At 61.4% G+C, this 57,671-nt stretch carries 43 protein-coding genes, 1 tRNA gene and 2 pseudogenes (2 of these 46 only partly in view); 21 read left to right on the forward strand and 25 right to left on the reverse strand.

Annotated features, from left to right (window positions below; genetic code table 11):
- Positions 1-1,577, forward strand: partial view of a DUF7059 domain-containing protein gene (locus tag HMPREF2749_RS06390; RefSeq protein ID WP_246823509.1) — the 3' portion only. Its footprint begins 175 nt before the window's first position; the window shows 1,577 of its 1,752 coding nt (coding positions 176-1,752); the start codon falls outside the window, past its left edge; its stop codon occupies positions 1,575-1,577.
- A 2-nt stretch (positions 1,578-1,579) separates the two neighbouring features.
- On the forward strand, positions 1,580-1,843 hold the full coding sequence (locus tag HMPREF2749_RS06395) for a pyrimidine dimer DNA glycosylase/endonuclease V (RefSeq protein ID WP_049357223.1): 264 nt from the start codon (positions 1,580-1,582) through the stop codon (positions 1,841-1,843).
- A 277-nt stretch (positions 1,844-2,120) separates the two neighbouring features.
- Here the strand turns inward: HMPREF2749_RS06395 and HMPREF2749_RS09495 are convergent.
- The 6 genes and pseudogenes from HMPREF2749_RS09495 to HMPREF2749_RS06425 all read right to left on the reverse strand — a co-directional run.
- Positions 2,121-2,207: pseudogene (locus tag HMPREF2749_RS09495) on the reverse strand (luciferase); the annotation flags it as partial.
- Positions 2,208-2,245: 38 nt separating this feature from the next.
- On the reverse strand, positions 2,246-2,896 hold the full coding sequence (locus HMPREF2749_RS06405; protein WP_049347144.1) for a cation diffusion facilitator family transporter: 651 nt from the start codon (positions 2,894-2,896) through the stop codon (positions 2,246-2,248).
- Positions 2,893-3,252 carry a Cd(II)/Pb(II)-sensing metalloregulatory transcriptional regulator CmtR gene (locus HMPREF2749_RS06410; protein ID WP_070593788.1) on the reverse strand — a complete coding sequence of 120 codons (360 nt, stop codon included), beginning with the start codon at positions 3,250-3,252 and terminating at the stop codon, positions 2,893-2,895. Before HMPREF2749_RS06410 ends, HMPREF2749_RS06405 begins: the two co-directional genes overlap by 4 nt.
- 195 nt (positions 3,253-3,447) lie before the next feature.
- Positions 3,448-4,536, reverse strand: coding sequence for an LLM class flavin-dependent oxidoreductase (locus HMPREF2749_RS06415; RefSeq protein ID WP_070593790.1), 1,089 nt, complete (start codon positions 4,534-4,536; stop codon positions 3,448-3,450).
- A gap of 326 nt (positions 4,537-4,862) precedes the next feature.
- Positions 4,863-5,360 (reverse strand): GyrI-like domain-containing protein, encoded by a 498-nt coding sequence (locus tag HMPREF2749_RS06420; RefSeq protein ID WP_070593792.1) that lies wholly within the window; start codon positions 5,358-5,360, stop codon positions 4,863-4,865.
- Positions 5,360-6,271 (reverse strand): oxygen-dependent tRNA uridine(34) hydroxylase TrhO, encoded by a 912-nt coding sequence (locus tag HMPREF2749_RS06425; RefSeq protein WP_070593794.1) that lies wholly within the window; start codon positions 6,269-6,271, stop codon positions 5,360-5,362. Before HMPREF2749_RS06425 ends, HMPREF2749_RS06420 begins: the two co-directional genes overlap by 1 nt.
- Before the next feature lie 246 nt (positions 6,272-6,517).
- On the opposite strand from HMPREF2749_RS06425, the gene HMPREF2749_RS06430 reads away from it, so the two are divergent.
- Positions 6,518-9,313, forward strand: a complete 2,796-nt coding sequence (locus tag HMPREF2749_RS06430; protein WP_070593796.1) for a DEAD/DEAH box helicase — start codon at positions 6,518-6,520, stop codon at positions 9,311-9,313.
- A 320-nt stretch (positions 9,314-9,633) separates the two neighbouring features.
- Here the strand turns inward: HMPREF2749_RS06430 and HMPREF2749_RS09415 are convergent.
- From HMPREF2749_RS09415 to HMPREF2749_RS06450, 5 genes and pseudogenes are all read right to left on the reverse strand, one after another.
- Positions 9,634-9,960, reverse strand: a pseudogene (locus tag HMPREF2749_RS09415) (Rv3654c family TadE-like protein); the annotation flags it as partial.
- Positions 9,947-10,420 carry a TadE family type IV pilus minor pilin gene (locus HMPREF2749_RS06435; protein WP_246823511.1) on the reverse strand — a complete coding sequence of 158 codons (474 nt, stop codon included), beginning with the start codon at positions 10,418-10,420 and terminating at the stop codon, positions 9,947-9,949. The gene HMPREF2749_RS06435 and the pseudogene HMPREF2749_RS09415, both read right to left, overlap by 14 nt.
- A gap of 156 nt (positions 10,421-10,576) precedes the next feature.
- Positions 10,577-11,230, reverse strand: coding sequence for a DUF4244 domain-containing protein (locus HMPREF2749_RS06440; RefSeq protein ID WP_070593799.1), 654 nt, complete (start codon positions 11,228-11,230; stop codon positions 10,577-10,579).
- Positions 11,231-11,359: 129 nt separating this feature from the next.
- Positions 11,360-12,589: a type II secretion system F family protein gene (locus HMPREF2749_RS06445; RefSeq protein ID WP_070593801.1), complete on the reverse strand. Its 1,230-nt coding sequence runs from the start codon at positions 12,587-12,589 to the stop codon at positions 11,360-11,362.
- Between the two features lie 40 nt (positions 12,590-12,629).
- Positions 12,630-14,246 carry a TadA family conjugal transfer-associated ATPase gene (locus HMPREF2749_RS06450; RefSeq protein WP_070593830.1) on the reverse strand — a complete coding sequence of 539 codons (1,617 nt, stop codon included), beginning with the start codon at positions 14,244-14,246 and terminating at the stop codon, positions 12,630-12,632.
- Positions 14,247-14,495: 249 nt separating this feature from the next.
- Between HMPREF2749_RS06450 and HMPREF2749_RS06455 the strand changes: the two genes are divergently transcribed.
- Positions 14,496-16,502: a bifunctional 3'-5' exonuclease/DNA polymerase gene (locus HMPREF2749_RS06455; protein ID WP_070593803.1), complete on the forward strand. Its 2,007-nt coding sequence runs from the start codon at positions 14,496-14,498 to the stop codon at positions 16,500-16,502.
- 138 nt (positions 16,503-16,640) lie between these two features.
- Here HMPREF2749_RS06455 and HMPREF2749_RS06460 read toward each other — a convergent pair whose 3' ends face one another.
- Together HMPREF2749_RS06460 and nth are read right to left on the reverse strand one after the other, a co-directional pair.
- Positions 16,641-17,405 carry an NUDIX hydrolase gene (locus tag HMPREF2749_RS06460; protein ID WP_070593804.1) on the reverse strand — a complete coding sequence of 255 codons (765 nt, stop codon included), beginning with the start codon at positions 17,403-17,405 and terminating at the stop codon, positions 16,641-16,643.
- A gap of 50 nt (positions 17,406-17,455) precedes the next feature.
- The gene (gene nth, locus HMPREF2749_RS06465) at positions 17,456-18,367 is read right to left on the reverse strand and encodes an endonuclease III (protein WP_070593806.1); all 912 of its coding nucleotides are present in this window, start codon (positions 18,365-18,367) and stop codon (positions 17,456-17,458) included.
- A 186-nt stretch (positions 18,368-18,553) separates the two neighbouring features.
- Between nth and aroQ the strand changes: the two genes are divergently transcribed.
- On the forward strand, positions 18,554-18,994 hold the full coding sequence (aroQ, locus tag HMPREF2749_RS06470) for a type II 3-dehydroquinate dehydratase (protein WP_005504658.1): 441 nt from the start codon (positions 18,554-18,556) through the stop codon (positions 18,992-18,994).
- Between the two features lie 80 nt (positions 18,995-19,074).
- Here aroQ and HMPREF2749_RS06475 read toward each other — a convergent pair whose 3' ends face one another.
- Entirely contained in the window at positions 19,075-20,253 is a 1,179-nt protein-coding gene (locus tag HMPREF2749_RS06475; protein WP_070593807.1) for a MarP family serine protease, read from the reverse strand.
- A gap of 481 nt (positions 20,254-20,734) precedes the next feature.
- Here HMPREF2749_RS06475 and HMPREF2749_RS06480 point away from each other — a divergent pair, with 481 nt between their 5' ends.
- Positions 20,735-21,412 (forward strand): Crp/Fnr family transcriptional regulator, encoded by a 678-nt coding sequence (locus HMPREF2749_RS06480; protein ID WP_012902921.1) that lies wholly within the window; start codon positions 20,735-20,737, stop codon positions 21,410-21,412.
- Between the two features lie 146 nt (positions 21,413-21,558).
- Here the strand turns inward: HMPREF2749_RS06480 and HMPREF2749_RS06485 are convergent, their stop codons facing one another.
- The 3 genes from HMPREF2749_RS06485 to HMPREF2749_RS06495 form a co-directional block, all read right to left on the reverse strand.
- The gene (locus HMPREF2749_RS06485; protein WP_049349846.1) at positions 21,559-22,728 is read right to left on the reverse strand and encodes an NUDIX hydrolase; all 1,170 of its coding nucleotides are present in this window, start codon (positions 22,726-22,728) and stop codon (positions 21,559-21,561) included.
- Positions 22,721-23,203 carry a RidA family protein gene (locus HMPREF2749_RS06490; protein ID WP_049349843.1) on the reverse strand — a complete coding sequence of 161 codons (483 nt, stop codon included), beginning with the start codon at positions 23,201-23,203 and terminating at the stop codon, positions 22,721-22,723. Before HMPREF2749_RS06490 ends, HMPREF2749_RS06485 begins: the two co-directional genes overlap by 8 nt.
- 185 nt (positions 23,204-23,388) lie before the next feature.
- Positions 23,389-23,592: a DUF4177 domain-containing protein gene (locus HMPREF2749_RS06495; protein WP_005504647.1), complete on the reverse strand. Its 204-nt coding sequence runs from the start codon at positions 23,590-23,592 to the stop codon at positions 23,389-23,391.
- Between the two features lie 166 nt (positions 23,593-23,758).
- On the opposite strand from HMPREF2749_RS06495, the gene HMPREF2749_RS06500 reads away from it, so the two are divergent.
- From HMPREF2749_RS06500 to HMPREF2749_RS06520, 5 genes are all read left to right on the forward strand, one after another.
- The gene (locus HMPREF2749_RS06500) at positions 23,759-25,903 is read left to right on the forward strand and encodes a transglycosylase domain-containing protein (protein ID WP_070593809.1); all 2,145 of its coding nucleotides are present in this window, start codon (positions 23,759-23,761) and stop codon (positions 25,901-25,903) included.
- Positions 25,904-25,943: 40 nt separating this feature from the next.
- Entirely contained in the window at positions 25,944-26,957 is a 1,014-nt protein-coding gene (locus tag HMPREF2749_RS06505; RefSeq protein ID WP_070593811.1) for a metallophosphoesterase, read from the forward strand.
- Positions 26,957-28,996, forward strand: coding sequence for an ABC transporter ATP-binding protein (locus tag HMPREF2749_RS06510; protein WP_049357252.1), 2,040 nt, complete (start codon positions 26,957-26,959; stop codon positions 28,994-28,996). The genes HMPREF2749_RS06505 and HMPREF2749_RS06510 overlap by 1 nt, the downstream gene beginning before the upstream one ends.
- Complete coding sequence (locus HMPREF2749_RS06515) at positions 28,996-30,870, forward strand: ABC transporter ATP-binding protein (RefSeq protein ID WP_070593813.1); 1,875 nt, start codon at positions 28,996-28,998, stop codon at positions 30,868-30,870. Before HMPREF2749_RS06510 ends, HMPREF2749_RS06515 begins: the two co-directional genes overlap by 1 nt.
- 109 nt (positions 30,871-30,979) lie before the next feature.
- A tRNA-Pro gene (locus HMPREF2749_RS06520) sits at positions 30,980-31,053 on the forward strand.
- A 187-nt stretch (positions 31,054-31,240) separates the two neighbouring features.
- Here the strand turns inward: HMPREF2749_RS06520 and HMPREF2749_RS06525 are convergent.
- Complete coding sequence (locus HMPREF2749_RS06525; RefSeq protein ID WP_070593814.1) at positions 31,241-32,374, reverse strand: hypothetical protein; 1,134 nt, start codon at positions 32,372-32,374, stop codon at positions 31,241-31,243.
- 378 nt (positions 32,375-32,752) lie between these two features.
- Between HMPREF2749_RS06525 and HMPREF2749_RS06530 the strand changes: the two genes are divergently transcribed.
- Positions 32,753-34,336 (forward strand): cation:proton antiporter, encoded by a 1,584-nt coding sequence (locus tag HMPREF2749_RS06530; RefSeq protein WP_049349832.1) that lies wholly within the window; start codon positions 32,753-32,755, stop codon positions 34,334-34,336.
- A 609-nt stretch (positions 34,337-34,945) separates the two neighbouring features.
- Positions 34,946-36,505, forward strand: a complete 1,560-nt coding sequence (locus HMPREF2749_RS06535) for a molybdopterin-dependent oxidoreductase (protein WP_005504634.1) — start codon at positions 34,946-34,948, stop codon at positions 36,503-36,505.
- 216 nt (positions 36,506-36,721) lie between these two features.
- On the opposite strand, the gene HMPREF2749_RS06540 is transcribed toward HMPREF2749_RS06535, so the two are convergent.
- Genes HMPREF2749_RS06540 through HMPREF2749_RS06550 form a run of 3 tightly spaced genes read right to left on the reverse strand, consistent with a single transcriptional unit; the run spans position 36,722 to position 39,805 of the window.
- Complete coding sequence (locus HMPREF2749_RS06540) at positions 36,722-37,366, reverse strand: LutC/YkgG family protein (RefSeq protein WP_049338337.1); 645 nt, start codon at positions 37,364-37,366, stop codon at positions 36,722-36,724.
- The gene (locus HMPREF2749_RS06545; protein WP_070593815.1) at positions 37,366-38,994 is read right to left on the reverse strand and encodes a lactate utilization protein B; all 1,629 of its coding nucleotides are present in this window, start codon (positions 38,992-38,994) and stop codon (positions 37,366-37,368) included. Before HMPREF2749_RS06545 ends, HMPREF2749_RS06540 begins: the two co-directional genes overlap by 1 nt.
- A 16-nt stretch (positions 38,995-39,010) precedes the next feature.
- Positions 39,011-39,805, reverse strand: a complete 795-nt coding sequence (locus HMPREF2749_RS06550) for a (Fe-S)-binding protein (RefSeq protein ID WP_005504630.1) — start codon at positions 39,803-39,805, stop codon at positions 39,011-39,013.
- Between the two features lie 843 nt (positions 39,806-40,648).
- On the opposite strand from HMPREF2749_RS06550, the gene HMPREF2749_RS06555 reads away from it, so the two are divergent.
- Entirely contained in the window at positions 40,649-42,322 is a 1,674-nt protein-coding gene (locus HMPREF2749_RS06555; protein ID WP_070593816.1) for an L-lactate permease, read from the forward strand.
- Between the two features lie 234 nt (positions 42,323-42,556).
- Positions 42,557-43,405 (forward strand): FadR/GntR family transcriptional regulator, encoded by an 849-nt coding sequence (locus tag HMPREF2749_RS06560; protein ID WP_070593818.1) that lies wholly within the window; start codon positions 42,557-42,559, stop codon positions 43,403-43,405.
- A gap of 119 nt (positions 43,406-43,524) precedes the next feature.
- Here the strand turns inward: HMPREF2749_RS06560 and HMPREF2749_RS06565 are convergent, their stop codons facing one another.
- The 3 genes from HMPREF2749_RS06565 to HMPREF2749_RS09420 form a co-directional block, all read right to left on the reverse strand.
- Positions 43,525-44,451, reverse strand: a complete 927-nt coding sequence (locus HMPREF2749_RS06565; RefSeq protein ID WP_070593819.1) for a phosphoribosylaminoimidazolesuccinocarboxamide synthase — start codon at positions 44,449-44,451, stop codon at positions 43,525-43,527.
- Positions 44,452-44,718: 267 nt separating this feature from the next.
- Complete coding sequence (gene purD, locus HMPREF2749_RS06570; RefSeq protein ID WP_049340963.1) at positions 44,719-46,002, reverse strand: phosphoribosylamine--glycine ligase; 1,284 nt, start codon at positions 46,000-46,002, stop codon at positions 44,719-44,721.
- 151 nt (positions 46,003-46,153) lie between these two features.
- Positions 46,154-46,489 (reverse strand): hypothetical protein, encoded by a 336-nt coding sequence (locus tag HMPREF2749_RS09420; RefSeq protein ID WP_070593821.1) that lies wholly within the window; start codon positions 46,487-46,489, stop codon positions 46,154-46,156.
- Positions 46,490-47,041: 552 nt separating this feature from the next.
- On the opposite strand from HMPREF2749_RS09420, the gene HMPREF2749_RS06580 reads away from it, so the two are divergent.
- The 5 genes from HMPREF2749_RS06580 (at position 47,042) to HMPREF2749_RS06600 (ending at position 54,355) form a co-directional block, all read left to right on the forward strand.
- On the forward strand, positions 47,042-48,169 hold the full coding sequence (locus HMPREF2749_RS06580) for an asparaginase (protein WP_070593822.1): 1,128 nt from the start codon (positions 47,042-47,044) through the stop codon (positions 48,167-48,169).
- Between the two features lie 2 nt (positions 48,170-48,171).
- Complete coding sequence (locus tag HMPREF2749_RS06585) at positions 48,172-48,624, forward strand: sterol carrier family protein (RefSeq protein ID WP_065423878.1); 453 nt, start codon at positions 48,172-48,174, stop codon at positions 48,622-48,624.
- Positions 48,625-48,864: 240 nt separating this feature from the next.
- Complete coding sequence (gene purF, locus HMPREF2749_RS06590) at positions 48,865-50,616, forward strand: amidophosphoribosyltransferase (protein WP_049351968.1); 1,752 nt, start codon at positions 48,865-48,867, stop codon at positions 50,614-50,616.
- On the forward strand, positions 50,616-51,761 hold the full coding sequence (purM, locus tag HMPREF2749_RS06595) for a phosphoribosylformylglycinamidine cyclo-ligase (protein WP_005504604.1): 1,146 nt from the start codon (positions 50,616-50,618) through the stop codon (positions 51,759-51,761). Before purF ends, purM begins: the two co-directional genes overlap by 1 nt.
- Positions 51,762-52,402: 641 nt before the next feature.
- Complete coding sequence (locus HMPREF2749_RS06600; RefSeq protein WP_070593823.1) at positions 52,403-54,355, forward strand: S8 family peptidase; 1,953 nt, start codon at positions 52,403-52,405, stop codon at positions 54,353-54,355.
- Between the two features lie 104 nt (positions 54,356-54,459).
- Here the strand turns inward: HMPREF2749_RS06600 and HMPREF2749_RS06605 are convergent, their stop codons facing one another.
- Positions 54,460-56,391: a S8 family peptidase gene (locus tag HMPREF2749_RS06605; RefSeq protein WP_070593825.1), complete on the reverse strand. Its 1,932-nt coding sequence runs from the start codon at positions 56,389-56,391 to the stop codon at positions 54,460-54,462.
- Between the two features lie 732 nt (positions 56,392-57,123).
- On the opposite strand from HMPREF2749_RS06605, the gene HMPREF2749_RS06610 reads away from it, so the two are divergent.
- Positions 57,124-57,671: the 5' end (the start) of a S8 family peptidase gene (locus HMPREF2749_RS06610; protein ID WP_070593826.1), read on the forward strand. It continues 1,171 nt past the right edge of the window; 548 of the gene's 1,719 nt are visible here — the first part of the coding sequence; its start codon is at positions 57,124-57,126; the stop codon falls past the right edge of the window.

Here is a 57,671-nt window from a genome sequence, read left to right on the forward strand (position 1 = left end):
ACCAGGTGGTTCCGGGCCTGTGGCGTGTGGAGCATATTCTGCGCGGCGGTTACAGTGCGGGTGAGAAGAACTTGGCGCGTCTGCTGGCGTTTTTCCTGCTGGCTCGCCCGCTCACTGAGGCTGAGGCAGCCGAGGTTTTCGGCGATACCCTGGTTGACTTTGAGAATGCCGCGCTGATTGAGCGTGACGCTGCGGATTCTGCCCGCTGGTCCGCGAGCGTTGATTTGCGCCCGCACGCTGCCGATGACGGCACCGAAATCTTTGTTGCCGCCGATCTGGGCGCGCATCAGCGACCCGGCGTGCTCCGTAAGGATCACGTGCTCGGCATTGGTCACGCTTCCCTGACTCTGGCGCAGATTACCGAGCGCACCCCCGTCAAACGTGCCCTGGATGTAGGCACCGGCTGCGGTATTCAGACCTTCCACCTGCTTGCCCACGCTGAGCACGTGACCGCCACCGATATTTCGGAGCGTGCCCTGGCGTTCACCCGTTTTAACCTGCTGCTGAACGCGCAGACTCTCAACATTGACCCGCAGAACCCGCAGGCGCGCGTGAGCCTGCGCATGGGTTCCCTGCTGGAGCCGGTCGCTGGTGAGCTTTTCGACCTGGTGGTGTCGAACCCGCCGTTCGTGATTACCCCGCGCGTTGCCGGTGAGAGCGCCGAGGAACAGTTCACCTACCGTGACGGTGGTCTGCCCGGTGACGAAATTGTGAGCACGATGGTGCGTCAGCTACCGTCGGTGCTGGTGCCCGGTGGCCGCGCGCAGATGCTGGGCAACTGGGAAATTATTCGCGATTCTGAGGACCTGGAAGCACCGCGCCCGTGGGATGAGCGCCCGCGTGCCTGGGTTGCCGACGGCGGCGCGGAGGCGTGGTTTATTCAGCGTGAGGCGCTGACCCCCGCTTCCTACGCCGAGACCTGGTTGAAGGATGCGAGCGAGAACCGCGACCGCAGCCACTACGAGCAGACCTATGTGGCGTACCTGAACGACTTCGCTTCCCGGAACGTTCATTCTATTGGTTTCGGCATGATTTGGCTGCGCCGCCCGACCGAGGCGACCGCGGCAGGTGCGACCGATCCCCTGCAGCGTTTCGAGGAGATCACCTATCCGATTCAGCAGCCCATCGCCCGCGCCCTCACCGGGTCCGTGCGCCGCTACGACCGCCTCGCCGCCATGGACGATGAGGCGCTCCTGGCCACGCACCTGGAGGTCGCCGAGGACGTCACCGAGGAGCGCCACGGCCGCCCCGGCGCCGAGCATCCCAGCGTCATTTTGTTGCGTGCCGGTTCAGGTCTGTGCCGCACCCAGCTGCTCTCCACCGAGACGGCTGGTTTTGCGTCGGCGAGCGATGGTGAGCTTGCCGTGGGTCAAATCGTGGCGGCTCTTGCCATGCTGCTGTCCTGGCCCGAATACGATGAGGCGGCCGCCGCGGCACGCGGTACGCAGGAGCAGCATCCGCGCGACACCCTGCTGCATGCGGTGCGTGAGCTGGTGCTCAAGAGCTTCCTGCACTTTAGCGACGAGCACGCGGGCGCTGAATCGGCTGGCGAGAGCACTGCAGAAGCGCAGGGCTAGGCGTGCGTATTTGGTCCCTTCACCCCTGTCTACTCGATCGCCGCGCCCTGGTCGCCTGCTGGCGTGAAACCCTGCTGGCGCAGAAGGTTCTGCGGGGTCTGACTCGCGGGTACACGAACCATCCGCAGCTGATTCGTTTTCGCGCGCATCCGCAGCCGCTGGAGGCGGTTGCCACCTACCTGTCCGGGCTGGCGGCGTGTGCGCATCCGCTCTTTGAGGTGGTTCCGGGCGCTATTGAGCCTTGGGAAAAGACGAAAGATTTCTAGACAGAGGGACTTCTAGATAGAAGGATTTCTAAGAACGTGAGCATAGTAATGCCCCGGCGGAACCTTTGCGGGTGCCTGCCGGGGCATCGCTGTATGTGTGGCTCAAGCTGTATGGGGACAAACATCTCAGCGCATTACAGAGCGCTGGAAACAGCTTGGCACGGGGTCTTTACCCAAGGACCTTTGCCCAAGGACCTTCACCTCAGGACTTTTACTTGGTGGCCAGCGCGGGCTTAATTTCCTTCACGATTGCCTCCAGCATCTTCAGGTTGAAGTCCACGCCCAGCTGCAGTCGACCCGCCGCAATGAGATCGGCCATGACGGCAAGTTCAGCCATGTAGAGCGGGTTTTCGTAGCGCATGTCTGGGTTGCAGCACTGGCTCTTCATCGTCGGGTGACGGGTTAGTCGTCCTCGTCTTCAAGGTCCTCTAGCACTTCGAACGGCGACTCGACGTCGCCGCGCCAGGCCTCCAGGCCTTCGCGCACCGCGAGCACCGCCACGACCAGCGCCGCGACCGAGTCAGCCCACCACCAGCCGAACAGGCTGTCGAGGACGAGGCCGATGAACACTGCACCGGAGAGGTAGATACACAGGATGAGCTGCTTGGCGTCGGCCATCACGCTCTTGGAGCCCAGCTCCCGCCCGGTGCGGACCTCAATCCACGCCAGCAGAGGCATGACGACCAGGCTCAGCGCGGTGATACCGAGACCCAGCGGGCTGCGGTCGGGGCCCTCCTGGCCGACCAGGGCCAGCACCGCGTCGATCGAGACGTAGGCCGCCAGCGCGAAGAACGCGATGCCGATGGCCTTGACGGTGACCGTTTCCCACCGCTCAGGGTCCTTGCGGGTGAACTGCCAGGTGATAGCCGCGGCCGAGAGTACCTCGACAACCGAGTCGAGCCCGAAGCCAATGAGCGCCGCGGACGAGGCGAGGACGCCTGCCCAGACTGCGACGATTGCCTCGATTACGTTGTACGTGATCGTGAAGCCGACGATGAAGCGGACGCGCCGGTGCAGCATCGCGCGGCGTGCGGTGGTCAGGGTCTCGCTCATGCTCCCGCCGCCGTTCCACAACAGCCCGACACCGAGCATGCCGAGTCGATGCACGGCGCTGCCTCGTCCACCGCGAGCGTGACGTCGATCAGGGACGTCAGTGCCGCGGCGAGGTGCGGGTCGGCGATCTCGTAGCGCGTCTGGCGGCCCTCGGGCTCGGCGACGACGATTCCACAATCGCGCAGGCAGGTCAGGTGGTTGGACACGTTCGAGCGGGTCAGTTCCAGCTCGCGCGAGAGCACGGCTGGATAGCTCGGGCCGCCGAGGAGGGTCATCAGAATCCGGGAACGTGTCGGGTCGGCCATGGCGCGGCCGAGCCGGTTCATGACGTCGAGGTGTGAAGCAATAGTCAGCATACGATGACTATACAGTGATAACTGACCAATTGTCCACTTGTGCGGGCTGTCGCACGTGCTCCGCGCCCTTGCCCTCGGGAGGCGGCAGAGTTCGCGCTCATCAGCGACCACCGCCCATCACGGAAGCGACGGCGGCACGCTGGCGCGAAACCCTGCTAGCGCAGAAGGTTCTGCGGAGTCTTCACCTCAGGGGCTTTACTTGGTGGTCAGCGCGGGCTTGATTTCCTTGACGATGGCATCCAGCATCTTCAGATTGAAGTCCACGCCCAGCTGGTTTGGTACGGTCAGCAGCACGGTGTCCGCTGCCTGGACTGCCTCGTCACGGGCGAGCTCTTCGGCAATATCCGCCGGATCGCCAATGTAGCTGCGACCAAAGCGAGAGAAGCTGTTGTCGATAATGCCGGTGTAATCCTGCGAGTCCTCCGCGGCGCGGCGACCGAAGTAGCGTGCCGAGGTTTCATCGATAACGGGCAACACCGAGCGGGACACCGAAACACGCGGAACACCCGAATTGCCTGTCTTCACCCACTCTGAGCGAAAAAGACGAATCTGCTGCGCCTGCTGCTGATCGAACGGAATACCCTTATCTTCCAGCATCAGGGTTGAAGACATGAGGTTCAGACCCTTCTGCGCGGTCCACACGGCGGTGCTATCGGTACCTGCACCCCACCAGATGCGCTCACGCAGACCCGGCGACTGCGGCTGTACGGGGGCGTACTTGCCCGCCACGCGAGCGCTGGGCGCCATGCCCTCACCCTCGATTGCCTTGAGGAAAATGTCGAGGTGGCGGCGCGCCATATCACTCTCGTTTTCGCCTTCTGCCGGGTAGTAGCCAAAGCTCTCAAAGCCGCGGATAACGGATTCGGGCGAGCCACGGGAGACACCCAGTTGCAGTCGACCCGCCGCAATAAGGTCTGCCATGGCGGCAAGTTCAGCCATGTAGAGCGGGTTTTCGTAGCGCATGTCAATCACGCCGGTGCCGAGCTCGATGCGTTCGGTCTTGGCGGCGATTGCGGAGAGTAGCGGGTAGGGGGTCGCCTGCTGCTGGTCGAAGTGGTGCACGCGGAAGAACGCGCCGTCTAGTCCAATGTCTTCGGCACCTACGGCAAGGTCAATTGCCTGGTGTAGAGATTCTGCGGCGGAGGGTACGCGGGAGCCGGGGACCTCAGCCCAGTGGCCGAAGGAGAGGAAGCCGAGCTTCTTCTCGTCGCCGCGCATGGGTTCGAGGTGGCTGATGCGGATGGATTCGTCGAGCTGCGGGGTGCTGTTGGGGTTGGTGCTCATGGTTTTTCCTTTGCGGGTTGCGCTCGGGCTCTTGTAGTGCCGGGCTAGTGTTTTAAATCTAAACCCAATTACTTTACATGTCAAGTATTTTGTTTCAGGGTATTACGCACAGAGCATCCCTCCCCAACTTTCGCTGCACACACCACCTGCACGCCTCACCCGCCCGCACGCCTCACCCGCACGAGGCACACATACCGCCACAAAATGCTGGCGCAAAATACAGCCGAAAAGGGCACAAAAAAGCCCGGCGGAACGAACGCATCGCACCACCGGGCCCTTCTATTCAACAGCTAAAACTGCAACTACAACGGCAGAAACAAACTGCCCTAGGAACGCTTCACCAGCGGAACCCACAGCTCCATACGGTAATCAGCCGCCTGCATATCGCCGCGACCGTACACCTCAAGGCCACCCACCGGGCGGTACTGCGGATTCTTCGCGAAGAACGCCTCCTCAAAGCTCGCAAAGCCAGCCGGAACGGACTCCGAAATCGGGCCGGTCACCTCAACCACCGCGTAGGTGCTCGCAGGCAACTCCAGCACGCCCAGACCAAGCTTCGCCGCGCTCGCCGGCTCCGACACAAGGAAGCCCGCCGTGTAGCGGACCTGCCCCTTCGGGTTCGGCTGAGTGCACACGCCCAGGTACTGGGTCACCTTCAGAACATCCAGCATCGCCGGGGACGCCTTCTGATTCAGCTCATCCCACAGCGAGGAGAAGTCGCCATCCAGGGGGAACACCTGCGAAACGCCGGCAACGACCATCGCCGGGTGCTCCTCAATGCGAGGTTCAGAAATCTGAACCGCGCCGCCCTTAGCGGCTGCCATTAGGCGTTCGCCTCAGCTGCTTCGCGGTCCACCGAGCACTCGGGCACGCAGTGGCGCTTCGCGTCATCAGCTGCGCACTCGGGGCAAAGCAGAACCAGCTCGCGGCAGGAATCGTTGGAGCAGTTCTCGAACTTGTTCGAGGGGGCGCCGCACTGTTCGCACTTGCCGATGGTGACGGTGTCCGGGGCGAACTCCATGTGCATGCGCTTGTCGAAGACGTAGAGCGAGCCTTCCCACAGTTCCTTATCGCCGTACTTCTCGCCGTAGCGCACGATACCGCCGTCAATCTGGTAGATCTCCTTGAAACCGCGGTTCTTCATGAGCGCGGAGAGAATCTCGCAGCGAATACCGCCGGTGCAGTAGGTGACGACCGGCTTGTCCTTAATGTGATCGTACTTGCCGGACTCAATCTCGCGGATGAAGTCGTGGGTGGTGCGCACATCGGGAACGATAGCGTTCTTGAACTTGCCGATCTTCGCCTCGAACGCGTTACGGCCGTCGAAGAAGACCACTTCGTCGCCGCGCTCTTCAACAAGCTTGTTGACCTCTTCAGGCTTCAGGTGCACGCCGCCGCCAACGACGCCGTTCTCGTCCACCTGTAGCTCGTCGGGAGCACCGAAAGCCACAATCTCGTCGCGTGCCTTCACGGACAGACGGGGGAAGTCCTCCGCGCCGCCCTCGGACCACTTGAACTCCATGTTCTTGAAGCCGGGGTACTTGCGGGTTTCCTTGGTGTACGCCTTGACCGCGTTGATTTCGCCGCCGAGGGTGCCGTTAATGCCGTGCTTGGAAATGAGGATGCGCCCGCGCAGGCCGAGCTTCTCGCAGAGGGCACGCTGCCAGAGCATGACCGCCTGCGGGTCGGCGATGGGGGCGAACTGGTAATACAGAATAATCTTATTTTGAGCCACGAAACTATTTTATCGTCATATGCGCCTAACGCATGCAGATTTTTTGATATGTGTGCACTGACTACGGGGTCGGCGGCACAGAAGCGGTGCTGGGGGCGGTTCTGGGACAGGATTAGGGCGGGGTTAGGTTAGGGGCTAGGCTCTGGGTCGGGGCAGGATCCGAGCGGGTTCGGAGCCGGGCTCGGAGCCAGCGTTCAGGGTAGCGCGTGACCGGTGGCAGGTCGGGTTTTAGCCCGCCGCTCTACAATGGAACCCATGCCGCACAGCATCTCCTCGCAGAACGCCAACCAGCACCCTGAACAGCAGCCCACGCATCAGTCTGTACACCAGCCCGAACAGCCGCAGGGGCAGTCTGCGGCGCGCCCAAAAACGCTGCGCTACCGCGAGCTTCCCGCGAGCGCACAGCAGGTGCTGGCATCCCTGTTGCCGGAGGCAGAACGCACCGGAACCCTGCCCGAGCAGGTGACCCATATTCACACCATTGCCGCTAGGGCGGCGAGCTACGCGCCCTGGCCGCAATGGCTGCATCCGCGCGTGGTGGAGGCCTTCGAATCGCTCGGCATTGCCGAGCCCTACGCCCACCAGGTGCAGGCGGCAGACGCCGCCCACGCGGGTCTTGATGCGGCGCTGGCGGCGAGTGCGGCGCGCTACGGCTGGCAGGCGGGGCGGATTGAGGCTGAGCGTCTTGAGCCTGGGCGCGTTGAAGCGCCGACTCCCGCACACGCCGAAGACGCGAAGAGCACCGGCAACGGCGGGCACGTGATTGTGGCGACTGGTACCGCCTCAGGCAAGACCCTGAGCTACCTGATGCCCACCCTGGACGCAATCTACCGTGCATCGTGTGGCGAGCCAGTGAGCTCAACTTCCGCGTATTCGGGAGCAGAAAACCTCAATAATAGAGCGAACGTTCTCTACATTTCACCGGCGAAGGCACTCTCCGCCGACCAGCTCACCGCCCTCACCTCCTACAACCTGCCAGGACTCCACGCGGCAAGCTACGACGGCGACACCCCCACCGGCGAACGCCGCTGGATCCGCGAACACGCCAACTTCATCCTCACCACCCCGGACATGCTCAACTACTCAATCCTGAGCAACCACCGGCAGTGGTCATCCTTCCTGCGCGGGCTGCGCTACGTGGTGCTCGACGAGGCACACAGCTACCGCGGCGTTTTCGGCGCGCACATCGCCAACCTGCTGCGCCGCCTGCGCCGCGTCTGCGCGCTCTACCGCACCGTGCCCGTGTTCTACGGCGCCTCCGCGACCAGCTCCAACCCGGTCGAGTCTTTCTCCAAGCTCATCGGCGTGCCGCAGCAGGCGGTCACCGCCATTACCGAGTCCACCTCCGCACGCGGTGAAACCACCGTCGCACTCTGGGAGCCCGAATTCATGCCGCCCAAGGCGCACGATCAGCTCGCCAAGGGCACCCGCAGCACCCAGCAGCAGGCGGTCCAGTCGAAGGCTGAGCAGGAGGCGCCGCGCCGCGTCTCCCCCGTGGAGCAGGGCGCGCAAATGCTCACCGACCTGGTGCTTTCCCGCACCCGCTCCCTGGTTTTCGCCGGTTCGCGCCGCAGCGTAGAAATCCTCTCGCAGAAGACCCAACGCTACCTCGACGAGGTGGAGGCGGGCCTCGCCCACCGCGTCGCCGCATACCGCGCCGGGTACACCCCCGAAGAGCGCCGCGAACTCGAACGCAAACTCCGCAACGGCGAACTGCTCGGCCTGGCGAGCACCTCCGCACTGGAGCTGGGCATTGACATCTCCGGACTGGACGCCGTACTCGTGGCGGGCTGGCCGGGTACCCGCGCCTCCTTCATGCAGCGCGTGGGCCGGGCGGGTCGAAGCGGTCAGGACGCGCTCGCAGTGCTCATTGCCGACGACAACCCACTCGACACCTACCTGGTGCACCACCCGGAGGCGATTTTCGGGCAGGAGGTTGAGGCAACCGTATTCGACCCGACGAACCCGTATGTGCTCTCACCGCAGCTGTGCGCCGCAGCGCAGGAGGCACCCATCCGCGCTGAAGAACTGAGTCTCTTCGGTCCGCATACCGCGGCTCTGCTGGATCGGCTGGTGCAGCAGGGGTACCTGCGTCGCCGCCCGGACGGCTGGTACTGGACGCACGCCGAATCAGCCGCCGACCTGGTCGATATCCGCGGCACCGGCGGCGGCCCCTACCAGCTCATCGATGCCGAAGACGGCACCCTGGTTGGCACCATGGACGCCGCGCACGCCATGAGCCAGGGGCACCCGGGCGCAATCTACATTCACCAGAGCGCGCAGTACGTGGTCGAATCCCTCAGCGAGGGCGAGCGCGTGATTCTGCTCAGCCGCCTCTACCCGGACTACTACACGCGCGCCGTTGAGAACACGGAGGTGCGTATTCTCGCAGAGCGGGCGCGAGTTAGTTACGGTGTGCCAGCTGGAATTACTGGACAGGACGTTGCGAATACTGTTCCTGACCCTGCACCCGAAACCGGCGAGCAGCTCGCCCCGCTCACCATGCACCGCGGGCAAGTTCAGGTCACCGACCAGGTCACCGGCTACCGGCGATTCTCCGTCTACGGCGGCGAGTACCTGGGCGAAGAGGCGCAACCCATGCCTCCCGAAGTGCTCATGACCGAGGCGGTCTGGTTCACCTTCGAGCCCAGCTACCTGTTCGGCGCGGGTGTGACCGAAGAGGACGGTCCCGGCACCCTGCACGCCGCCGAACACGCCGCCATCGGACTGCTGCCGCTCATCGCCACCAGCGACCGCTGGGACTTGGGCGGACTCTCCACACTGCTTCACGTGGACACCGGCAGGCCCACCATTTTCGTCTACGACGCCGCACCCGGCGGCGCGGGCATCAGCGAGCGCGGCTTCAACGCGGTTCAGCAGTGGCTGAGCGCCACCCTCGAAGCCATCGAAAGCTGCGGATGCGACAACGGTTGCCCCTCCTGCGTGCACTCACCCAAGTGCGGCAACCGCAACGAGCCGCTCAGCAAGCACGGCGCGCGGGCGCTCCTGACGGCAATGCTGCGGAGCATGGCGGAGGTGTAGGGTACTGCGGGCGTAGGGCGGGGCGGTGGCGCAGGGACATAGGCTGTGCGGGCTGGGACAATAACTCCCAGTCGAGGCGAATAGCCTAGTCGGCTGGGTTTTTCTGGCTCCGTGGGTTTTTCCGGCTCGGGAGATTCGGGCACCGAGTCCCACTCGGCTCCCAGCTCTTCCTCCAGCTCGGCAACCTCATCGGGGCTCAGCTCCTCCGCGCTCCCCGCCGCAGCCTGCTCTTCTTCGGGACGCTCTTCCTCGGGGTGCTCAGCCCCGGCGCGGGCACGCACCCTCGCCGGACCCAGCACACCCATGGGCCCTGCGACGGGGACAGCGACCGTCACCTCCACCGTTTCGGGACGATCCGGAAACGTGCAGGACTCCAGGTGCGCACCGTGGCGGGCGGCAAGATCCGCCGCCACCGCGCACGGGTCCCCCTCGGTGAGCCCTCGGTAGGCATCCGCCGCCGCGAGCGCACTCAAATCTGCGGCGGCGGACGCCCTGCGATTCGCGGACACCACCCCAATGAGCCCGGCAATCACCACGGTCACCACCAATAGCGCGGCAATAATGGTGAGGGCGAGGACGGTGCCGCTACCCTCTTCGGAGTGTTCGTCCGCGGGGCTGGCAATAACCGCGTTTTTATTCGCCTTCATTGCCGGTGCTTTCTTCGCTGTCAGCGCTTTCCTGAGTGCCAGTGTCTTCTTGACTGCCAGCGCCGCCTTCAACGCGGGCGTGGGCGTCCGCCCGCAGCACCCAGCCGGTCGCCGATCCAATCACGCCGGGGGCGGGGCGGCTCACCCGCACGTGCACCTGCCGGGCGCGCCCCTCCCCTGCATCAACTGCGCTATCAGGAGAAACAGAAATCTGCACGCTCTGCGCCGGGTCGATGCGGCTGACGGCGGAGCGAATCTGCGCCTCGGAGTCTCCGCGGGCGGCGGCTCGTGCAGCCGTTCGCGCGGACTCCTCCACCTTCAGCTGCGCAACCCCCGTGGAGGCGGCACCCAGGCAGAGGGCGAGCACCACCGTCACGGCGGGTAGGGCGACCGCAAATTCGGCGGTGATCACACCCTCTTCTGCCGGGCTCTTGTGCGGGGTCGAGAGTGTCGGGTCCACACTGGTTTTCCCTGCGGAGCAAGTGCGCCGCAAAGCACCCAAATTCACATGAGCGTTCATTCTTTATTCCTCCCTTCTGGCTTGATTTTCCAAAGAACCTAGCATCTAGGGACAAAACCCTACGGCGGGTTTTCCAATACCTCTAGACTAAGGCCTCTAGAGCAGTCCCGTATTGCCCGCAATGGACAGGGCGTTACGCACAATATCCAGGAGCATGGAACGCACCTCATCTGACTTGAGAATCAGCACCAGCAGGCCCGCGAAACCGACCGCCGCGAGCATCACGATGCCGTACTCCGCGGTGGAGGCGCCTTCCTCCGGGTCCCCCGCCGGGGCGTACTCTTCGAGTACCTTATCGTCGCTCTCAGCTGGTACATATTCGGTGCAGCCGGGCGCGTGCTCACCCAGGCTGCGGCAGGTGGCGCCGCATTCGTCCAGGGTGCAGCCCTCGGCGAGCGCACGGGCAATGGTCAGCGCCTGCTCGGGGCTCAGGCTGTTCGTGTTCATATCAATCTCCATTTCGTTAGGGTCAATCCTGGGGCCGGTGTGGTTCAGCTCAGCATCACTCAAAAGCTCGGCATCGTTGAAGAGCTCGGGGCATTCTTCGCGCAGCTGCTTCATGGTGGTTGCAATGGCAACGGACAGCGGCACGGGGCCCAGAATGGTCTGCGCTTCTGCGCCGGGTGCGGCGGGCTGAATTTCGCTCGGAATGCCACCCGGAGCACCGGCCGGGGCGTTGACCGGAGTGCCGACCGGAACATCGGCAGTGTGCAGGTCGTGGCGGATTGCTTCGCAGAGGGTGTTCGTCATTGGTTTTCCTTTCGTTGTGCCCTAAACATGCGGGGCGGGGTGGGTGCTCATCCGCGTTCGCTGCAGATGGGCGGGGGTCTAAACTTTTCGGCATTTCAGCTGGTCAACAGCGCTTATGCGCATGGTTCTTTAGCCCGTCAGCGTGGGTAGTAGCGAAATGATGATGGGCACAATACCCAAGCAGATAAAGGCGGGCAGCGAGCACAGCCCGAGGGGTACCACGAGCGCTACGGAGAGCTTTCCGGCGGCGCGTTCTGCCGCGCGGCGCTCGCTGAGGCGGTGCGCATCGGCAAGGGAGAGCAGCAGCGCAGTGCTGGGTGCGCCACCCGTGTAGGCGGGAGCGAGCGCATCCCGAAGCTCACCGAAGGTTCCCGCCGCGGAGCCCGACCAGGCGCTCCCCCAGCTACTGCCCATCTGTAGGCGCTGGCAGACCGTATACAGGGGTCGGCTGTTGAGCGCCTCAGCGAGGGTACCCAAGGCGGCGAGCGGTGCAAGCCCGGCTCTCAACTGCGCGGCGAGTAGTTCCAGTACGAGGGCGGTATCAACAGTCGGTGCATTCAAGGCCTGCTCGCCTCCTGTATGCCCAGCTCGTGTGCTCTCCACCTCCGCCCGATGCACGAGCGCGGCGGTCCAGCGGCGCCCGGCGAAGGCGAGCCCCAGCCCGAACAAACCGGTAAGCGCCCCGAGGATGGAGCCGGTCAGCACGCCCACGGGGTCACTTCCCATGAGCACACCCAACCCCAGGCCGAGTAGCGGCAGCCAGGAGAGAATCCTGCCAGTGGCACGCGGCGCGGCAAGGGCGCTCTGCCGCCCCAGGAGCGCGTCGATGCGTTCTTCGGCGTGTTCTGCGGCGCGTTCCAGGCTCGTGGCGAGCGGCGCACCGGCGCTCTCGCTCATACGCAGGCTCAGCTGCAGGTCGTACAGGCGGTCGCGGCTGTGCGGGCGCATCCGGCTGCTGTTTTCGAGTAGCTGGGCGCAGGCGAGGTGTGCGGGTGCGCCCCAGGAGGCAAGTGCGGCAAGCGCCTGCGTGAAACGACGGATATCTTCGGCGCACCGCTTCTGCCCGTACTCTTCGGAGAGGGGCGAGGAGCCCCTGGTACGTCGGGGTCGGGTGCTTTTCCGCGTGGCGGTTTTCTTCGCGGGCGTTTTCCCCGTGCCCGACTCCAGATTCTCGCCGGACTGCCCGGAGCCCGGGTTGGCGAGCACCGCCTCCTGCAGGGGAATACCGGCGCGCAGGTTCAGGGCGAGGGTGCGTAGCATGAGCGGCCACATGCGCATTTCCTCGGCGCTGGCTGCTCCGGCGAGGTGCTCAGCCCAGCGTTCGCGAAGGCTTCCTCGACTCGTTTCTTCCCTTTTCATGGTTCCTCCTTTCACGTTTTCCGTTTCCCCTTTACGGGGGCTAGTACCCAACTTCGGAGCCCACAGAAATACGCCTGACCTGCAGATACTCTTCGCTCCCCTCAACTGCGGGGTGCAGGCTGTAGACGCCCTCGATGCGGCGGCGTCCGTCCCGGTGTTCCAGATGGATAATGCGTTCAAAAGCCGTCGCCGTATGTAGAGCGACCGTTCTACTATCCAGTCCGGCGAGCGCACCCAGGGCGCACAAACGCAGGGGCACCGCCTGCGCACTATTGGCGTGCAGGGTCGTTCCGGCGCCACGGTGACCGGTATTCATGGCGGTCAGCAGGTGCACCACCTCCGCACCGCGGCACTCGCCGACCACGAGCCGATCCGGGCCCATACGCAGCGCCTGCACAATCAGCTCACCCAACCCGATTTCACCGGCACCTTCGGAGTTGGCGGCACGGGTTTTGAGGGCAATAACCTGCTCATGCTGCGGCGCAAGTTCCGGGGTGTCTTCGAGCAAAATGAGGCGCTCCTGCGGCGTACACAGCCCCAGCAGTGCGTTGAGCAGGGTGGTTTTGCCGGTGCCGGTGCCCCCGCTAATCAGGAATCCGCGGCGTTCGGCAATCATGCGGCACAGGTAGGCGGCGGTCGCCTCATCACACAGCCCGGCGGCCTGCAGCTGCGCCAGGGTGGGGCGCTCGCGGGCGGGTAGGCGCACGGAGAGCCGGGTACGTTCGCTCAGCGGAGGGATAATCGCGTGGATACGCCGACCCTGCGCGTCGCTAATGTCAGCTGCCGGATGCGCGGCATCCAGCTGTCCGCCGTGCCTGCGGATGAGCCGCTCGGCGAGGTCACGCACGCGCCGCTCATTGCCGAGGCTTAGCGCCACGGGGCGGACGGTTCCGTTGATGCCCACCCAGATATCGCAGGGCGAGTTCACGTAGATATCGGTGATGGTTCCGGCGCGTTGCCCCTCGTCGAGGAGCAGGTCGAGGGCACCGAGGCCGTAGAGTTCCGCGGCGAGGTAGCGCAGCGCGGTCTGCCGGTTGACGGGCACGTATTCCACGCTGGGGTAGCTCCAGGAGGTGGGCGGTGCAGTTTTGACACGGAATTTTCGGGGCTTCGTCACATTAGTTCCGTCTGCGCCCGTTACTTCTGCACTCGTGTTCCCCCAGGCGTTCCCCCGAGCATTCCCCTGGCATCCGCCGTCGATGGCGCAGATTGCCTCGTCCACGGCGTTTTCGAGAATCTCGCGGAGGGGCTGGGATTCTTGGAGTAGCCCACCGCCCGCGGCACTCGCAGCGTTTGCACTGCCCGCGGCAACCACGCCCTCTGCGGGCGGCCGCTCCCCTGCCCGCTCGGCCCCGGCGCTGAATCCGTTACTGGGTCCGCCACAGAACCCGGCACTGAACCCGCCACTAAAACCACCCAGGGCGATAGCGCTCATCTGCGGCGAACGCAGAATCAGCTCGCGGGCGTGCAGGGCGACGGCGCGGGCGCGATAGTCTTCGGGAATGAGCAGGGCGGGTAGCGAGTGCGCGCGGGTGTTCTGGACACCCATATTCTGTGCGCCCGGCTGATTCGCGCCCTGTGCGGCACGCGGCGAGCAACCGTTGGGGTTGCCGGGATTGTTGGCAGGGTGCCCGGCGGGATTGCTGGAGGGATTCATGACGGGGTTCATGGCTCTAGGAGAGCATTGCGCCCGCCCCGAATTTTTATGAGAATGAGCGTTCTGTGGATAACTCCTCGCGCACCCCGAAATATCCACGATGCACGCACCTCAAACGAACAAAACGCACGCATCCGGCGCTTTTATGACAAACCGCGGCGCATTCAGCCCTCCCCTGCCTCTTCCGCAAACCGCCCGCCCGCGACCACAAACCACGCGCCTTCGCACCCGGTCACCGATAATGGAAGAATGTACGTTCTGCTCAGTCCTGCCACCGGCGCGGGTATTACCGCCCAGACCGGCACCCCCGCGCACCCGGTCACGTCGGCTATTGCCGCGGGTGCGTCCCCGCGCGGTGCTCAGCCGGTAACTTCATGGGGTGCTTTTCATTTTTCGGCGCCGACCGCTGAGCAGTTGCAGGACCCGACCTTTATTCCGCGGATTACGCGTGCGGATCGGGTGAGTGCGGCGAATCTTCCGGCGTATGTGCGAGAGGTAGAGCGGCAGGCGGCAGATTCGGCGCAGGCGCGTTTCCCCCGCTGGATTTGGGCTGATACCCGCCACGTTGACTCGTTGCTTCTGCGCCGCGGGGTGCGGGTGCATCTATGCCATGATTTGCGTCTGGTGCAGCGAATTTTGGCGACTGCCGCTACGCATCCGAGCGGTTTTGTGGAGTACAGCCCGGTGCTGGATCTTTCTGATGTGCGTGAGGCGGTGGAGCCTCAGGGGTATCTGCCGGTGGCGCGGCAGATTCAGGGTCAGGAGGAGCTGTTCGGCGCTGATTTTTTGAGTGCCCCCGCCACCTCTTCCGCCGCACCCGCCGATTCCTCTGCAGATTCCTCCCCCGATTTCCTGGAGGCGGCACCTCACGAGCCTTTTGCCCCGCAGTTGGCGGCAGGCCCGGTGACTCTGCTTCCGGAGCATCCGGTGGTGCGTGTGCTGATGCGTGAGTGGTTGGCGCAGGCGCGCGCTATTAGCGAGTCGAGGCACCCGGAGCGGTTGCGTCTTTTGGCGGCGGCTGAGTCTGCCGGTACGTTGGTGGCGGCTGAGATTGGTTATTACGGCATCCCGTTTAATGTGCAGGCGCATCATGAGCATCTGTGCGAGTTGTTGGGTCCGCGCCCGGTGCCTGGGGAGCGTCCGCAGAAGATGCAGGAGTTGGCGGAGCAGATTCAGCGCATGCTGTTTATGCCGTCGTTGAACCCGGATTCGCCGCAGGATCTTTTGCGTGCTCTGCAGTCTGCGGGGGTTTCGGTGAAGTCTACGCGTTCGTGGGAGTTGAAGAGTTGGGCGGATGCGATTCCGGCTCAAAGGGAGAAGCGTTGGGCGCTGATTGACCCGATTCTGCGTTATAAGAAGCTGTACCGTATTTGGACTGCTAACGGCTGGACGTGGGCTGATACTTGGGTTTCTGAGGGTGCGTTCCGCCCGCATCTTGAGGTGGGTGGAGCCGCGACCGGGCGCTGGGGCGCTTCCGGCGGTGGTGCGTTGCAGCTTCCGGCGGAGATTCGTCAGGCGGTGCAGGCGCCGGAGGGTCAGGTGCTGACGGTGACGGATGGCTCGCAGATTGAGCCACGTATTTTGGCGGCGTTGAGCCGTGATGAGGCGCTCGCTTCGGCGGGTCGTGGCGCTGACCTGTATGCGGGTATTGCCGAGCTGGCGCGCCTGAAGGGTGTGGGTTTGACGGGGCGTTCCCACGCGAAGGTGGGCATGCTGGCGATTATGTATGGCGGCCGCAGCGGTGAGATTGGCGCCCTGTTGCCGCATGTGGCGGCGCTTTTTCCGCAGGCGATGGACTTTACGGAGCGTGCGGCTCGTATTGGTGAGGCGGGCGGTCAGGTGACGACTTTTTTGGGTCGTACGTCCCCGCCGGTGGATGAGCGTTTCCGTGAGATTGTGGCTGATCGGTCTTCGCCGGCGGCTGAGTCGCGTGCGGTGTCGACTGCGCGTGCGCACGGGCGTATGACCCGCAATTTTATTGTGCAGGGTACGGCGGCTGAGTGGGCTCTGTGTTGGATGGGCGCGGTGCGTTCTCGTCTGTTGTCGGAGCGGATTTTTGGTATGCCGATGCGCACCCGCATTGTGTATTTTTTGCACGATGAGCTTCTGCTGTGCGGCCCCGAGCTGGAGGCGGATCGCGTGGAGCGTATTGTGCGTGAGGGCGCTGCGGAGGCGGCGCGTCTGCTGTTCGGTCGGGTGCCGGTTGATTTTCCAGTGTCGGTGGCGCGGGTGCGCAACTACGCAGACGGTAAGTAACCAGCGGTAAATAATCAGCGGCATATAGGCGGCACCGTGCAACAAAAAATAGGGGCGGCGGGTAGCTTCGTTCAAGCTACCTGCCGCCCCTATCTGCACCCTATATCCGCTGGTCAGGCGTTTATTCTGCGAAGAGCTTTACTCCTCGTAGCCGGGTGCCGTGCGCATCTTTTTTGTATCCCAGGGCACGGTCCAGCCGAGCGAGTCGAAGATCCGGTCCAGCAGAATCGCGGTGAATCCCCAGACGGTGAACTCTTCACCGCCGGGCATGCGCACCTCGAAGGCGGGAGTGCGGTGTGAGGTGCGGCCGCGTTTGACGTAGGCGGTGTGCCGGTTGGCGGGGTTGAGCAGGTCACGCACGGGCACGCGGGCGATGAGCGCGGACTCGTTGTGGTCAACGACTTCGACAGGCACGGGGCTGTTCCACCAGCCGATGACGGGGGTGACCATGAAGTTGCTGATGGGTAGCGGCAGGGTGTGCAGCTGGCCGAGGATCTGCACGCCGGCGGGGTCGAGCCCGGTTTCTTCGACCGCCTCGCGCAGGGCGGCGATGTGGGCGACGGGTTCGCCGGTGGTTTCGGCGAGTGCATAGTCTTCGGGGTCGATTTTGCCGCCGGGGAAGGCGGGCTGACCGGCGTGTGAGCGCAGGGTTGCGGCACGTACGAGGAGCAGTACATCCAGGTCGGCGCTGACGTTTTCGGGGCAGCCGTCAAATTCGCCGGTGGAGGGCGAGTTGTCGAGCACTCCGAAGAGGATCAGCACGGCGGCTTCTTTGCTGAGGGGGCTGGCGGGTGCGCTGCGCAGTAGGGCTTGGACGTCAAATTCCACGCCGCCCTCTGCGAGAGCCGCCAGTGCCTGCTGGGCGGGGTGCTGCGCCTCCTGCTGGGACGTGTTTTCGCTCATCTGTGTACCTCTCTTCTGCGCGGCTACATTCCGGTTCGGCTCAGTCGCCGTTAGGCGCTGAGCGGGTAGCCTTCTGCCATGAGTTCGCGGCGGGTTGCGCCCTGCAGGAATCGCAGGTGCAGGTCTTCTCGGCCGGGTGCCATTTCGTATTTCATGAGTTTACGTGCTGCTTGTTCGTTCGTCTCCCCGGCGCCGTAGGACGGGCAGAGGTCGGCGACGGGGCATACGCCGCAGGCGGGCTTTTTGGCGTGGCAGATGCGGCGGCCGTGGTAGACCATGCGGTGTGAGAAGAGCGTCCAGTCTTTGCGTTCGATGAGTTCGGCAACGTCTTTTTCGACCGTCTCGGGGGCGTCTGCAGTGGTGAATCCCATGCGGCGGGCGAGGCGTCCGAAGTGGGTGTCTACGGTCAGTCCGGGCACGTCGAAGGCGTTTCCGAGGACCACGTTCGCGGTTTTGCGGCCGACTCCGGCGAGTTCTACGAGCTCTTCGAGGGTTGAGGGGACCTGCCCGTTGTGGCGTTCGACGAGCTGCTGGGAGAGGGTGACGATGGAGCGTGCCTTGGCGCGGTAGAAGCCGAGGGACTGAATGTAGGGTTCGACCTCTTCGGTACGTGCGGAGGCGAGCGCGGCGGCGTCCGGGTAGCGTGCGAAGAGTGCACCGGTGACGGAGTTGACGCGCACGTCGGTGGTTTGTGCCGAGAGCACGGTGGCGATGAGTAGCTCGAAGGGGTTGTCGAAGTCGAGTTCTGCGACGGCGTAGGGGTAGGTTTCGCCGAGGATGCGGTTAATCTTTCGGGCGCGGCGCACAGTGGCGAGGTGGCTTTCGGGTGCGCGGGCGTTGAGGCGGCGTGCGGCGGCTGCGGCTTTGAATTCGGGAACGAATCGGATCTGTAGGAGCGATTCGGCGTTCTCTGCCGCGGTGTTCTGTGCGCCCGCTGCGGGCTGGGTGGCGTTCTCGGTCATAGCGCGAGGGTACCGGGCTTAGGTGTGTGGGCGGTAGCGAGGTTCACCGTACTTGGCGCGCGTCGCCCCCCGTATGCGGGGATGCGCATCCGCCACGCGCCTGCGCTCTCCCCTCCTCCGCATCATTTTCTGGGCAGTTCGCGTCGGCTAGCGCTCAGCGGGCGCTCGCTGTGCCACACTGGTTTTATGTCAGATACGATTTTTGTGCTTAATGGACCGAATTTGAACCTGCTTGGGCAGCGCCGCCCCGAGGTGTACGGCTACACCACTCTGCACGATATTGAGCGTATGGTGCGTGAGCGCGCGGCGGATCATGGTTTTGATGTTGAGTTTATGCAGTCGAATCATGAGGGCGCGCTGGTGGATGAGATTCAGCGTGCTCGTACTCGTGGCGCGGCGATTATTATCAACCCGGCGGCGTACACCCACACGTCGGTGGCGCTGCATGATGCACTGGAGGCGGCTGAGCTTCCGGTGGTTGAGGTGCATCTGTCGAATGTGCATCGTCGTGAGCAGTTCCGTCATCATTCGTTTGTGTCGCCGCAGGCTACCGCGGTGATTGCCGGTGCGGGTGCGTACGGCTATGTCATGGCGGTTGATTTCCTGGCGCAGCATCTGGCGGAATAACAGCGCGCCGCCTCCTTTCGTTAAATAGTTCAGGCTCCCGTTCCTCGCTAGAGGTTCGGGAGCCTGAATGTTTTTGTTAGCTACTTGCGGCAGGTGCCGGTGGAGACTGCGGCGGTGTTGTCGCCACCTTCAGCCAGTGCCTGCTTGAGGGTGCTTGCGGTGATGGCGTAGCCGGTCTGGCCGGTGGTTGCCTTACCGAAGATCACGCCGACCACGTTGCCGTTTTCGTCGAGGACGGGGCCGCCGGAGTTGCCGTGCTGCACGTCGGCTGCCAGTTGGTAGACCTGGCGCATGGCGTTGGCGCGGCCGGTGTCGGCATCGATGGTTTGGGTGTTGCCGATGCCCTGCACGGTGGCGGGCAGTGCCTTGAACGGGCCGCCCTTGGGGTAGCCCATGAAGGTTACAAGGCTACCTGCGGTGGCGTTGGTGCCGATGGTCAGCGGTTCGAGCGGCAGCTTGGGCACGCTGATGAAGGCGAGGTCCTGTTCGGTATCCATGTAGACGACGGTGCCGGGCCAGGTGCGGCCGCGGGAGTCCTGCACGACCGGGGAGGTCACGCCGGCGACCACGTGGGCGTTGGTGACGACCAGGCCGTTGTCCGCCACGAAGCCGGAGCCGGTGGAGGTGTAGCCGCACTGCTCTGCGGCACCCAGAATCTCAACGACGGAGGCAGCCGCCCGGTCCAGTGCCGCGGATTCTACGGTCTGGGTGGGGGCGCTGGTTTCGGGGGCGATGAGCTGGCTGACTTCCGGAATGGTTCCGAAGGCGAGCACGTCATTGCGTACCGTGTTGATGCGGTCCTTGACGACCTCGGGGGTGGAGGCGACCATCCAGGAGAGAGTCTTGGATTCGCTGAGCGCGGTGTTGAGCTGCGGGATGGGTACGGTGCGCATGGAGATGGTCAGCACGACCATGACCAGGGCGCAGGCGGCAAGGTTCAGCACACCGCCGAAGAAGCGCTCAATGCCCTTGAGCGGGGTGATGTCGGTGACGCGGCGAATGGTGCGTCCGGCAATGAGGCCGAGCCACTGTCCGATGGTCAGGCAGATGATGAGCACACCGACGGCGGTAATGAGGCTCCACTGCGACCCCACGGAGGCGACGGCGAGGGGCACGAGCCAGGCTGCGGCGCAGACGCCCAGGCCCAGACCGAGGAAGGTTCCGAGGGTGGTGAAGAATCCGCTGCGGACTCCGGCGAGGAAGTAGAGCAGCAGGATGATGGGGATAGCAATATCAAGCAGGTTGATGCCGGTCGTCACGACTAATTGCCTCCTTGGTGGGTAGAAGTGGTCACGGTGTGCCCATGTGATTGGTGCGGGCTGTGCCCGATGAGTGTGGTGGCACGCTGTACCCTGCGGCGGGCGTGACGGGCGGTTCCGGGGTTGTTGAGACCGGGTTTCTGCCTCGTCGCATCGTACCGCGTGTGGAGGCGGGTGCCTGTTTGTCATGAGGGTGTCAGCGTGCTTGGTACCGATAAAAGTACACACCTGAATGCCTGATATTAGGTGGTAAACCTGTGGGGAAGCTTTGAATTTTCTCGGAAGAAATAACTTTTGGTGTAAAGCTCGCTGTATCGGAATGCATAAAGCGCTTTTTTAGGGTACGCTCGTATCAGTTGAATATGTCACACTAGCTTGAGCCTTCTCACATTTCAGATGTTGAGACGCATGACACCGGTTCGGGCTCACTCACTGAACATTTACGAGTTTCGGCTCATCACCTCATATCTAGGAGAACTTTATGGATCTCGAGATCCTCCGTCGTACCCCTCTCTTTGCTAACCTCGACGACGCAGCTTTCGCTCTGCTGACCGATGACATTCAGGAGATTGACCTCTCCCGCAACGCCGTCCTCTTCTACGAGGGTGACCAGGACGACCAGCTCTTCGCTGTACTCTCCGGTAAGGTCAAGCTGGGTCGCACCGCCGCTGACGGCCGCGAGAATATGGTTGCAATCATGGGTCCCGGTGACGTCTTCGGCGAGATGGCTCTCTTCGATCCTTCGCCCCGTTCGACCAACGCTGTGGCTGTCTCTGAGACTCGCCTGGCTGCCATCAAGCACGAGTCCTTCAAGCGTGCACAGCAGCTCGATCCCACTATCTCCGATCAGGTTATTAAGACTCTGGCTCGCCGCCTGCGCCACGCTAACGAGGCACTGGCTGACCTGGTCTTCTCCGACGTTCCCGGCCGCCTCGCTAAGGCGCTGCTGGACCTGGCTGACCGCTTCGGCCGCCCCGCAACCGACGGCGTGCTCGTTGCTCACGAGCTGACTCAGGAAGAGCTGGCACAGCTGGTTGGCGCATCCCGCGAGACCGTGAACAAGGCTCTTGCCGAGTTCGTTTCTCGCGGCTGGATCCGTCTGGAGGCACGCGCAGTTGTCATTCTGGACCTGCCCCGCCTGCGCCAGCGTTCCCGCTAAGGTCTCTTTGAGTTAGGGCATTCTAGGACGCCCTCGCTGAAAGACGCACAGCTTAAATAGATCAGGAGCCGTTTCCCTCTGCATGGGGAAACGGCTCCTGATTTCTTTAACGCTTCATCGTACGAGCGAACGGCTGCAATACCCTCTTAGAGCGCACCCATCGCGCCGGTGTATATGGAACCGGTGGTAGCCGGAACCACCTCGGTGAAGGAGAGCATGCACGCACCGTTGTGGGTGACGAGCACGGGCTTCTTCACCTCAATCTTGCGGCGCTTCGACAGCCACGCGACGGAGGTCTGAGCCTTCGCCAGCGATTCGAGCATGCACATCACGCCGGGGGTAATGAGCTGGTCGAGGGTACGGCCCACCGTGTTGGGCTGGCCGATGCGGTCACCCAGTTCGCTGGTGTCCTTGGCTTCGAGCAGTTCACGCACGTTCAGCCAGTCACCCCACACGCCCTTACCGAGCAGTAGCTTCGGGTCCTGACCGACGGGCAACGCCGTGGTGAAGTAGGCGATATCGTAGCGTTTGAGGAAGAAGTCCGGGGACTGCCAGCGCGCGACCGGGCGCAGCAGGTCGGCGCGCACGCTCAAGCCGCTGGAGGTCAAGAAGTCCGAGAAGCTCTTGTCCTGCTCGGCAACCGCTTCACGCCACGCCATGAGCTCAGGGGTGCTGGAGCGTTCCACGACGTCCTGTTCGTCCTCGCCTGCAAGCAGAATGCCGGTCTCTTCAAAGGATTCACGCACGGCTGCCATGACGCTGCGGCGTGCCTGCGCAATATCGGAGAAGTGGAATTGTTCCTGCCAGTAGTCGGCGCCGGGACCCACCCAGGAGGCGGACTCATCATCACCGGGAAGAGCCGTACCGCCGGGGAAAGCCACCACGCCCAGCGGGGAGGTGCCGGGACGGTAGGTCAGAATCGTTTCGAGGCCGTTGTCGCCGTCGCGCACAAAAATGACGGATGCCGCCTGGCGCATCGTGCAGCCGGTCGTGCCTTCGTTGCCGCATTCGCGCCAGCTTTCGGCGGCGGTGCGCATGAACTCGGGAATCGTGTAGAGACGCTGGATGGATGCGGTGCGCGGGCCTGACTGGCGGCCGGTGAACACGCGGGGGCGTTCCACGCCCTCAGCCGGGGTGGGAGTGCCGAAGCGGCGTTCCTGCACCGGCTGGGGTAGAGTCTTGATGTTTTGGGCGGTGCCGTTGTCCTGTGCGGATGCGGTGTATGCAGTCTTATCGGGAGCGTCCTGCGCCGCCCGCTGAGCCTGGGCAGCACGAATAGCAGACAGCGGCAGCGCGCCGGTGTACAGATTAGACATATTCAACAATGATCTCGACCTCTACGGGCGAGTCCAGGGGAAGAACGGGAACGCCGACGGCGGAGCGGGCGTGCTGGCCTGCCTCGCCGAAGATTTCGCCGAGCAGTTCGGAGGCACCGTTAATGACGGCGGGCTGAGCGGTGAAGTTCACCTCGGATGCCACGAAGCCGACAACCTTCACGACGCGCTGCACGCGGTCCAGGTCGCCAATGACGGACTTGACCGCTGCCAGGGCGTTGAGCAGGCTGATACCCGCGTACTTCTTCGCATTCTCGGGGGTCACGGAGCCTTCAGCGCCGGAGTCGGAAACCTTACCGGTTTCGGGCAGAGCACCCTCAACGAAGGGCAGCTGACCGGAGGTGTACACGTAGGAGCCGGACGTAACAGCCGGAACGTAGGCTGCAACGGGGGCGGGTGCTACGGGCAGTTCGTAACCGAGTTCGCGGATACGTGCTTCAATACGGGATTCAGTCATGATTACTCCAGAAGGATGGCGGGTGCTGGCACCCAAACGGTGATAGGGGAAATGCTGTAAATCTAAACGCTACTGATATTCAGGCAGCTGTTAAATGGCTAACCGGCGGTCTTCCTCATCTATTCCCGCGCTCCCCTAGTTATAGGAGGGCCGGGATAGCGAGGTGACCGCCGGGTACGTTGCTCTTAGTCAGCCTTCTCGCGCTTAAAGTAGGCGATGGGGTTGCCCTGAGTCGGAGCGACCATGTTCGACGCGGGGGTTGCGCCAGCAGGTGCGGATGCGCCGGGGAGAACAGTTACGAGCTCCCAGCCGTCTTCACCCCAGTTGTCGAGGATTGCCTTGGTCGTGTGGATCATCAGCGGTACAGTTGCGTATTCCCATTTCTTCATACCCTCTAGACTAGCTTTCAGGGTCGAATAAGTAAAAGGGATTCACTATGGTTTCGGTCAATGTCCGGCGCTTTTGGGGGCTTTATTCTCAGCGCTGAGGCGCCCACCTCCCTGTGGGGTGCCGAACCGGACTTCCTCTCACAGCTTCATGGGATAAACTGAATGAATGGCTTCATCTAAGAAAACCCGTGCGCGTCGCCGCCCGGGAGATTTTTTGCAGTTCCTCGCGTTCAGCGTGATTGCCGGTTTCCTTGCGGCAATTATTGTCGTACCCCCTGCCGTGAGCTTGGGTATGGTCACGAACGCGTCGATGTCATGGTTCCAGGACCTTCCTGACGACATTGCCGATGGCATTTCCTCCCGTCCTTCTACTATTTACGCTGCTGACGGCAAGACCGAAATCGCGACTTTCTTCGAAGAGAACCGTGAACCGGTCAAGCTGGATCAGATTTCTCAGCACATGAAGAACGCTATCGTCTCGGTGGAGGACCGTGACTTCTACAATCACGGTGCTGTCTCCGCTATCGGTATCGGTCGTGCGTTCCTGAACAACATCATTAACTCCAACAGCGGCCGCCGTCAGGGTGCATCCACCCTGACCCAGCAGTACGTTAACAACCTCATTGTTGACTCCGCTGTGGCTCGTGGTGAGGACGCTACCGCAACCCTGAACGGTAACAAGACCTACGCCGCAAAGATTCGCGAGATGAAGCTTGCGATTTCTATGGAGCAGAACAAGTCCAAGGACGAAATCCTTGAAGGCTACCTGAACATCGTGAACCTTGGTGGTTCGAACTACGGTGTTGAGGCTGCTGCACAGTACTACTGGGGTATTTCCGCTAAGGACCTGAACGTGGCACAGTCCGCCCTTCTTGCCGGTCTGGTGCAGGCACCGAACGTGTACGACCCGACCGTGAACCCCGAACTCGCCCGTGAACGCCGCGACATCGTTCTGGGCACCATGCTCCGCGACGGCAAGATTTCCGACAAGGAATACAGCGACGCCATCGCCAGCGACATTAAGCTCAACGTCCACACCAAGTCCCAGGGTTGCTCCCTGGCAGGTGATAAGGCGTTCTTCTGCCGTTATGTGGTCAACTACCTGCTGCAGGATGAGTCCCTCGGCGCAACCGCTGAGCTGCGTAACACCGCCATCAAGCGTGGCGGCCTGAAGGTGATCACCACCCTGAACCCCGAGGCTCAGACCGCGGCAAAGCAGGCTGTGGACTCCACCCAGCCGGCAGCAACCAACTGGAACGACGTGAACTCCGCGCTGACCAGTGTTGAGCCCGGCACCGGCCGCGTCATCGCGATGGCACAGAACACCGAGCTCGGTAGCCCCGCAGACGCAAACGACCACTCCAAGACCGAGTACAACTACAACGTTGATAGCGCCTACGGTGGTACCCGCGGCTTCCAGCCCGGTTCGACGTTCAAACCGATTATTCTGGCTCAGTGGCTCATCAGCGGCCGCGGCGCTAACGCTACCGTGAACGGTACCCAGCTGTTCTGGCCCACCAGCTTCGGCTGGAACGCCAAGTGCTACGACGGCGGTAAGTACTACTACACCGGTCAGCCGAACGGCTGGTCCTATAAGAACGCAGTCAACGGCGGTCTGACCTACGGTACCGCTGCGTACGGTATTCGCCAGTCGTTGAACTCGTACCTGTACGGCATGCTCTCCCAGATTGACCTGTGCGATGTGCACGACCTGTCAATCAAGATGCACGCCCTGGACGGTACCGGCGAACCGCTGCACAGCATCCCCGACCTGGGTACCAACATTGGTGGTACCAAGTACGGTATCTCCCCGCTGACCAGCGCATCCATGTACGCTATCTTCGCTTCCGAGGGTAAGTACTGCACCCCGCGCCCGATTGAGAAGATTACCAAGACCAACGGTGAAACCATGAAGGAATACCAGAACCAGTGTGAGCAGGTCCTGGATCCGGACATCGCGAACGGTGTCAGCTGGGTTCTGAAGGGTGTTATCCAGCCTGGCGGTTCCGCTTCTCAGCGCGGTATTGGTCTGCCGAACGGTTCGGCTGCGAAGACCGGTACGAACGATAACTCCTCCCAGACCTGGCAGGTTGGCTACACTCGTGGCCTGTCCACCGCGTCTTGGGTTGGTTCTAACAACCTCGGCTTCCGCTCCCTGAACGGTGTGGGCATTAACGGTCGAGTCCTCGAGTACGTCGATGGTGCAACCTACGCGGGTGCACAGTGGCAGTCGTTCATGAAGACGATGGCACCGAAGTACAACACGAAGGACTTCACCGCCCCCAGCGATAAGATTCTGTCGTACAGCTAGAATCACAGCTCACCAGCTGAAGCCTGAAAGGCGATTGATAATGTGTGAAAACGCAGTCAACGCCCGCGTCCCCGTGGCGGTCCCCGGCGCACGCGGCTCCTCCCCGCTCCTGAAGAAGGTAGCGGGGGCGGTAGCCGCCACTGCAGCCTTGGGGGCCGCCACGGCGGCGTATGGGCACTTTATTGAGCTGAACAATTTTCAGCTCCGCACCGAGTCCCTGCCGGTGCTGCCCGCCGGGAGCCCCGACTTCAGGATTCTGCATATTTCGGATATGCACATGATTCCGGGCCAGCAGAAGAAGATTGACTTCATGCACTCGCTGGCTACCCTGGAGCCGGATTTGGTGATGAACACGGGCGATAACCTCTCCCACGTGGACGGTATGGGCCCGCTACTGGAGGCACTCGACCCGCTCATGGACTTCCCCGGCGTATTTGTGCCCGGCTCGAATTGCTATTTCGCGCCGGTTTTCAAGAACCCGGCACGCTACCTGTGGCAGCCGCGCACCCCGCAGATGATTGAGGAGGGCTCGCGTGTAGCACTGCCCATTGAGCGGATGCACGACGCCTTCGAGTCGCGCGGCTGGACGGGCCTGGTCAACCGCTACGATACGCTGAATCTCAAGGGTCTGCGCCTGGAGTTCTCCGGTGTAGATGACCCGCACCTGCGTTACGATGAGCACCCCGGATTCGCCCCCGGCGCCTTCGACGAAGGGCAGGAGCCGAGCGTCCGTATCGGCGTGGCGCACGCCCCCTATATGCGTACCCTGCACCGCTTCGTGCAGGACGGTGCGCAGGCTATTTTTGCCGGTCATACGCACGGCGGTCAGGTCTGCCTGCCCGGCGGTCATGCCCTGGTCAGCAACTGCGATTTGCCGCCTTCGCGTGCGAAGGGTGTCAGTGAGCAGTCCGGTATTCCGGTTCAGGTTTCTGCCGGTTTGGGCACCTCTCGTTTTGCGCCGGTGCGTCTGTTCTGCCCGCCGGAGGCAATCCTGGTGACCCTCACGGCTCGCGATAAGGGTGAAGCCGACGCTTCGAAAGGTGGCCGCCGCTAATGTCTGAGGCTTCTACAGCACGCACGACTAAGCGCCGCCGTAACCCTTTCTTAGAGACGGCGAGCGCACCGACCCCCGACCCGATCGACTACGCGCACGGTCAGCGTGCCCCGCACACTCTCGCCGCGTATGCGCGTCCGATTCGTGTGCGCTGGGGCGTGGGTCTGCTCGTGGCGTTCGGTGCCGGTGCCCTTGAGATTTCCATCCCGCAGGTACTGCAGATTATTGTGGATCATCTCTCGCAGAGCACCACCGAGAGCGCCATCTGGATTGCCGGCGGCCTGGTGCTTCTGCTGGGTATTGCGCATGCCTCCTTCATGTATTGGAGGCGCTGGCTGATTGTGGACCCGACCTCCACGATTGAGCTGTCCATGCGCATGAATTTCTTTGACCGCCTGCTCAGCGCCCCGCTTTCTCTGCTGGATCGTTGGCCCTCCGGTCAGTTGCTGACCCGCTCCATGAGCGATCTGGGGACGATTCGCCGTTGGTTGTCTTTCGGTATCGTTCAGATACTGACTGTTGCGGTGATGTTCCTGGTCGGTGGCTTCTTCATGCTGCGTTCTTCGCCGTCTCTGGCGCTGGTGTTCGTGGTGACCGTGCCTATTCTGGTGCTGTCGCTGGTGAACTTCACCCGCAAGTACTACCGCGCTTCACATGAGATTCAGCAGATGACGGGCGACCTCTCCACCCGTATTGAGGAGTCGGTGCGCGGCATCCGCGTGATTAAGGCGCTGGGCCGCTCCCCCGAGCAGATTCAGGAATATTCCGAGTCGGTGGACGCCCTACAGGTGCGCGAGTACGGCAGGTCGATGCTGGTGGCTCGTGTTGCCCTGTACCAGGGCATGATTGTGGGTGTCTCTACGGCGGTGGCGCTGGCTGTGGGCGCTTCGCAGGTTGCGGCGGGCACCTTGAGCCTGGGCGCGATGACCGCCTACTTTGCGGTGCAGACGACCGTGCTCAGCCACGTGACGCGCTCGACCGCGCTGATGTCTGCCTATTTGAGCTATAAGGTGGCGTTGGAACGCCACAACGAGGTTATGGACGAGCCCGGTTTTGAGGCGGTGCCGCTGGTTCGTGGCTCCGCGGCTGTGTCTGTGCCCGGGCATCCGCAGGGTGCTTCTGATTCGTCAACAGTAGCTGGAGTGTCCGCTCAGGGCGGCTCCGGGAAGGAAACTATGCAGTACCCCAGCGGTGGCGCAGTATCTGTCACTTTCGATCACGTTCAGTTCAGCTACGATGCTGCCAAGGCGCCGGCTGAGTCTACCACTGAGGCGAATTCTGAAGTTGCTTCTGAGACGAAGGCACCCGAGGTGTCCGTGCTGAAGGACGTAAACTTCAAGGTCTTCCCGGGCGAGATTCTGGCGCTGGTGGGTGCAACAGGTAGCGGCAAGTCGACCGTACTGTCGCTGGTGCCGCGTTTCTACGAGCCGACCTCCGGCTCCCTGCGTTTTGGCACCCGAGATACCGCCGACATGTCTATTGAGGAGGTGCGCGCCCAGACCGCGTTCGTCTTTGAGGAGGCGGTGCTCTTCTCCGGCACGGTCCGCGAGAACGTGCTGATGGGCGTTGCTGAACAGTACGAGCGCGGCACCGAGGATGAGGACTACCCCGCCGCAGAAGAGCTGGAGGCGACCCTCCAGACCGCGCTACAGCTGGCTGCGTGCGATTTCGTGGCGGAGCTTCCGCAGGGTCTGGATACCGTCATTGGTGAGGAGGGTCTGAGCCTTTCGGGTGGTCAGCGTCAGCGTCTGTCGTTGGCACGTGCCCTGGCGAAGCGCCCCTCCGTGCTGCTGCTGGATGACCCGTTCTCGGCGCTGGACGTGAACACAGAGGAGCGTATTATTACCGGTCTGCGTGAGGGTCTGGAGGGCCTGGGCGGCGCTACGACCCTGTTGACGGCGCACCGCCCCTCCACCGTGGCGTTGGCGGACCGTGTGCTACTGATGGTTGATGGTGCCGTGGTCGCCGAAGGCACTCACGCTGAGCTGATGGACTCTTCGGAGCAGTACCGTCAGCTGATGACGATGGAGGAGGGCTAATGGCCCATCATCGTCCGGCGGAGCCGCGGGAGCAGATGAGCCCGCAGGAGCGCGCGGAGACCCGTGAACGCTCGATGGCTCTACTGCGCCAGATGTTGCGCCCGCACCGTGGGGCGTTGGCTCTGTCGATTATTTCGGTGCTTTTGGTCTCGGGTTCCTCGGCGATTGCGCCGATTCTGATTGCCCGCGTCCTGGATAGTTCCATTGAGCCGCTCAAGCAGGGTGACGTTTCTCCCCTGCTGACCCTGCTGGTATTTTTTGTGGCGGCTACCGCGGTGACCGCGATTTTTTCGTGGGTCAACGTGGCGTACACGGTGCGTGTGTCGCTGGGCGTGGTGGTGTACCTGCGTAAGCGGGTGTTCCGCCACGCGCAGTCGCTGAGCGTGTCGTTCCATGAGCGGTACACCTCGGGCAAGGTCATTTCGCGTTTGACCAGCGATATTGATACGGTCCGCAGCTTCTTGGACAGCGGCATCAGCCAGTTGGCGATTACCTTGCTGTCCATGGTGATTTCTGCGGTCGCTATTTTCCTTCTGGATTGGCGTATTGGTCTGTTCATGCTGGTCATGGGCGTACCGATTTACTTCTTGACGCGCTGGTTCCAGAAGACCGCGGTGCCGGTTTTCCGTACGATGCGTACCGAGTCTGCGCATTTGACGAGCCGTTTTGTGGAGACTTTTACGGGTATCCGTGCGGTGAAGGCGTTTGGTGCGGAGGCGCAGATGCGTTATGAGTACGCTCAGGCGTCGGAGCGTTACCGCCTTGCGGTGATGGATTCCATTAAGATTTTCGGCGTCTACTCACCCGTGCTGATGCTTTTGGGCAATGTGTTTATTGCCGGTGCGCTAGTGCTGGGTGGTTATGCGGTGCTGGGCGGCACCATGCAGATCGGTACCCTGCTGGCGCTGGTGATTTACGCGAACCGTGTGTTTGAGCCGGTCATGCAGCTCTCTGAGTTCTACAACATGTTCCAGTCGGCGATGTCAGCGCTGGAGAAGCTGTCGTCGTTCTTGGCTGAGGAGCCGGAGGTTGCTGAGCCGGAGCATCCGCATGAGCGGGCTGTAGAGTCTGTAGCTGAATCTGCTACTGGCGTTACTGAGGGCGCGTCCGGTACGGTTCAGGGCGCTCTGGTGGAGCTGGATTCGGCGGTCTTTGGGTACACGTCGGATCGTCACGCGTTGAAGGAGACGACCCTGCGCATTGAGCCGGGTACGACCGTGGCGCTGGTGGGTGCTACGGGTGCCGGTAAGTCGACGATCGCTAAGCTGGTGGCTCGTTTCTACGATGTTTCAGCTGGTCAGGTGCGTATTGACGGCGTGGATGTCCGCCAGCTGGCGGATGCGCAGCTGCGCCGTGAGGTGCTCATGCTGACCCAGGAGGTGTTCCTGTTCTCCGCGTCGATTCTGGAGAATATCCGCATGGGTAACCCCCAGGCATCCGATGAGCAGGTGAAGGCTGCCGCGAAGGCGGTGGGCGCTGATGCGTTCATTGAGCGTCTGCGTGACGGCTACGAATCACAGCTGGGTCGCGGCGGTATTACCCTGTCGGCGGGTCAGCGTCAGCTGGTGTCCTTTGCTCGCGTGTTCTTGGCGAATCCGCGAGTGCTGATTCTGGATGAGGCGACGGCTTCGCTGGACATTCCGAGTGAGCGCGCGGTGCAGGCGGCGCTGCGAACCGTGTTGGCGGGGCGTACGGCGCTGGTGATTGCGCATCGCCTCTCGACGGTTCTGGGCGCTGATCGTGTGCTGGTGATTCATGAGGGCTCCGTGGTGGAGGATGGCTCCCCGCAGCAGCTGATTGCCTCCGGTGGTCGTTTTGCGGCGATGTACGCCTCCTGGGATGAGCTGAATCAGGTTCAGGAGGCTGACGCTTAGGCGCCTCTGAGTCGCCCCAATATCCCGTGGCGTGCCGCTGTGTTGCGTTCTGAATTTTTTTGGGTTATCCTAGGTGAGTTGCCTACGGTATTTGCTGATAGGTCAACATCGGGATGTGGCGCAGCTTGGTAGCGCGCGTCGTTCGGGACGACGAGGTCGCAGGTTCAAATCCTGTCATCCCGACAGTTAGCCCCGGTCCACTGGACCGGGGCTTTGTCGTACCCGCAGTATTTCTGTTGCAGGCTCCTAGTCAGATTCCTAGTCAGACTCTGGCGCAGATTCTGTTGCAGATGTTGAGTATATAGAGGCGACCCTCTACCCGCGCAGGAACGTGGGGAGGGGGTCGCTTTTGTGTTGAGTTCAGATTCGGCTAGCCGCGCCCGGAGATGAGGGCGAGAATCGCCTCCAGGGGGCCGCGTCCGGCGATGGAGCGCGCCATGCGCGACCAGAGGGTGCAGAAGCCCAGGGCGATTGCGGCGCCGAGCAGCAGGAAGACGCTCCAGTACACGGCGGTGCCCCAACCTCCGGTGGCGATGTAGTGCTCGCCCGCGGTGAGAGCCTTGACGGTGGGCCCTGCGTAGATGATGATTCCGCTCAGCACAATGGATGCGCTCAGCGACATCTGGCCCAGGCGGGCGATCGGGGTGAGCATTCCCGCCTGTGCGGAGAGCAGTCGCGCACATTCTGCCCAGAAGTACAGGGTTGCCGCCAGGTTTAGGGTGAGCAGCACCTGCGGGCTGTTGAGGAAGCCGAGCTCGGTGTAGGGGTTGAAGGTGCGGTAGACGGCGAGCGCCAGCACGGCGAGTACTACGGGGATTGCGAGCTTTGCCTGCAGGTTGTCGTAGAGGCGCACGAGCACGATGCCCAGGCACATGACCCAGATGAGCTGGGCGCTCTGCGCGTGGTTGACGCCGTGGTTTGCCAGGAACGGCAGCTGGGTAGCGGTCCACTGGTCGGCCCGAGCGGCTACGTCCATGAGGAGGGTGTAGGTCCAGGTAATGAAGGGGCTGGTGACTACCGCTAGCACTGCGATTGCCCACAGGGGCAGGTGCACGACGAATAGGGTTAGCAGGGTGAGTAGCGCCAGGTGCACGAGCATGTCGAAGGGCAGGGAGTAGGAGAAGCCCTGCGCGGGTACGGTCACGTCAGCTTGCGGCAGGTAGGTGATGCCCTGCATGAGTGCCACGCCCAGCAGGAGTAGCGCGAGGAATCGCACGATGGTTCCGGCGAAGAGCTGCGGAAAGTTTGCGGTGCGGGCGTAGCGCCAGGCGGCGGCACCCAGGATTGCGGCGAAGAGCGGTTCTGCAGGTACGAGGGTCTGAGGGATCCAGAACTTCCAGGACACCGGGATCAGTTGCAGCCAGTATCCGAAGGGGATGAGCAGGCTGAGCACGGCGAAGGCGCGGGCAAGGTCGAGCCCGAGGTCGCGTCGGGTGCCTCCGAGGGAGGCGGCGCGTGCCCCGCTGCTGACGGTGGGGATGGGTTGAGTGCGCCCTGCTGCCATGTCCTCGCTCCTTGTAGTGCCGTGTTTGAGAGTCTGCGCGCCCTACCAGGGGTGTGTGCCCGTGCCAGGGGATGTGCGCTGCCAGGGTATCTGCCGCATCCGGTGGTGTGTGTCGGATGCTCTGGCATAGGTGTTAAGTGTAACGGTGGAAGCTGTGTCTGGTCCGGTGGTGGCGCGGAGGTTTTGCTCTCATGTGGTTTCCTCGTGCGGTTATTTTCGGTGTTCAGGCGCTCGATACGTGCTGTTCAAGTGTTGTTCACGAGGTTAGGTGTGTACCATTGGTACGTTCTTAAAGGTGGGGCAATCCCGCGGGAGCATGATTTCGCTCCTTTTACTGTCCCAAACGCGCCCCACCTGCACACACCACGTTGAGGTTTTATGTTTTCGACTTTTTCCCCGCTTTTCTTGACGGATTTGGGGGCGTCTGGTGCTCTTCTTGCCTCGGGTACGACCCTCTCGGAAGGGTCGAGCCACGATAGCGGCCAGTTTGTGTCCATTTTCTGGATTACGTTGGTTGCGTTGCTTTCCCCGATTCTTTCCCGCGTGACGGGTAAGAAGATTCCGGATGTGGTCTTCCTGCTCATTTTTGGTCTGCTCATTGGCCCGAATATGTTCAATCTTGCCAGCAGTGAGGGCGGCATCCCGCTGCTGAAGGAGCTTGGTCTGGGCATGCTCTTTTTGATTGCGGGCTTTGAGATTAACGTGTCCTCGCTGCGTAGCCGCCAGGGTTATAGCGCTATTGCCACGTGGTTTGTGTGTTTTGCCTTGGGTATGGCGGGTGCGGCGGTGATTACGTCGTTCTCGCGTGAGCTGAATACGTATGTTGCGGTGGGTGTGGCGCTGAGTTCCACGGCGTTGGGTACGCTGCTGCCGATGTTGAAGTCTCACGGTGCCGCTGGCACGCCGGTGGGTAATGCGGTGCTGGTGCACGGCGCTGTGGGTGAGCTTCTGCCGATTTTCGCTATTTCGTTGCTGCTGTCTTCGCGTTCGCCGGGTATGGCGTTTGTGGTGCTGCTGGCGTTTATGGTGGTTGCGGTGATTGTGGCGCTGATTCCTCACCGTCTGTTTGCGCATGTGCCGGGTCTGCGTCAGATTATGGCTGCGGAGGCGAACACTACCGGTCAGACGGTTCTGCGTCTTGCGATGTTCCTGCTGGCGACCCTGATCATGTGCACCGCACTCTTCGATTTGGATGCGGTGCTGGGCGCGTTCGCGGCGGGCCTGATTCTGCGTACTCTGACCCCTCCGGCGGCTTTGCATATGATGACTCGCCGCCTTGAGGTGGTTGGTTTTACGTTCATGATTCCGTTGTTCTTTGTGGTCAGCGGTATGGGTATTGATGTCTCTGCCGTGGTGGCTAAGCCTTTGGGTCTGCTTGCCGTGGTGGTGGGTATTCTGCTGTGCCGTGGTGTTCCGGTGCTTTTGGCGGAGCATTTCTTCGATACCCGTTCGGGGTTGACTACTCGCGCACAGAAGGCGCAGTTGGCGTTGTATTCAGCTGCGGGTCTGCCGATTATTGTGGCGGTGACGGAGGTTGCGACCAGTTCGGGTCTTCTGGAGGAGTCCACGGCATCGTTGCTGGTTGCCGGTGGCGCGCTGACGGTTCTACTGTTCCCGCTGTGGGCGTTGGGTATTCGTCAGGCGTTTGGTTCTGGTCAGCCGGCTCAGCAGGAGCCGAGCCGTAAGGAGCAGATGAATGCGTTGAAGGCTCAGCGTAATGCGCAGGCGAAGCTTGCCACGGGCATGATTCCGGTGGTTCAGCTGAAGTCGCAGGCTGATTCCGAGACCCAGCCCGATTCTGAGTCCCAGCCCGATTCTGAATCCCCGGCCGATGCTCAGCCCGGCTCTGCCGAGGCTACGGACACTTCCGCTGGTTCTAGTGTTGCGTCCCGAGCAGCCTCTCGGGCTGAGGCAAAGAAGCGTAAGGGTTCTGCGGAAAATACGGGTTCTGCAGAGATCTAGTAGCGGCTACGGTACGGTTGCCTTCGGCGTTTTCAAGGTCGGGTTACAAACCGGTTTGAGCGGGTATCTCGCTTACAGTCACCGCAACCTTATGTGGGATTGAATTTATAAAACCACACAATACCAGGCAGTTAAAGCCCTGCAAACCAACATGCATCCCACATATAGGATCAAAACCCACCGCATCCCCTCTTGAGGCTGCGGTGGGTTTTTTGCACCCGAAAGACCCTATAAACCGCGGAAAGATGAGAATCTTCCTTAAATTCGGATTTTTTATGCAAATATTACAGAACATGACGTGTCTTAGCTTTCACGACTGACACTTTGTCCTATAAAATTGAAAGCGGACAGGGAATTTCCCTAAAACACACATAAACCAACATACATACACAGAGTCGCTTCCGCCCCAGCGGGAGCTGGAGCACCTCCCCTCTCACACACGGGAGGCGCCCCTTTCGGGAGTATCCGTGACGATACCCCCGGCGGCTCCCAACCACGGAGGAGGATCATATGGGTCAGAAAGGTAATTATTTCTAACCTCTTATCTCAAGGCCTCGCACTGAATCCTAAAGATTGTCTGCACACACAGTCATTTCCGAAGGAAATATCATGCACCAACTACTCCTCACCGCGAGCACTGGTGGCGTAGAGCTGGACTTCCCGGCCTGGCTCCGAATTACGCACTTCATCAATTTCATTATGATGGGCTTCCTGATTCGTTCAGGTTGGGAAGTTCTCGCCTCTCACCCCCGCCTGTACTGGAACAACCACTGCACCCCGGGTTCTGAGTGGATTAAGTTCACCAAGGACAAGGTCCCTACCACCCCCGGCGCATTTACTGCGCGCGATGACCAGCGCACCCTGTCTCCCCTGATTTCTCTGCCCGGTAAGGCTCAGATTGGTCTGGGCCGCGCATGGCACGCACTGGTCACCGTCATCTGGATCGTTAACGGTCTGGTATATGTCTCCCTGCTGTTCCTGACCGGTCAGTGGCGCCGCATCGTCCCGACCAGCTGGGACATCATCCCGCAGGCGTGGGAATCCATCCAGATTTACGCTGGCTTCCAGATTCCCTCGATTGAGCACTTCCAGCCGTACGACGCTCTGCAGCAAATCATGTACTTCACTGTGGTGTTTATCGTGGCACCGCTGATGATTGCAACCGGCCCGATTATGAGCCCGGCATTCTGCGGCCGCTTCCCCGGCTACGTGCGCCTCTTCCGTAACCGCCAGACCGCACGTTCCATCCACTTCCTGGGTATGGCCTTCTACTGCGTATTCACCGTCATTCACGTGGCTCTGGTGTTCGTGGTTCACCCCCAGTACAACATCGCCCACATGATGCTGAACAAGCCCTATAACGAGGTGGACGCAGCACAGTTCGCTCAGGCAGTCACCATGCTCATTGGCGGTATTGTCTTTGCCGTCGCTCTGTGGATCTTTGCTTCGTACTGGTCCCTGCGCGACCTGCGATTCACCCAGACCTTCATTTGGGGTCTGACCCAGCCGATTCGTAACGTCCTGCTGGACCGTATCACCTCCCGTCAGGTGCAGAAGAAGACCTTCACCGATGCCGATATTTCGCCCTTCCACTGGGTCAACACTCGCCCGCCGACCGAGCGTGAGAGCACCGAGTGGAACCGTCTGAAGGAGCACGAGTTCGTTGACTACCGCCTCGAGCTGGGCGGCCTGGTGAAGGAATCCAAGTCCCTGAGCATTGACGAGCTCAAGCAGCTGGGCAAGGAAGTCAACATCACCATGCACACCTGCATGCAGGGTTGGACCGGCATCGCCAAGTGGGAGGGCGTGCGCCTGCGCGACGTTCTCGCACTGGTCGAGAAGACCGACGAGGCTCGCTACGTTATGGTGACCTCCTTCGGCCACGTGGGCCACACCTACGACGGCCGCCCGACCGAACCTTACTACGAGTGCCTGGACATCTCCATGGCGATGGAAGATGAGACCATCCTGGCGTGGGGCATGAACGACAAGCCCCTGCCCGATGTGTACGGCGGCCCGCTCCGTCTGCGTGCGGACTCCATGCACGGCTACAAGATGGTCAAGTGGGTTCAGAAGATCGAGTGGATCAAGGACTACCACGATGTTGGCGATGGCCAAGGCGGTAGCCGTGAGGACTCCGGTCTGCAGCACTTCGACGCACGCGCCTAAGCACCCTCACAGGGCGCTACAACGCTAACCGTCGATACACCACCCTATAAAGCACAGAACGGTGGCGGGAAACATGGGCCCGCCACCGTTCGCTTATCTTCTCCGCCGCTCTCTACTGCTCTGAAAGATGCAGAAGCCGAGAGGGCATAAAGAAACCGCCCGGGAGCCTTAGCTCTCGGGCGGTTTCTTTAGAGGTTTGCCTTCTGGCGCTTTACCTTAGGCATCGTAGATGATGACGTCCAGGGTACGGGGGCCGTGCACGCCCTCCACGCGGATCAGCTCGATATCACTGGTTGCAGACGGACCGGAAATCATAGTCACGGGGCGGGTGTAGGTGATACGCTCGATCGACTCGGGAACCAGCTCCACCACGGTGGAACGGGGCACCACGCAGATGTGGTGGTCGGGCACCAGGGTGATGGCGCGGCGACCCTCATCGGGGTTGGTGTTCAAGAAGATCGTGCCGGTCTCTGCACAGGAGACGGTCGAACCGGTCACCACAGCGTCAACTGCGTCCAGTTCCTTCAGGGACAGGCAGCCGGGCTTGAGGGTGCTACCGGAGTCGGTAACGCGCTTGCGGTCAGCGGTGTCAGCCGGCAGCCACTCCATGTTCAGGCCCTCGGGAACCACGTAGGTGGACTTTTCACCCAGGCGCTCTGCGATGACCTCGGAGATGTTCTCCTTGTTCGCGTGGAACACGTTTGCCTTGTAGTCAATGAGGCGGTCGACGAGCATCTCAATGGTCTGCTCTTCGGTCAGCTCGCTGACGCGGCGGTAGTTACGTACGGGCTCGGGGGCGACGGGTGCGTCAGCCAGGGACGAGCGGATACGTGCGAGGATATCTTCCTTAGCAGAGGACATTAGTTGTTCTCCTTAGCTTCACGGGCTTCCTGAGCAGCCTTAGCGTTTGCAGCCGCTTCAGCTGCCTTACCCTTGTTAGCCTCGATGAGGGCCTGAATGTCAACGCGCTGTGCGTTATCGCGTGCCGGAGCCTGACCCTTCTCCTTCTTCCACCAGTTGCGGAAGGATTCCTTGGGGGGCTCGGGGATGTCGCGGTATGCGGTCCAGCCGCCGACGATACCGGGAACAGCGGTGATCTTGTGCTTGCGGCCGCTAATGAGGCGGGACATGGGCAGACCACGTTCTGCAATCGACATCATCTTGCCGGAGGTGAAGAGCTTCTTCGCACCGAGCATCATGCCGTCCATCTGCGAGAAGGGAGCCTTCTTGTTGCCCTCGAACTCGCGGATAGCGTGCTTGGACTCGACGTCCTTAGCGCGCAGGTGCACGAGGACCTCGGGGAAGTTAATCTTCACGGGGCAGACCTCGTAGCATGCGCCACAGAGGGAGGATGCGTACGGCAGGGAGTTGTTCTCTGCAGCCTCGATACCGGAGAGCTGCGGGGACAGAATCGCGCCGATGGGGCCCGGGTAGGTGGAGCCGTAGGCGTGACCGCCTGCGCGCTCGTATACGGGGCACACGTTCATGCAAGCGGAGCAGCGGATGCAACGCAGTGCCTGGCGGCCCAGCTCGTCGGACAGAACGGCGGTACGGCCGTTGTCGATGAGGATGACGTGCATGTTCTGCGGGCCGTCACCGGGGGTCACACCGGTCCACATGGAGGTGTAGGGGTTCATGCGCTCACCGGTGGAGGAGCGGGGCAGCAGCTGCAGGAATGCCTCGTAGTCCTGGAAGGTGGGCAGAATCTTCTCAATACCCATGAAGGTAATGAGGGTGTCGGGCAGGGTCAGGCACATACGGCCGTTACCCTCGGACTCCACGATGGTCAGGGTACCGGTCTCGGCAATACCGAAGTTGGTGCCGGAGACTGCCACGGTGGTGTTCAGGAACTTGTTACGCAGACGGTTACGCGATGCCTCTGCCAGTTCTGCCGGCTCATCGGTGATGTCCGGGTTAATACCCTCAATTTCGCGCAGGAAGATGTCGCGGATTTCGCGGCGGTTGCGGTGAATTGCGGGCACCAGAATGTGGGAGGGGCGGTCGTGGCCGAGCTGGACGATTTCTTCCGCGAGGTCGGTCTCAATAGCGTTGATGCCATTTTCCTCGAGGAATTCGTTCAGGCCGGTCTCTGCGGTTGCCATGGACTTAATCTTGATGATTTCGTCCACGCCCTGCTCGCGAATCAGGTCCAGAGCAATCTGGTTCGCCTCGGTGGCGTTGCGTGCCCAGTGCACGTGGCCGCCTGCGGCAGTGAAGTTACGCTCGAACTGTTCGAGCAGCTCGGGCAGGTTCGCCAGAACGTAGTTCTTGACGGACTCACCGGTGTTACGCAGGTCCTGCCAGTCGGGCACCTCTGCGGTGACGCGTGCGCGCTTGTTACGGATCGCGTGGGTCACGAAGCGCAGGTTGGCGCGTAGCTGCTCGTTCTTGAGCTCTTCCTTCGCGTACTTGGGGAAGGGGGTTTCTTCGAAAATGTTGCCCTCGCCGTAGTGAACGACCTTGGGCATACCAAGCTGAATAGCGGTCATGAGGTCTTATCTTTCCTTAGCCGATCGAGAGCTCGACGCGCTCGGAGTTAATCTTGAGCGGGTTTTCCTTGGTGGATGCGAGGATCTCAGCGAAGTGGATGGTCTGAACGTCCGAGCCGCGACGCATCAGCGCACCGCCGATGTTCATCAGGCAGGAGCAGTCGCCGCCGGTGCAGACGGAAGCACCGGTTGCTTCAACGTTGTCTGCCTTGTCGTTGACCATTGCGCCGGAGACGTCAGCGTTCTTGAAGGAGAAGGTACCACCGAAGCCGCAGCACTGGTCCATGCCCTCGAGCTGGGTGTACTTGATGCCTTCGACGGTGCGGACCAGGTCCTGCTGGCGGGTGCCCAGGCCGAGCATACGCATACCGTGGCAGGAGCTGTGGTAGGTGACGTGCTCGGGGAAGTAGGAGCCGAGCTGCTCGGCAGCGTTGGTGATGCCCAGGATGTCGATTAGCAGCTGGGAAAGCTCGAAGGTGCGGGAAGCAATCTGCTCTGCCTTCAGAGCCAGCGCTTCGTCGCCGCGGCTACGTGCGACCATTGCCTGCTGGTGACGCAGGGAAGCAACGCAGGAGCCGGAGGGTGCAACAGCTACGTCCCAGTCCCAGGAGTCGAAAGCTTCAACGTGGTTCTTGATGACTTCGTAACCGTCATCGAAGTAGCCCGAGTTGACGTGCATCTGAGAGCAGCAGGTCTGGTTCGGGGGGAAGACAACCTCGTGGCCCAGGCGCTCAAGAATTTCGACGGTGGCGCGTGCTACGCGGGGGTACATGCCGTCAACGATGCACGTGGAGAAGAGTGCAATGCGCATGACTTGTCCGTCCTTTCCTCTGTGTTCAGAGTTTCTCGGTCTCACCGCCTGCGTCTGGGGCAGGCGGGGCACAGTCCGAACAAGTTCGGTCTTCCAAAGAAGCGACTCAGATGTATTGAGTCGGGGAAGCTGGGCCGGATGGTTCCGGCTAATGTGCGCGCCCCAAGTGGAGGTGGGATGCGGTGGGATCAGAAACCGTGGTGATGTCTTTTATCTTTCTAGCCATTTAACACCGTTGGACGGCTTTTCTCTAGTTGGAATAGCACATACTTTCCTTGTTAAATAACCGGTTAGGTCGACCTGACCTTAAGGTATATTTCCCTACCTTCCGGTACATGTGACCTCATCTCCCATGCACCCCCCGTAAGACCCCTATATTCTTTTCGCAGATTGAACATTTATCAAACACACAGAAGTGGACCATAAACCCCCTAGAAATCCGCCGTTCTGAAGATTTTATGGTTGTTTTATGGGGCTTTTCCTTTTTAAAACAACATTCTTTTCGGGTATATGCGTCCAAATGAAGACTCTCCCCTGGGTAAACCAATGACCCATACACCCAACTCGTGATGTATCTGAAAATATTCGAGTTTCAGAACCTGGAATTAACTATCAGAACCGCAATATTTCGGCAGTTTCACTGGAAGCGAGCCCAGGTTCCGGTCGCCTTCCACAAAAATGAGTCAGGTCACTTTTGGTGAAACACCACATTATCCGGTACTCTTCTAAACATGCGATCAATGGTCTGACCACATCCCCATGCAGGGAACAATGACTCGTTCCCCACAGAATTATCTATGGTCTGACCACACACAAAACACACCCTGAACCAAAGGAGTTCCAGTGGAAACTTATACCGCTGTAACCAATGCAGTGGGAGGTAGCCTCGGCCTCAGCGCGCTCGTGGCAACCATTCCCCTCCTCACCTTCTTTGTGATGCTACTGGGCGTTAAGGCACGCGCCCACTGGTCCGCACTCGTGGCACTGGCAGCATCTATCCTCGTAGCAGCGCTGGGCTTCCACATGCCCGCTGACCTCGCCGGTCTGAGCGCCGTCCGCGGTGGCATCTACGGCCTGGTCATCTGCTGGGTTATCCTCGGTGCAATCTGGTTCTACCAGCTCACCGTTCTCTCCGGCCGCTTTGAAGACCTGCGCCGCGTCTTCGACCGCCTCGGCGGCGGCGACCTGCGCATCCAGGCTATCCTCATCGCATTCTGCTTCGGCGGTCTGCTCGAGGCACTGGCTGGCTTCGGCGCTCCCGTTGCAATTACCGCAACCATGATTCTCTCCCTGGGCGTTAAGCCCCTTAAGGCTGCTGTCACCGTTCTGATCGCTAACACCGCACCCGTGGCATTCGGCGCAGTTGCTGTCCCGATTACCACCGCAGCTGACGTTGGCGGCAAGGACGCACACGTTATCGCAACCATCGTTGGTCACCAGGCTCCGTTCCTGGCAATGCTCGTTCCGCTCATCCTGCTCGTCATCCTTGACGGTATGAAGGGTCTGAAGGACGCATGGCTGCCCGCACTGGTCATCGGTGTCTCCTTCGCAATTGCACAGTGGGTCACCGCTGCTACCCCCGCATACAACCTGACCGACGTTGTTGCTTGCATCGTCTCCATGGGTGTTGCTGTTGTCTTCCTGCAGTTCTGGAAGCCGCGCGGCGTCGCAGGCGTTCGTGAACGCTACGGTCTGCCCGCACAGGCTGAAGAGAAGGAAGCTCTGCCCGCCGTTCGCGTCTGGATGGCACTGCTGCCCTACGTCATCGTCGTTGCAATCTTCGGTGTTGCTAACCTGCACGCTGGCCTGAAGGCATGGCTGAAGAGCTTCGTCATCAAGATTGATATCCAGGCTCTGAGCTCCCGCCTCGTCACCGCTGACGGCAAGCCCGTCAAGGACGCTGTCTACAACTTCGCGTGGATGTCCAACCCCGGCACCCTGCTGATCATCTCCGGTCTGGTTGTTGCTGTCGTCTACTTCTTCTTCAACGAGAAGGGCCGCTACGCCTTCAAGTTCCCGGCAATCTTCACCGAGTTCGGTTCCGTTGTCTACCGCATGCGTTGGTCCATCCTGACCATTGCTTCGGTTCTGGCACTGGCATACGTCATGAACTTCTCCGGTCAGACCATTGCCATGGGTACCTTCCTGGCAGGCCTGGGCACCGTCTACGCGTTCCTCGCACCGGCTCTGGGCTGGATCGGTACCGCTGTGACCGGTTCGGACACCAGCGCCAACGCACTGTTCTCCAAGCTGCAGGTGTCTGCCGCTGAGAACCTGCAGCACGCAGGTATCCACGGAGCAACCCCCGAGCTCATGCTGGCTGCTAACACCACCGGTGGTGTGGTCGGTAAGATGATCTCCCCGCAGTCGCTGGCTATTGCTGCTACCTCCGTGGACATGGAAGGCAAGGAATCCGACATCCTCAAGGCTGTCCTCCCCTGGTCCTTCGCTATGCTCCTGTTCGTCTGCGTCCTGGTCTTCCTGCAGACCAACGTGCTGTCCTTCATGATTCCCTAATCTGAGGCTCACCCCTTAGAAAGTTCTTGAGGTGAAAACCTCAAGGACCATAGGACATTCGCCCCGGTATTTTCCGGAGGCCACGGCGGGGCGGCGAACCTTCTCGGTTCCGCCGCCCCGCTTTTTATGTCCTGACCACTCAACGAATAGCCCGAAATATCTCTGAATTAGCTCTGAGATATCTCAGGCGCAGAGTATTTCTTTTCGTTATCCGCCTCGTTATCAGGAGAGATTATGCCTCGTTCTTATGACGATACCCAGCCTGCTGAGGCGCCCCCTGCGGTTGACCGCCAGCCGATTCTGGCGGACCGCAGCTACAGCATCATCCTGGAGAACTTTGAGCGGCGCCTGCGCCTGGGTGAGCTGCGTGTGGGCGATAAGCTCCCCTCCGAGCGTGAGCTGGCGGCGCGGCACGGTATTTCCCGCCCTTCGGTGCGTGAGGGCCTGCGCGTTCTGAACGCGCTGGGTCTGATTCGTTCCAGTACCGGTTCGGGGCCGAAGTCGGGCGCGATTATCATTTCTGAGCCGTCGGATGCGCTCAGCTGGGCGCTGCGCATGCACATTGCGACCCGTAGCCTGCCGGTGAAGGACGTTGTCTCAACCCGCCTGCTGTTGGAGGGCCCTGCGGCACGTGCGGCAGCCGCGGCACCGGACACCCCGGAGCGTACGGCGGCACTGGAGCGGGCGCGCGTGCATCTGGCGGAGATGGATGAGCAGATCAGCGATGAGCGCTTCCATTTCTGCGATACGCGTTTTCACTATGAGCTCTCGAAGCTCGGCGGCAATATTGTGCTTGATACGGTGATTGACTCTCTGCACATGGCGACGATGAGTTATGTGCAGGAGGCGGTTCCTTTCCTAAAGGATTGGGATGCGGTCAAGCGCACGTTGCAGCAGCAGCATTACGGCATTATTGAGGCGATTGCCTCTCACGATGAGCAGGCAGCCTATGAGCGGGTGTGCGAGCACATTACGTGGTTTTATTCGCTGTCTGACCGTGCTGCGGAAGAGCGGGCGCGGCAGCATCCGGCGCGGGATATTCTGCACGAAGATTTGTGCCACGAGAACATTCACGCCGGCTAGGATGTGCCACTCAACCTCATAACCCCACATAGCTAAAGGGCGGTGCCCCGGAAGAATGACCTTCCGGGGCACCGCCCTTTAGCTATCTCAAAGACTTACTTCAGCCCGAAATATAGAGTTTAGAACTTCGTGCCGGTCAGACGCTCATACGCCTCAACGTAACGGGCACGAGTCTTCTCCACAACCTCCTCAGGCAGGTGCGGCACGTTATCCGAACCGTCCCAACCCGCCTCCGGGGAACGCAGCCAGTCACGCACATACTGCTTATCGAAGCTCGGCTGAGCGTGACCCGGCTCGTACTGCTGGGCATCCCAGAAACGCGAAGAATCCGGGGTCAGAACCTCATCACCCAGAGTGATCTCGCCGCGGTACGAATCAGTACCGAACTCCATTTTGGTATCCGCCAGAATAATGCCCTGCTCACGAGCAATCTTCTCCGCAGTGGTGTACAGGCTCAGGCTCAGCTCCTCCAGGCGCTCACCCACCGGCTGACCAACCTCAGCGTACAGCTCCTCACGGGTCACCAGCTCATCATGCTCACCCACCTCAGCCTTACCGGTCGGAGTGAAAATCGGGGTCTCCAGGCGGGAACCATCCACCAGACCCGCAGGCAACTTCACGCCAGCAATCTCACCAGTCTCGTTGTACACAGCCAAACCCGAACCGGTCAGGTAACCGCGCACAATGCATTCCACCGGGAACATGTTCAGGGAGCGGCAAATCATCGCGCGACCAGCCACAACATCCGGAACGTCAGTGGACAGCACGTGGTTCGGAACCTGCTTAAGCTGCTCAAACCACCACAGGGACATCTGAGTCAGAATCTTGCCCTTATCCGGAATCTCGGTGGGCAGAATACGGTCAAACGCGCTAATACGGTCCGAGGCAACAACCATAACCGAACCGGCACGCAGCTCAGCGTCATCATTGACGGTCAAGCCGGTAGCATCAAAACGTTCCTCATTCGGAACGTACAGGTCGCGGACCTTGCCGGAATAAATGTGAGTCCAGCCCGGGATTTCCACGGGGTTAGAATGAGAAGTCATGAGAATTTCTCCTGATGAGGTGGTGTGATGTGGATGCAAAAAGTCTGTGTAATTACAATACCGCGACAGGCGCGGCTACCGATAGTGCCATCAGCCATCAATACGGCACAATCTTGAGAGCCCAACCTACCCCGGTCGCCGCCGACAGCACCCCGAGCCGAGGAAATGAACCCGGGAAAAGCTGAGGCGGCAAGGAATAAAGAAGCGAGTGGCAAAGAAGCGACCGGCTCCCCCACCCTCAAGCGGGGAAGCCGGTCACCTTAGGTTTTAGCCGCGCGGGGCGGGAATGTGGATGCGGTTCTCCACAGCCTTCAGCGCGATGTCGGTGCGGTACTGCGCGCCAGCCCAGGAGATAGCGCGAACGCCCTCGTAGGCGGCGTCGCGGGCGGCGCCCAGGTTCTCACCGAGCGCCACGACGGCCAGCACGCGGCCGCCGGCGGTGTGGATTTCCTCGCCGGAAACCACGGTGCCCGCGTGAATCACGTGCACGCCCTCCAGAGCATTCGCCTCATCCAGACCGGAGATAACATCACCCTTGCGGGGAGTGTCAGGGTAGTTCTCAGCAGCCATAACCACGTCCACTGCGGTGCGGGGATCCCAATCCAGCTCGGTACCCTCAGAAATTTCACCGCGAGCAGCCGCACGCAGCAGCTGACCCAGCGGGGTGCGCAGACGCGCCAGAACCGCCTGGGTTTCCGGGTCGCCAAAGCGGGCGTTGAACTCGATAACGCGCACGCCGCGGCTGGTCACAGCCAGGCCGCAGAAGAGCACACCCACGAACGGGGTGCCGCGCTCAGCCATACGAGCCACGGTCGGGCGGGCAACCTTCTCCACGACCTCCTGCACGAAGCCCTCGGGCAGCCAGGGAAGCGGGGTGTAGGCGCCCATACCGCCGGTATTCGGGCCCTCATCGTTGTCAAAAATGCGCTTGAAGTCCTGAGCCGGGGACAGCGGCAGAACGTTCTTACCGTCAGAAATGACGAAGAGGGACACCTCGGGGCCGTCCAGGAACTCTTCGATGACCACGGTACCGCCAGCGTTGAAGCAAGCCTGAGCGTGCTCCAGTGCTGCGGTGCGGTCCTCGGTCACCACAACGCCCTTACCTGCTGCCAGGCCGTCGTCCTTCACCACATAGGGTGCACCGAACTCGTCCAGTGCCGCCTGCGCCTCAGCGGCGTTCGTTGCCACGTAAGCGCGGGCAGTCGGCACGGAAGCCTCTTCCATGACCTGCTTAGCGAAAGCCTTAGAACCCTCCAGCTGTGCAGCAGCTGCGGAGGGGCCGAAAACATCAAAACCCGCCTCACGCAGCGCGTCAGAAACACCGGCGACCAGGGGCGCCTCCGGGCCAATAACGACCAGGTCGGCGTTCAGTTCGCGTGCCAGGGCGGTTGCCTGAGCGGGATCATTTGCGTCAATTGCGTGGACGGGAACATCCTGGGCAATGCCGGCGTTGCCGGGGGCGCTGTGCACCTCGGTCACCTCAGGGTCGCGCAGAAGCGCACGGATAATAGCGTGTTCACGGCCACCGGGGCCCAGTACCAAAACCTTCATAGTATTTAGGGTACCCGGTACCCTCTCAAAAATGTGAGCTGAGCACACTAAAAATGCGGCTCTTCTCATGTAGCGGCACATTCGTAAGAATGCGCGCTGGGAGAAGAGCCGCACAGCTCGGCAGTTGAAGCTACCGAATCAAGCTAAAGCCTTAGATGAGGGCGGTAATAGCAGCCAGGCCACCGAAGACAATACCGGGAGCGTTCGCGATGATGATCGGGACGTCCTTCTTGGGGCGCCACAGACCGTACAGAACCCACAGGGTGCAGTTGATAGCCGCGACCAGAGGCTGAATCCAGTCGCCCTTGTGACCGCTCAGGTTACCGATAATCTGCGGGAAGTAGAACACGTACATGAGCACTGCCGTCACAGAAGCAACACGGGCCAGGATGGGGAAGAACTTTGCGTGGAATTCAGATTCTGCGCTCAAACCGCCCTTGGGGGAAGAGTTCTGTGCGGAGGTAGAGGTGTTGTGCTGCTCTGCCATGGATGTACTCCTTTACGTAATTGTGTGCGCCGTATGAGCCACCTAGAAAAGTGGCTGAAAGTGACGGTGCAAAAATCCCTGTAAACCCCGAGTTCTAAACCCAATGGCTTCGTACCGTCATATTTACCTTAAAGGTGATGTTTAGAGTGAGGGGAGGTAAACGGGCGCGCTAAAGCTCAGCGTACCGTTTAGGGGTGGGTAAGTGGAGAAAAAGCTCATATGCCGCTGCCTTGGTCTTCGCCATATATGTTGGGCGGTGACGTCTATACGTCGGTCGGTCCTATGCGGTGTGCAGGGTTGATGCGGAGGCTACCTGTAGTGAGGGAATCGTGCGGGCTGTACCTCGCTCACGATGCTTGCCTCAACGCCACCTTGAAGGTGTTCTGCGCGATGAGCACCCTACCATTATAAAAATGAGTTACTCATAGAATCAACCTTTTGAGGGATATACGCTTCCTCACATTCCTTATCAGGCGCATATAAAGTCCCGTTTTCAGCTACCTTTCACCGCACAAATAGGGCGATGCAATACGCCCCGTTTAAACTAGAAGAATGACCAACAGCACCACCCCACAGGCAACCACTCACACCACCAACCCCAGTAGCGCCTTCGACGTAGAACTCGCGCAACTCACCCGCAACAACCTCATTGAGGCACGACACCGCGGCCGCCTCATCCTGCTCAACCCCGACGGCGATGTACAGCTTGCCCTCGGTGATATTCACGAGCCCTTCTACCTGCGCTCCGCCGCTAAGCCGTTGCAAGCCATCGGATCTATGAAGGCGGGCGCACCCCTGCGCGGTTCCCAGGTCGCCATCGCCTGCGGTTCGCACCGCGGCACCTTCGAGCAGATGCGCGCCGTACAGGACGTGCTCACCCAGGGCAGCACCGAAACCAACCCGCTCACCCCGGCAAACCTGGCGCTCAAGCCCACGCTCCCTGCCGATAAGCAGGCACGCCAGGCAATGACTCAGGCGAACCTCGCCGCTACTGCCCTGGCGCACCCCTGCTCCGGCAAGCACGCCGCATTCCTGTGGGCGTGCACCGCCAAGCTTGAGCGCGGCGACCTTGAAGAGGGCTCGCAGAACTGGACCCTGCACAACTACCTCGACCCCGCACACCCGCTGCAGCAGGTCATCACCGAAGAAATTGAGGCGTTCACCGGCGAGCCGGTAGTCGCCATCGGCGTTGACGGTTGCGGCGCACCCGTGCACGCCGTCTCCCTGGCCGGTGCCGCACGCGCCTACTCGACCCTCGGCTCGGCAATCCGCAACCTCGGGGCGGATGCGCGCGCCTCCACGGTCGCGACCGCCATGGTGGATTACCCCGAACTGATTCAGGCGCCCGGCTCCCCCGACACCGTGCTCAGCGAAGAACTGGACGCAATCGTCAAGGGCGGCGCGGAGGGTGTGCTCTGCATTGGTCTGCGTTCGGGCGCGTCCGTGGTGGTGAAGATGAGCGACGGTTCGCACCGCGCCATGTACGTCGTGGCTCTGCGTGCTCTTGTTGCTGGCGGCTACCTGAGCGCCGAGGAATGCGAGCGCCTACTCGCGCTGGTGGTTCGCCCGGTGACCGGCGGTTACGTGGACGGCAAGCCTGTTGTGGTGGGTGAGCTGCGCGTACATGAGGAGCTCTTCACTCGCGAGAATCTGACTCTCGGTACCCAGGAAGGGAACTAGTTGTGGCGATTCGACGTAAGACTAGCGAAGAAGCGGGCATGGCGGCGGTACGCGAAGTGCGTGCCTTCTTTGAGGCGCAGCGTGCGGCAGCCGGTGAACTTGCAGATTCGCATGCCCGAGGCGAGTACCTGCTGAACAGCCCCGAGGTGGAGCAGGCGTTTGCCGCGCTCCCCCGCCCGGTGCGCGCTACCTTTGTGCGCTTCACCCTGGAGGAGCTGGCAACCCTCGCCCCCGGCAATAGTGTGGAGGTGCGCGTACCCCCGCTGGGCGTGACCCAGTGCGTGGCGGGTCCTCGCCATACGCGCGGTACCCCGCCGTCCGTGGTGGAGGCGCGTCCACTCGTGTGGGCGGCGCTGGTTCTGGGTGCCTGTTCGTGGGCGCAGGCGGTGAGTGCCGGTGCGCTGGATGCGTCGGGTGAGCGTAGTGACCTTTCGGGTTTGTTGCCGCTCTTCTAGAATTCGCTACGAGCTCACAGGTCCACGCAGTTTTCGTGATTTGGCGTGTTTGGTGCCTGTTCTAGTGGTCCATCCTGAGGTATTTAGCGCATCTTTCACCGCATCGGCTCCGAAACCCGGTACACTTTTAAAGGTCTGGTGTATGCTACGGCACACACAGGCAGGTGTGAGTGCGGCAACACGCCCTAATCTTGCGCTTGCACAGACGCATCCGCAGTCCCATCGTCGAAAAGAAGTGAATTGATTCGCCCCGACGGAAAACTCACTCACGACCTCGATCCAATTGACCACGGCCCCAAGGACGCCTGCGGCGTCTTCGGTGTCTGGGCTCCCGGCGAGGACGTGGCAAAGCTAACCTACTACGGCCTGTACGCGCTCCAGCACCGCGGCCAGGAATCAGCAGGTATCGCAACCAGTAACGGCAAACGCATCCACGTGTACAAAGATATGGGACTGGTCTCCCAGGTCTTTGACGAAGCCACCCTCAGTTCCATGCCCGGCGACCACGCTATCGGCCACGCCCGATACTCCACCACCGGCGCATCCCACTGGGCTAACGCACAGCCGACTCTCGGTACCACCCCGCACGGTACGCTCTGCCTGGCGCACAACGGTAACCTCACCAACTCGGCAGACCTCTACGAGCGTCTGATTGAAAAGAACGGCGGCAAGCCCCCCAAGCACGGCGAACTCGCCCAGGGCAACACCACCGACACCGCACTCGTCACCGCCCTGCTGGCGGAGCACGACTTCGACTCCCTCGAAGAAGCAGCACTCGACCTATTGCCGACCCTTCGCGGTGCTTTCTGCCTCACCTTCATGGATGAGCACACCCTCTACGCTGCACGCGACCCGCAGGGTGTACGCCCCCTCGTGCTCGGTCGTCTGGAGCGTGGCTGGGTTGTCGCATCCGAAACCGCGGCACTTGATATTGTCGGTGCGTCCTTCGTGCGTGAAGTGGAGCCCGGCGAGCTCATCACCATTGATGAGAACGGTCTGCGTTCCCAGCGTTTCGCAAAAGCTAAGCCCGCCGGTTGCGTCTTCGAGTACGTTTACCTCGCTCGCCCGGACACCACCATCTCCGGCCGTAGCGTCTACGAATCCCGCGTAGAAATGGGCCGTCAGCTTGCCCGCGAACACGCTGTTGAAGCTGACCTGGTCATGCCCACTCCCGAATCCGGTGTTCCGGCTGCTATTGGTTACGCCGAAGAGTCCGGCATTCCCTACGGTAACGGCCTGGTCAAGAACGCCTACGTGGGCCGAACCTTCATTCAGCCCTCGCAGACTATCCGCCAGCTCGGTATCCGTCTGAAGCTGAACCCGCTCAAGTCCGTGGTTGCTGGCAAGCGCCTCGTCGTTATTGACGACTCCATCGTTCGCGGTAACACCCAGCGCGCGCTCGTGCGTATGCTCCGCGAAGCTGGCGCGAAGGAAGTGCACGTGCGCATCTCCTCCCCGCCCGTGAAGTGGCCTTGCTTCTACGGTATTGACTTCGCCTCCCGTGCGGAGCTGATTGCGAACGGTCTGTCCGTGGACGAAATCGCGTCCTCCCTGGGTGCCGATTCGCTCGGCTTCATCTCTCAGGACGGCATGATGGCAGCCACCGAGCAGCCCGCCGAAAACATGTGCACCGCATGCTTCACCGGCAAATACCCGATTGAGTTGCCGAGCGAGGAACGACGCGGCAAGTCCCTCTTCGACTCCTCGGAGAAGGGCAAGGGCGGACCCCTCGCCGGTAAGGCAGCTGAGGTGACCGTGGAGCGCCCCGTCCCCTCCAAGCCTGAGCATGCTGAGGCCGTCTCCATTGAGACCCGCGAAGGCACCGAAACTCTCGAAACGAAGTTCGATCTCTCCGCAGTACAGGTTGCCGCAGACGACGCCGGTATGGGCATGTGCAACCCCGGCCCCGACGCCGACCTCGAGGCATTGCTCACCGAGCAGGACCGCATCCCCGCAAACTCCTCCGCTACCGCTACCCCGAAGGAATCCTAATGAGCGAGAACACCACCACCGTAACCTACGCGAGCGCAGGTGTTGACGTAGAGGCTGGCGATCGCGCCGTTGAGCTGATGAAGGGCGCTATCAAGGCGACCCACAACTCCTCCGTCGTTGGTGGCGTGGGCGGCTTCGCGGGCCTGTACGACGTCTCCGAGCTCGTCAAGTACCGCAAGCCCTACCTGGCTACCTCCACCGACGGTGTGGGTACCAAGGTCGCTATCGCGCAGGCACTCGATATTCACGACACCATCGGTTACGACCTGGTCGGCATGGTCGTGGACGACATCGTGGTCTGCGGTGCGAAGCCGCTGTTCATGACCGACTACATTGCCACTGGCAAGGTCGTTCCCGAACGTATCGCTGACATTGTGCGCGGTATCGCTGGCGCATGTGCACAGGCTGGTACCGCCCTGGTTGGCGGCGAAACCGCTGAGCACCCCGGCCTGCTCGCAGAAGACGAGTACGACGTTGCGGGCGCAGCAACCGGTCTGGTCGAGGCTGACGAGCTGCTCGGTCCCGAGCGCGTACGTGAGGGCGACGTGCTGATTGCTATGGCATCCTCCGGTATTCACTCCAACGGCTACTCCCTGGTCCGCAAGGTCCTGAACGTTGCCGGCTGGGGTCTGGAGCGTCAGGTGGACGAGCTGGGCCGCACCATCGGTGAAGAGCTGCTCGAACCCACCCGCGTGTACGCTGCAGACTGCCTGGACCTGGCGGCAGCATTCCCCGTCAACGGCGAAGACGGAACCACCGGCAGCGGTGTACGCGGCTTCTCCCACGTGACCGGCGGCGGCCTGGCTGCTAACCTGGCTCGCGTTCTGCCCCAGGGCCTGGAGGGTCGCGTGGACCGCTCCACCTGGCAGATTCCTGCAATCTTCTCCCTGATCGGTTCGCTGGGCAACGTGCCCCTGGCCGATCTGGAGCGCACCCTGAACCTGGGCGTGGGCATGATTGCTATCGTTGATCCCTCCGTGGCTGAGGCCGCTACCAAGCGCCTGAACGACCGCGGCATCCCCTCCTGGATTATGGGTGACGTTGTTGCCGCCGGCGAGCCCGAGGCTAACAACCCCGATTACGTTCAGGGAGCTAAGGGCGTGGACGGCGGAGCGGTTCGCCTGCTGGGCTCCTACGCTTCCTAAGGACGCTTTCTCCAGTAGGTAGCGAGCGCCAGCTTGCTGGTGCTGATGATTCTATAGACCGGGGCGGTCACCCATGCGGTGGCCGCCCCGGTCTGTGTGTGTCTACCGGCGGTGCGCGTTGTCCCGTGTGTTTGATGCCAGCTTTTTATTTATTTTCACGCGTATTTTGGGCTATTTTTATTTTTTGCTATCAATTGCATTTTTAATGCATTCTAGTGCTTACACCATAGTGTTAAAACATTTATTTTTCTCCCCTATCAGCAAGAGGTACCGCATATCCTGCCTCGCATATTCCAACCCTCAAGCTTTACTTATATAAACTCTCATTCATTGGGTGCTATTCAGCCTCCAGAGGTTGATTTTCTGTACATTAACCCGTGAAAAGCACCTCAAAAATCCCTCAAGTTCACCTTGAAGTGATACCTTAGAAATGTACGTTGCACACCGTCCAAAAAGAGTTCTTCCGGTACGCAAAAAGGGTCAAAGAAACGCTATTCCCTCACCCCATTCATTACTTCAGCGCGCCCAAAAAGGCCTCTTTTACTGCCCCGTAAAAACCCTATACGCACCTCGCGCACCTACAGACGGAAACACCAGTACACATCACACAGTCCGCATACCACCTACATCAGGAGAACCAGATGAGGCTTCCATACTTCGGCGCGCAGCGCACCGAAACACCTCCTCGCCGCTACCCCGATAACTGCCGCACCGATAACCGCCGCCGCAAGCACCCCGCACACGCAGCCCTGAGCCTGCTCGCCGCAGGTGCGCTCCTCTTCGGAGGCGACCTACCCGCCGTCCTCGCGCAGGCACCCAGCGACGAAGCCATCCTGGCAGCAGCTCAGGCAGCGCCCCAGATTGAAGGGCCCGTCAGCCCCCTCACCCTCACACGCAACGGCGTAGCACGCCCCACCACCCCCACCGCGGCAGCCCCCGGCACGCTTCCCCAGCAGAACTTCGACCGATTCATCGTCACCTACACCGACGAAGCCAAGCAGCGCAAAATGCTGCGCGACGGCGAGTGGGACGCAGTCCGCGGCATCGTTGACGACATCATGGACACCGTCGACGTCGTCAGCGAAGCACTGAACGTCGACACCAAGTTCCTGCACAACACCTCCACCGATGACGCCGTCATCCAGACCTCCAAAACCCTCAACAAAAACGAGGCGAAGGAGTTCATGGCGAAGGTCGCCTCCGACCCGGACGTAGCCTCCGTCGAGCCCGACTACATCAACTACCCCGCCGCAGAGGGCGACATCACCTTCCAGTTCAACGACCCGCAGTACAGCAAGCAGTGGAACCTCACCAACCCCACCACCGGCGTTCAGAACACCGGTAACGCACGCCTGCGCCGCGGCGCATACGTGAAGGTCGCCGTACTCGACACCGGCTATGTGCCGCACCCCGACCTGGTCACCGGCATGGCGAACGGCTACGATTTCGTCAGCGACCCGCTCAGCGCCCGCGACGGCGACGGCCGCGACCCCAACCCCAGGGATGAAGGCGACTACGCGCCCTACAACCTCTGCAAGGACCAGGCGAACGCCCACACCTCCACCTGGCACGGCACCAGCGTTGCCGGCATTATCGGTGCCCGAGGCAATAACCGCATGGGCATCGTCGGCGTTGCCGACCTCGCCCGCGTGCAGCCTGTGCGCGTACTGGGCCGATGCGGTGGCCGCACCTCAGACATTGCCGACGCCATCATCTGGGCTGCCGGCGGACACGTTGACGGAGTACCGGACAACGCCTACCCCGCCAAGATCATCAATATGTCCATCGGCACCGTAACCACGTGCCCCGCCGCTTACCAGCGCGCCATCAACATTGCACGCTCCAAGGGCGCAATCGTGGTCGCTGCGGCAGGTAACGGCAACACGGAGGCGTCCAAGTACGCGCCCGCCAACTGCATGGGCGTCATCACGGTTGGTGCAACCACCAAGGCTGGCACGCGAGCATCATTCTCGAACTACGGCACGAGGGTTAACATCTCGGCACCGGGTGAAAACATCCTCACCCTGTCCATGAACAGCCTCGACCGCCCTGATAACACTAAGTTCAGCTACGACTATGAGAGCGGCACCTCCATGTCGGCACCGCACGTCTCCGCTCTGCTGGCGCAGCAGCTGGTCAACGGCACCTCCATGACCACTAAGCAGGTCGAGGAGGCGTTCACCCTCGCGGGGGGAAACCGCATCAAGTGCGATAAGTATTTCTGCAGCCGAGGTATTATCAACAGCTTCAACCTGGCTAAAAAGGCTGGAAACCTGGACGCGAACGGTAGGGTGACCTACCTGCGACCGCGCAAGATTATTTCTAAGGGCCTGAGCGCCGGAGCGTCCAACACCAAGATTGCAGACAGGGCCGCCACCGACGAGGCAGCCGAAGCAACCGCAGAAGCTCTCACGGCAGGAGCCAACGGCGGGAGCCTCACCGGTGACTACGACCAGATTCCCGGCGCGCCCGCCATGGAAATCCCCGAAGATGCCCAGGTCTACGACCTGAACGGTGACGCCGAACCCATCACCCAGGACGAACCGCTGGTCACCAACCCCGCGCAGAAGCCCCGCGAGGTCAATGAACAATAAGCTATCCGCTACCGGCTTCGCACCAGGCCCAGTCGACAGCGCATAGTAAAAGCCCCCGATGAGAGAACTCATCGGGGGCTTTTCGTATCTAAAATCAGTTTTGACTAGCGGTGATTACCGGTCGCGAAGCCCAAGTAACCATTGTTCAGGTAGCCATTGTTCGGGTAAGTACTGCTCGGGTAGGTGTTCGCAGATGCACCACCGTACCAGGAGCGGTAACGCGGGGTGTGGCCGTGACGCGGACGCGACGGGTAGGAGGGGCGAGTCACCGGGCGGGACGGGCGGGTCCTGGCCTTCGGAGCCGGGGTCACCTTCGGTGCAGGGGCCTGCTGACGCTTAGCGTCCTCTTCAGCCTTCTTGCGTGCCGCCTCTTCAGCCGCCTTCTTACGTGCGGCCTCCTCCTCAGCCTTCTTGCGTGCCGCCTCAGCCGCGGCGGCATCAGCAGCCTCACGGTCGGAGCGGATCTGCTGAACCGCACGCGCCGCATTCACAATGCCGGAACCGCACGCGGACTGGTCGCACTCAACGCTCTGAGAGGTGGACTGCAGAACCTTCTTCGCCTGCGCGTAGGTCAGCTTCGGGTCGACCGCCTTCATGAGCGCCACAATACCGGCAACATGCGGTGCCGCCATCGAAGTGCCCTGGTACTCGGCGTAGTCAGCCTTACCGGGAGCGGTCTTGCCGGCGTTCAGAGTGGAGAGGATACCGCCACCCCAGTAGCGGCGGTCGCCGCCGGGCGCGCTCACGTCCACGCGGGAGCCGTAATTGGAGAAGTAGGAGCGCTTGCCGTTCTTATCGGTTGCGCCCACGTTGATGACGTCCTCGCAGTTGCCGGGGCTGGACTTCGAGGCATCAAAGTTGTTGTTACCCGCTGCGACGACCACGATGGAGCCGCGCTTATTCGCCTGAGCAATCGCCTGGCGGTACGGGGTGGTGCAGGTGCCCTCGCTGCCGATGGACATGTTAATGACCTGGGCAGGATGGTGGTTCGCAGGAACGCCGCGCACGCTACCACCGGCAGCCCAAATAATGCCGTCGGTGATGTCTGAGTCGAAGCCACCGCAGGCGCCCAGAACGCGCACGGGCACGATCTTCGCCTCGGGTGCCACACCGGCAATGCCCTCGTTATTGTTCGCAATAGCGGCAATGGTGCCCGCCACGTGGGTGCCGTGCCAGTCGGAGGCGGTCGCCTTCGAACCGGTGAAGCACTGGTTGTCTACGGTCCAGTTGCCGGCGTCGGTCGGGTCGGAGTCGCGGCCGTTGCCGTCATTGGAGAACGCGGACTCGGCAATGAAGTCGTAGCCGGGCAGCACGTTAGCGTCCAGGTCCGGGTGGGCGGTAATGCCGGAGTCAAGCACCGCCACGGTCACGCCCTTGCCGCGGGTGGTGCCCCACGCCTCCAGGGCGGAGATGCCCTTCTCACCGGTGAGGGACCACATGCGGTTCATCTTCGGGTCGTTGATCTTGACGGTCTCCGAGGTGTTATCCACGGTGGCGTAGCGGCGCATATCTGGCGACACGGAGGCGACCTTGGAGTTCGCGCTCAGGGCGTCCATGTACTGCTGGGCCTGAGCGGGGGTGAGCTCCGCGGAGGTGGTGACCACGCTGGCATCCAGCGCGGTGGAGCGGACGTAGCTGGTCTTAATGTTCAGCAGCTCGTCAATGCTCTGCACCTCGGAGGTGATGCCCGCGTAGAGTGCGTCGTTCCAGGTTGCCTGCTGGGTGCCGGCGGCCGCGGACCAGTCAATCTGATCTGCGGTGGCATCGGTGGAGGCGGCGTTCTTCGCCTCATCGGTGTAGGTGATGATGAAGCGGTTGTATGCCACGGGCGCGGACTGGGTGACCTGCGCATTATTGGAAATCTGGGCGGCGGTAGAAGCCTGTGCCGCCGCAGATGCCTTGGCCTGGTTAGCCTGCGCGGTGGGTACTGCCACGGCGGGGATAACACTTGCCGAAAGCAGGCAGGTTGCGGTGACGAAGCTCAGCAGGGAACGCTGGGGGCTGCGCGCCTGTGAGGGGCGAGCAATGCGAAGCATGGACATCCTTGAGGTGAGTGGTACCGAGTGCGCACGATGCGGCGTAACGTTGCCGACTCGCGTTGAGGGCGCAGAGTGAGGTGTGTGTACTCGGTACGAGTGAATACGGAAGAGTGAGATGTTAGCGCTGTGCGGTGTTTTCATCGCACGTATCTGCCGGGCAGATGTCTCTGTGGGCAGATGTCGTTGTGCGGGGTGGTTGATGCATGGCGCTGTGGTGCGTGGTGTCTGCGTTGTTGCTTGTGGGGCTGTTGAGGGTAGCTCCACAATGTGCGTGCACGGGTACGCACCGTGAGATACTCTAGCACCCTTTTTCAGTTACTTTATGAATAAAATAACCTTTGTGATGCAGGTCATTTTATGCATAGATGAGTAAAACTTAAATCACTACTTTAAGTCGCGAGAATATTCCGACTAGGCATTTCTTTATCTGCATTTACATGAAAGAAAAATCTCATTATTTACGCCACACTATCGAGTTTTAGCCCCGCCAAACATAGAAAAAGGTGCTAGGATAGCGATATCTCACCACATAAACTACTTCCGATGAACTCCCGCACGGGGGTTTAGAGAAAAATACACATCAATGCAGTGATGTGCATTTTCTTTTTCTATTCGCTCCTCACAAGCAAATATGCAAAAGAATGCAAATATTTTCTCAAAGGTGCATTTATGTGAGTGGATGACCAACCCACTTGCCGCTTCCGGCACTCACATACGCAAAGGACCCCGATGTCTTTTACCACTCACCCCTCAGCGCGCGGTGTCGCACGCACCGCTCTGAGCCTGGGTACCGCCGCAGCACTCGTCACGACCCTGGGCGCCCCCGCATCCTTCGCGGCACCCGCACAGGCCAACAGCGCCGAGCGCGCCAAGGCGCACACCACCATTTCCTCCCTCAGCTCCGCACAGCAGAAGGCAGGCTTCAACCGCTTCGTCATCACCTACACCGACAGCGCGCTGAACGCCGGCGGCATCAACTGGGCAAGCCCCGCAGGCACCCAGGTCGCCACCTGGAACGACGGCCTCTACCAGGGCCTCACCTCCGAGGTGAAGAGCGTCGATGACCTCTTCAAAATCAAGACCAACTACGTACGCACCACCGCCCAGAAGGCAACCGTGGTGACTCTCTCCTCCAAGCTCACCGCAGAGCAGGCAGAGAAGTACATGGCAGCGCTGAGCTCTAACCCCTCCGTTGCGTCGGTTGAGCCCGACCTGCTGCGCCGCTCCAACGCACGCACCCGTACCGCCGCAAACTCCAAGGTCGCTCAGGTAGCCCA

This window comes from Rothia sp. HMSC075F09 (assembly GCF_001810515.1).
Classification (GTDB): domain Bacteria; phylum Actinomycetota; class Actinomycetes; order Actinomycetales; family Micrococcaceae; genus Rothia.

Bases quoted from the DNA above. Each gene is read 5' to 3' on its own strand.
- HMPREF2749_RS06405 (WP_049347144.1), bottom strand. From the start codon at position 2,896: ATGAGCGAGACCCTGACCACCGCACGCCGCGCGATGCTGCACCGGCGC.
- HMPREF2749_RS06410 (WP_070593788.1), bottom strand. From the start codon at position 3,252: ATGCTGACTATTGCTTCACACCTCGACGTCATGAACCGGCTCGGCCGC.
- HMPREF2749_RS06415 (WP_070593790.1), bottom strand. From the start codon at position 4,536: ATGAGCACCAACCCCAACAGCACCCCGCAGCTCGACGAATCCATCCGC.
- HMPREF2749_RS06420 (WP_070593792.1), bottom strand. From the start codon at position 5,360: ATGGCAGCCGCTAAGGGCGGCGCGGTTCAGATTTCTGAACCTCGCATT.
- HMPREF2749_RS06430 (WP_070593796.1), top strand. From the start codon at position 6,518: ATGGAACCCATGCCGCACAGCATCTCCTCGCAGAACGCCAACCAGCAC.
- HMPREF2749_RS06440 (WP_070593799.1), bottom strand. From the start codon at position 11,230: ATGACGAACACCCTCTGCGAAGCAATCCGCCACGACCTGCACACTGCC.
- HMPREF2749_RS06445 (WP_070593801.1), bottom strand. From the start codon at position 12,589: ATGAAAAGGGAAGAAACGAGTCGAGGAAGCCTTCGCGAACGCTGGGCT.
- HMPREF2749_RS06450 (WP_070593830.1), bottom strand. From the start codon at position 14,246: ATGAATCCCTCCAGCAATCCCGCCGGGCACCCTGCCAACAATCCCGGC.
- HMPREF2749_RS06455 (WP_070593803.1), top strand. From the start codon at position 14,496: ATGTACGTTCTGCTCAGTCCTGCCACCGGCGCGGGTATTACCGCCCAG.
- HMPREF2749_RS06460 (WP_070593804.1), bottom strand. From the start codon at position 17,405: ATGAGCGAAAACACGTCCCAGCAGGAGGCGCAGCACCCCGCCCAGCAG.
- nth (WP_070593806.1), bottom strand. From the start codon at position 18,367: ATGACCGAGAACGCCACCCAGCCCGCAGCGGGCGCACAGAACACCGCG.
- aroQ (WP_005504658.1), top strand. From the start codon at position 18,554: ATGTCAGATACGATTTTTGTGCTTAATGGACCGAATTTGAACCTGCTT.
- HMPREF2749_RS06480 (WP_012902921.1), top strand. From the start codon at position 20,735: ATGGATCTCGAGATCCTCCGTCGTACCCCTCTCTTTGCTAACCTCGAC.
- HMPREF2749_RS06485 (WP_049349846.1), bottom strand. From the start codon at position 22,728: ATGTCTAATCTGTACACCGGCGCGCTGCCGCTGTCTGCTATTCGTGCT.
- HMPREF2749_RS06490 (WP_049349843.1), bottom strand. From the start codon at position 23,203: ATGACTGAATCCCGTATTGAAGCACGTATCCGCGAACTCGGTTACGAA.
- HMPREF2749_RS06495 (WP_005504647.1), bottom strand. From the start codon at position 23,592: ATGAAGAAATGGGAATACGCAACTGTACCGCTGATGATCCACACGACC.
- HMPREF2749_RS06500 (WP_070593809.1), top strand. From the start codon at position 23,759: ATGGCTTCATCTAAGAAAACCCGTGCGCGTCGCCGCCCGGGAGATTTT.
- HMPREF2749_RS06505 (WP_070593811.1), top strand. From the start codon at position 25,944: ATGTGTGAAAACGCAGTCAACGCCCGCGTCCCCGTGGCGGTCCCCGGC.
- HMPREF2749_RS06510 (WP_049357252.1), top strand. From the start codon at position 26,957: ATGTCTGAGGCTTCTACAGCACGCACGACTAAGCGCCGCCGTAACCCT.
- HMPREF2749_RS06515 (WP_070593813.1), top strand. From the start codon at position 28,996: ATGGCCCATCATCGTCCGGCGGAGCCGCGGGAGCAGATGAGCCCGCAG.
- HMPREF2749_RS06525 (WP_070593814.1), bottom strand. From the start codon at position 32,374: ATGGCAGCAGGGCGCACTCAACCCATCCCCACCGTCAGCAGCGGGGCA.
- HMPREF2749_RS06530 (WP_049349832.1), top strand. From the start codon at position 32,753: ATGTTTTCGACTTTTTCCCCGCTTTTCTTGACGGATTTGGGGGCGTCT.
- HMPREF2749_RS06535 (WP_005504634.1), top strand. From the start codon at position 34,946: ATGCACCAACTACTCCTCACCGCGAGCACTGGTGGCGTAGAGCTGGAC.
- HMPREF2749_RS06540 (WP_049338337.1), bottom strand. From the start codon at position 37,366: ATGTCCTCTGCTAAGGAAGATATCCTCGCACGTATCCGCTCGTCCCTG.
- HMPREF2749_RS06545 (WP_070593815.1), bottom strand. From the start codon at position 38,994: ATGACCGCTATTCAGCTTGGTATGCCCAAGGTCGTTCACTACGGCGAG.
- HMPREF2749_RS06550 (WP_005504630.1), bottom strand. From the start codon at position 39,805: ATGCGCATTGCACTCTTCTCCACGTGCATCGTTGACGGCATGTACCCC.
- HMPREF2749_RS06560 (WP_070593818.1), top strand. From the start codon at position 42,557: ATGCCTCGTTCTTATGACGATACCCAGCCTGCTGAGGCGCCCCCTGCG.
- HMPREF2749_RS06565 (WP_070593819.1), bottom strand. From the start codon at position 44,451: ATGACTTCTCATTCTAACCCCGTGGAAATCCCGGGCTGGACTCACATT.
- purD (WP_049340963.1), bottom strand. From the start codon at position 46,002: ATGAAGGTTTTGGTACTGGGCCCCGGTGGCCGTGAACACGCTATTATC.
- HMPREF2749_RS09420 (WP_070593821.1), bottom strand. From the start codon at position 46,489: ATGGCAGAGCAGCACAACACCTCTACCTCCGCACAGAACTCTTCCCCC.
- HMPREF2749_RS06580 (WP_070593822.1), top strand. From the start codon at position 47,042: ATGACCAACAGCACCACCCCACAGGCAACCACTCACACCACCAACCCC.
- purM (WP_005504604.1), top strand. From the start codon at position 50,616: ATGAGCGAGAACACCACCACCGTAACCTACGCGAGCGCAGGTGTTGAC.
- HMPREF2749_RS06600 (WP_070593823.1), top strand. From the start codon at position 52,403: ATGAGGCTTCCATACTTCGGCGCGCAGCGCACCGAAACACCTCCTCGC.
- HMPREF2749_RS06605 (WP_070593825.1), bottom strand. From the start codon at position 56,391: ATGCTTCGCATTGCTCGCCCCTCACAGGCGCGCAGCCCCCAGCGTTCC.